Raw genomic sequence first — 57,236 nt, 5'->3', positions numbered from 1 at the left:
TGCATGGAATTCAAAGGAGGTGCGCATGCTCATCCGGTCGCTGACCCTGGCTACCTTGATGGCTTTAACGGGGCCGCTGTTGGCCGCTGAGGATATCAACCCGCTCAAGCAAGACATGGGCAAGACCCGTCCGCTGGTGGTTGTGGAGCTTGATTCCGGAAACTCCACCTTGGCGACTCTTCAGAAACAACTGAGCGAGCCCGCCACCAAACAATCCTTTGAAGAACGCAATATGGTGTTCTACACCGTGAAGTTCGGCAGCATCGGCGCTGAAGGGGAAAAGTTTGCCAAGGAAGCCAAGGACAACAAGAAGCTGACGCCGCCGGAAACCAATGCGTTGATCCGGGCCCTCAAGCTGGGTGCCGGCAGCGGGACCAAGGTGATCCTGATCGGCAAGGACGGCGAGAAAAAAATCGAGAAGACCGTGCCACCGGATACCCTCGATTTGAAGGAGTTCTTCAGCGCCATCGACCAGATGCCCCAGGCCGAAAAAGACCTTGCGGCACCGGCTGAACCGGAACCTGCCGCAGCGCCTCCAGCCAAGGGCGCCAAATCGGCCAAGCCCGGCAGTAAGCCCGCCGCGTCACAACTTGATGACTGAACATGCATGACAAGTGTGGGAGCGAGCAAGCCCGCTCCCACATCGTATGAGTGGTATTTTCAACTTTTCGGGGCTTTGCGCACCGGAAACGGAAAGTAGAAGAACCGCAAGACCGCCACACGCTTGATCACTTCCCCAATCATCAGCGGTACCACCACCGCGATCACCAGGCCCAGACAGGCCGACATGAACGGATGCAGGCCCAGGCGCTCCATGAGGTCCACGGCCTTGTGCTGGATTTCCCCGTGAAAGATCAACACGATCAGCGTTGACTGGCCGATATACGTCATCATGCGGGTCAATAGAGGCGATACCATCAGCACCCGTGCCAGCGCCCAGCACATATACACGCCGATCACCGCCAGCAGACTGGTCCACAACCAGTGGTCATAGCGTCGTTGCGCCAGGTCCATGGTGTCGCGGCTGTAAACAAACACGGCGGCGAACAGGGCGATGGAAATCACCAGGGTCAGCAGCGAGCCCTCATGCCTGCGTAGCCAGTCGCGCAGCAGGTAACCGTAGATAAAATAGGTGCTGCTGATCAGGGTGACTTCGAGGCTGAAGGGCAGGCCAGGCATCGTCCAGGTTTGCCCGCCTATGGTCACCGGTACTTGCCAGAACCACGGCAGTACCCAGATGCCGAGCAACAGTTGCGCGACCATCAGCAGGCAACTCGCTAGCAACGGCAACTTCAGATGCTGGATCAGGCGCAGCATTAACCAACTGAACAGAATCGCCACCCAGAAGTGCGGTAAAAACCACAGCGCTTGCCACGGAATAGTGTCCACCGAGGCGTACAGCACGCCGCCCACATCCGGCAACAGGGGCTGCCCGCGCAGTAAATCGCGTACGAGCACATACATCAGCATGGTGAAGAAAAACGGCTTGAGCAGGCCATCGGCCTTGCGCACCGCCATCTCCACAAACGGCTGTTCGGGCTTGAAAAACACGCCGGACAGGAAGAAGAACAATGGCAACACAAACGAGGCGAGTATTGGATAGAGCAGGTCCAGGGAGTTGGCGACAAACCAACTATGGCCATACACGATCACCAGGATGCCGATGCCTTTGGCGATATCCATTTGAATCCAGCGTTGTTTCACGTAACGACTCCTGATCGATCATTCATGCCTTGCGCCACGGCTTCAGCCACAGCCCCATGCCCAGCAACACCACGGTGCCTGCCAGGGTACTCAGCCCCAGTTGCAGCCACACGCCTTCAATTGAAAACAGCCCCAGCGCGGCCGCGCCCATGACCAACGCACTCAGCAGCCACTGCCGCGCCCAGGGCAGGGCGGCGAGCAATGCCTGGCGCTGCATCAGCAACAGTGCCGTGCACATCACCCCGGCCAATGCGGCCAGCGGAATGCCCGCCAGGCCAAACACAAAGGGCAAGGCCGCGAGCAACAGCACATTGACCAGGCTACCGAGCAACTCGCACCGCAGCGGCTGTCGCGTGTCGCCGGCGGCGTAGGCATAGCGCGCAAGCAGGGCGTTCCAGGCGCCGAACACCAGCGGTACGGCGAACCAGGCCAGCAGCAATGGCAACGGTGAATCCGCCGATTGCTTGGGCAGCAGCAAGGCGACCAGGCTGGGCGCCGCCGCGACCAGGCCGACGCCGGCCGGCAAGGTCAACACGCTGGCGCTCTCCAGGCCGCGCTTGAGCAAAGCCAGGCGCTCATCGCCCTGGCGGCGGCTCATCATGCCCAGCAGCACCTGGTTGAGGCTCATCAGTGCAATCAGCGGCAGGTTCATCAACTTGCGCGCCAGGTTGACCCACGTCACCGCGCCTTCACCCAGCAGCGAGGCCACCAGCCGCTCGATCAACGCCAAACCTTGGCTGGCACCGTTGCTCAGCAGCAGTGGCCCGATGCGTTGCCCCAGCTCCTGCAACGGCGTGATGCTCAACTGCCAGCGCCATGGCCGCCACCCTTGGCGCCAGATCGACGGCAGCAAGGCCAGTGGCATCAACAGGCTACCGGCCAGGCAGGCCAAGGCCAGTGCGCGAGGTTCAGTCGCGGTGCCTGCCAGCGCGAGGTAAGTCACCGGCGGCAAGTTGAACAACAGCGAGCCCAAGCCCGCCAGCACAAAACGCTCGCTTGCCTGCAACGGAATACTGAATAGCGCATGCAGCATCAAGCCCGGCACGCACCAGGCCACGACCTGTAAATTACTCGCCGCCAGGGCCGTCGCGCTGGCCGCCAGCCCCGGGCCGAGTAGCTGCACCAGCCAGGGGGCCAACAGCGTCAACAACAGGCTGGTCATCAGCGCAATCAGCAGCAACGCGGGAAACAACACCGCCAGCCAATCCAGGCGTTCGCCGTCCTTGCGTTGCAGGTACAGCGGCAAGGCAGCGGCGCTCAACACACCGCCGGCCAACGACATGCGCAACGCCTCAGGCAAGAACAGCGCGATCAGGAAGGCGTCACTACGCTCCCCGGCGCCCCAGGCCGCCACCAGCAGCCACTCGCGCGCGAACCCCAGGCACAGGCCCAGCAGGGTCGCCAGGGTCAGCCAGACGGCGGAACCGAGCATGCTTAAGGCCGCACGCCGTCAAGCAACGGTTTGCGATACGCCACGGTCTTGTCCTGCGGCAGGCGTGCCGGAAACAAGCGGCGTGCTTCCAGCACGTTGATGCCCACCATCAGCCAGAACAGCGCCACCATCACCACGGCAAAACTGAAGTAGTGGTCAAACAGACCGCTGACCAACGCTGACAGGATCCCCGCCGTGCTACCCAGCCACAGCGCGTTGTCCTTGGTCAGGCGGATCGGGCCGGCTTCCGGGCGTGCTTCACGCCACCAGCGCACGGTGACCGCTACAAACAGCAGCATGCCGACGATGCCCGTCTTGTAGATGAAATTCAGCCACAGGTTGGAAATCCCCAGCAGGTGCGTGCCCGGCACGGGCGGATCGACCTTGAAACCAATACCGAACGGATAGGCCGCCACCGCTTGAGGGAACATGCGGTATTCATCGACACGGACCTCGGTACTGGCGTTGCTCGACGAGAAGATCGTCGCCAGGCGGTCCTGCAATGGCGGGTAGGCCATCACCAGCGCCACGGTCAGTACCGCGCCGACCATCAGCAAGCGCCCGGTGTATGGCACGCGGCGCGTGGCCATCCAGATCAACACCAACGCCAGACTGACCATTGCCCCACGGCTACTGGCCAGCAGCAACGCCGCCGCCCCCAGGCATGCCACGCCCAGGCCCAGCGCACGCTTCCAGCCGCGCTCGGTCATGCCGAAGCAAAATGCCAGCGGCAACAGCAAGGCCATGATCCCGCCGATGGCATTGGGGTGCATCCACGGCGAACCCATGCGTGACGACATCGCCTCCAGGCCGAATTTCAACATGTCGAAGTTGCCGTAATTGAGCAGCGCCAGGATCGGCGCAATCCCGGCCCCTGAACGGGTGCGTATGAATACGGCGATGGACATCACCAGCATTGCCAGGGTGCCCAGCAACAAGGCCATCACCAAGGCCTCGCGGCGTTTTTGATCCACCAGCAACTTGGCGGTGAGGAAGACGCCCGAGAGGTTCAGCAACCAGCGCAACCAGTTGGCCACGCCGCTGCTCTCGGCCTGGATGCTGACCTGGCCGACGATGAACGGGAACACGCTGAACAGCATCAGCCACAGCAGCATCTGGTCCGTCGGCCGGCGTGACAGGGTCGGCGTGTCCGGCAGGCGGGCCAGGAAGCTGTGCCACATCACGGCGCCCCAGGTCAGCGCCAGGATCGCTTCGCTCACCGTACTGCGGATCCCCAGGTTGATGGTCGAATAAGGCATGAACGTCGCCACCAGCGCGAAGAGCAACAAGCCCCAGAACGGAAATCGCAGGATGGTCACGGCCGCCGCGAGGCCGACCACGGCCAGAAACGCCTTGGCGGGTGAAAGTGCCAGGGCCAGCCCGCCGAACAGCAGGCCGAACAGAATCGCAACGAGGCTTGCTAGGGTTATTCTCACGTGAGTTCCTCGATCAGTTCGGCCACGCGCCGGCGATAGGCATGGTGGTTGAAACGCTGCGCCCAATGGCGATGTTGTTCGGATGAGTCTTCATCGGGCTGTTGGCTCAGGCTCACCATCAAGGCGGTCAGCGCTGCGCTGTCGGTGGGCGAAAAACGCGCCGCCGACGGTGGCGTGATTTCATCCAGCGACGTACCGCTGGCCACGGCCACCGGGGTGCCGACACTGAGCGCTTCGATGACCGGTAAACCAAAACCTTCGGCATAGGACGGTTGCCACAGGCGCGATGCCTGCCGGTACAACCCATGTAACTGGGCATCCGACACGCCGCTCAGTGCGCGAATGCCTGGCAACGTGCGCTGGGCCTCGGGCAGGTGCTCAAGGCTGCCCACCAGCACCAATTCCGGCACGTTGGGCGATTGCTGGCGGGCTTTCTGCCAGGCCTCCACCAGGAACGGTACGTTCTTGCGCAGCTCGCGAGTCCCGACCAGCAGCCAGTAGCGCTGCGGCAGTTGATAGGCGCTGAGGTCTGCCGGCGGTTCGCCAAACCCATCGACCTGATTGGGCAGCACACGAATCTTGCCCGCCGCCTTGGGGAACAGGCGTACGGTTTCATCCGCGCTGTACTGTGAGGGCGTCCACACGCGGTCGGCGCTGTGTACCGCGTAGGCAATCGACACGCGATCACTGGTTTTGTAGATCAGTGCCTTCAGACGGTTGGCGTGGTAGTTGTTCAAGGTAATCTGGAACAGGTCATGCAACAGCACCACGGTACGCATGCCCTTGGGCTTGGGGGGCAATGGCAGGCCCATATTGAAGGTGCTGATGTACACATCGATGTGTTGCTCACGCAAGGCACGCGGCAGGAACCCGGCTTCGAAACGCAGGCGGTTCTGCGGCTGATGCATCGCGGTTTTCGCGCAGCCCCAGGCCGGGCAGTGGGCCCGCAAGCGAGTTTCATCGCCCAGCGGGGCCACCGTGAAGCGCTCCAGCTCGATACCCGGCAGGCTGCACAGCGCATTTTCCAGCGCATACACCTGACGGCTGATGCCCGATTGCGGCGAGGTGCCGACGGTGCGGTAATCCAGACCTACACGCATGTGGGCTCCTTTTGATTGAGCGGCGAGAGCGTCGCGTACACCTGCTCCAGCTGGCCGGCGGCGACACTCCAGTCATGGGCCCGGCGTGCATAGGCGCGGCCAGCCTCGCCCATGGGCAGTGCCGCTGCGGGATATTGCAGCAGGCGCACCACTGAATCTGCCAGGCCGCTGGCGGTCTGCCCGCCCAGGTAATCCACCCCTTCGACCAGGTCCAGGCCCGATACCCCTTGTTCGGTGCTGGCCAACGGCAACCCCGCAGCCAGGGCTTCGAGTACTTTTAGCTTGGAACCGCCACCATGACGCAACGGGGCCAGGAATACCGAGCAACTCGATTGCAGCGCCAACAGGTTCGGCACAAAACCTTGCCACTCGATACGCGGGTCCTGCCAGCGTTCGCGCCAGCTGCCGGGCATGCCGAAGCCGCACACGCTCATGCGCGCATCCGGGCATTGTTCCCAGACCTTGGGCAGGATTTCATCCAATGCCCACTCGATGGCGTCCACATTGGGAGCGTATTCATAATTGCCGAGGAACAGCACACGGCGCGCCGCGGGATCAGGACGGGCACCGGCGAAATGCGCGCAATCCACGCCGTTGACCACTACGGGCACGGGCTTGCCGGCGATGTTCTCCAGCACCTGCGCGTCGCCGGCGGTGACCGCCACCACCTGCGTGGCCTGGCGCATGACGCGGCGCTCCCAGCGGCGGTATCGCCATTGGTCGTAGTGAATGAAGGGCAGCGCCCAGCGGGGCAGGCGGTCGTAGGTCGCTGCGCCGAGCGCCGATTCCACGTTGTGCTCGGTCAGCACAAAGGGTTGGGATTTACGCGCCAGGGCATCTTCATAGGGTTGGAAGGTGTAGGAGTGCTCGATCTGCACCACGTCCCAATGCTCATTGAGCAACGGGTCGAAGGTGTCCTGCAGTGCACCTGACAAGCCATTGACACTGGCCAGCAGCGGGTAGGGCGCAAACAGCCCGGCCACCAGGGTTTTCACGCTGCGCAGTGGTCGGCGCGGCAGGATGATCAACTGTTCCAGGAAGGCTTCCAGCACCTGGCGATCGGTCAGCGACACGGGGTGCTTGTCATGCAGCAACAACGTGATCCTGTGCCCACGCGCGGCCAGGCTGCGCAGCAAGTGGAACTGGCGCGTCTTGCCGCCGCTGGTGGCGGGCCAGGGCGAGTAGGGCAGTATCCATAAAATGCGCATGGCGGGCTTCAATCCCATAACAGAATTTGCAGGTTCGACTTGACCGGCACGGTCAACCCATTGGTGCCGCTCACCGGGGTTTGTGTGCCGCGCAGCGGGTCGTACAGGGTCGCGCTGGTCAGGTTCGGCAGGTGTGCGTTACCGCCCTGTGCCGACCAGAAGTACCACAGCTTATGGCCGTCGGCGCGGGTCCAGCCGATGCTGAACAGGCCGTCGGGTAACTGGTCGGCGATGGGCGGATCGCCGGGCGTCAGTTGCGGCCCGCTCACATCGAGGAAGTTCTTCAGCGCTGTGTAGGACGGCTTGGGGTTGGCGTTGATGTCGAGCAAACCGTAGGACTGGTCGCGCACGCTGGCCCGCTGGTCAAGGTCACTGAGGGTGAACAGGAAGATCTTGTCAAAGTCCATCGCGCTCATCAGCGCCACCCGGCGTACCACGTAGTCAGCCTGCTGCTGCCGGGTGATGAGGTCTTGCGCCTCTTTGGGCCCCGGGTAATTCGACCAGCCCCACTCGGTGCTCCACAGGGTTTTCACGCCCTCTGCGCGCAGGGACTGGTTGAGTGCCTGGGTCTTGGCGACAAAGTCCAGGTTGGCCGGGTCATTGCCCTCGGGCAGCTGGTTGTAGGGGTGATAGGACACCACCGTATTCAGGCGGTTTACGCCCAGTGCGCTGAGGGCGCTGAGCATGGTCTTGCCGTTGGGCATTTCGCTGAGGAAGGCCATGCCGGCCGCAACCACGGGTTTGTCCGGGTTGACCGTGCGCAAGGCGTTGGTGGTCGCCGCCAACAGGGTGAAATAGCCTGCGGGGTCGGCTACCGGGCGCCAGAAGCCGAGCAAGTTGGGCTCGTTCCAGACTTGCCAGGCGTCGACGCTGGGGTAGCGCTGGGACAACAGCGCCATGCGGTTGGCGAATACATCCGGGTTTTTCGGCGGGTACTGGTCCTGGTACGGCGCACCGGGCGGCGCCGTGGTGGCAAAGGGCGCCGAGCCTACCAGGTAGAACACCGATTTGAGCTGGTTGGTCTGCAGGTTGCCGACCAGTTGGTCCAGCGTCGCAACCTGATACTGGCCTTCGGCAGGCTCCAACTGGTCCCAGTGCAGGTCCAGGCGCACCCACTGCAAGCCCAGGGCTTTGAGTTTGTCGATCTGCTGTTGATACAGCGTGGGGCTGAACCACAGGAATTGCGCATTCACTCCCAGGAAATCCTTCCACACCAGCACTTTGTTGCCTTTGAGCACATGGCTCTCGGCATCGGCCTGGCGGCCCCACAGAAAAACGCTCAGGCCGAGCGCGACGATCACGAGCAGTGAGGCGAACCAAGTCCGTTTATGCGCCATAGGGTGCTCCTGCAATGGCTTGCTCAAAAAGGTCCTTGAACTTCTGCGCGGTCAACGGCCACAGGCGTTCGCGGCCGATTTGCGCGGCGCGTTCAGCCCAGTCCTGCGCCAGTGTCGGTGTATTCGCCAGACGCAACAGTTGCTCGCTCAATGCGCCCACATCGCCCTGGGGAAAGATCAAGCCATTGCCGCTGGCGACCTCCTCGGCAAACGCGCGCGCATCCGAAGTGATCGCCCCGCGCCCACACGCGGCGGCCCAGGACAGCGCGCCACTGGTGCCGCGCTGGCGGCCCAGCAGGCCGAGTTTTTTCGATTCGCGATACGGCAGCACCATCACATGGTGCACCTGGATCGTCTGGGCAATCTCGCTGGCCGGCAGGTTCAGCCGCCAGTCGATGGAGCCCGCCAGGCCGAGGTCGGCGATCTGGCTGTTCAACTGCTCCAGGTAATTGCCGCCTGCGCCGAACGCCATTTCGGCGGCAGTGCCACCGGCCAGGGTCAGGCGCACACGGTCATGCAATTGGGGGGCTTGCTTGAAGACGGCGGCCAGGGCCTGCAACAAGTCTTCAATGCCTTTGCCACGGTAGATAAAACCGAAATACAGCAGGCGCAGCGTGTCCAGCGACGGCAAGGCAGCCGGCGCAATCGCCAGGTTGGCGTGGTTGATCACGGCCACTTTGCCCGCAGGTAAGCGCATGCGCTCGCTCAGGCAGTCGGCGCCCAGGCGGGTGAGGGTGACCAGCCGGGTCAGGTCCTGGGCGACGCGGCGTTCTTCGCTCAAGGTCAGCGGGTCTGCCAGCACCACCGCTGCCTGGGGCAGTGGGCTGGGCAAACGTTCCAACAGGTTCAGCGGGAAGGGCAAACGCTCCCGGCGCCAGACCATGCGCTCCGGGTCATGCACGGTTGCGGTCAGCGGCAGCTTGGGGAGCGCCTTGCGCAACTCGCGCAAGGCCAGGAATTCTCCCAACCGCCCGCCGCCCAGCTCGGCGTGGACCAGGTCCACGCCTTGCCAGTCGAATGCGGCGATGGCTTGGCTGATGGCAACGCTGTTGCCTGCCACGCCGCTCAACGGTGTCACCACCGTCACCCCCAATTGCTCCAAAGCCGTCTTGAAATGGTTCGCGTAGTCGGCGATCCCGTTCTTTTCCGGCGGCAAGGGCGCAAGCAGGGCGATGCGCATCAGAACGCCCCCCGGTACTTGGCGATGTTTTGCAGCACCTTGGCCGGCACTTCGAACTTGCGTCGGTTGATGATGATGCCGTCGACTTTGCCAAACGCCGTGTTGAGGATCGACAGGGCATGTTCCACCACCGGCACCGTGCTTTTTTGCGCTTCCACCACCAGCGCGATCAGGTCGGCGCGGCGCAACGTGACGAACGCATCGCGGTTATCCAGCAGGGCCGAAGCATCCAGCAGGACCACTTCCCCCTGTGCCGCCGGTGCCGCACCGCCGACACGCACGTTGATGCCGTTCTCTTGCAGCAATTGGCGCAATTGTTCCACCACAAAGGTCACGCCTTCACCGTGGCGCGCCGAGGTCAGCCCCAGCGTCATGCCCTGTTCGGCAATGCGCTCCAGTTGCAGCAAACCGTACAGCCGGTAAATGCTCGCATTGAACGCGTTGGTGCCTTGGGCGGTGCTGGTGTCCAGTTCCGGCAGGGTGGTCCACAGCGGCAAGCCGAATTTGCGCTCCACCAGGCCGCCATCGTGAATGCGCTGGTCCAGCAGGTAGCATAGGTAGATCACCAACAGGCCGACGACGATGGCAAACGGGATCGCCAACATCAGCATGACCAAGGTTTTCGGAAAGACACGACCTGGGTTCAGGGTGGCTTCTTCGATCACCGCGATGTTGCTGATCTGGCTGTTATCCAGTTCACGGTCGATGCGCGATTTTTCCAGGTTGTCCACATACAGCGCGTAGTTGCGCTCGGTGGCGCTCAACTCGCGGGAAAGGCGCGCCAGCTCCGGCTCAATCTCCAGGGCCTGCTTGCGCTGGGCTTCGAGGTTGACCAGTTGTTTCTGCTGCTGAACCAACTGAGTACGCAGCGCCAGGTTGTTGCTCGACTCATCCAGCAGCACGCGTTGCAAGTGGATTTCCAGGGTGTTCGGCGCACGGTTTTCCGAGCTCTGCACCGTGTTGCTTTCACTGGCGACCTGGGCCTGCATGGCAAGGATCGAGGCGTCCAGCGCTTTGACCGGCGGCGCGTTGTCGGTGTAGGTGCGCATCATATCGGCCTTTTCCAGCAGCTTCTGGTTGAGCAGGCGACGCAAATCCTGCTGCTGCGGGTTCAGGGCGATCTGGCGGACCGTGGTCACTTCCTTGGGCTGGGTCTTGAGCTGGTTGCGAGTGCTCTCCAGGGCGCTGTCGGAAGAGGCGATCAGGCGGGTGGTGTTGAAGGTCTCGCCGCGCAGCACGTTGATGCGCTCGGACAAGTCCTCCAGGCGGTCGGTAATGCTCGCCGCGCCGATCTCGTTGAGGTGCGTGAGGATCTGTTGCTTATAGCTCTTGATCTCGTTGGCGCTGGTGTTGACCTGGCCCTCGTAGAACGCGTACAGGCTCTTGCGGCCCAGGGCCTGGGTGCGTTCGTTGATGTAGGTCTCGATCCAGTTCTTGACCACCATCTGGGCAATTTCCGGGTCGCCCCATTTGAAGCTGATATCCATCACCGTGGACCCCGCGGCGTGGCTCACCTCGAAGTTTTTCTCCAGGCTGGCGGCCAGGCGTTCCACCGGGGTGGTTTTTTCGACGATACCGACGGTTTCCAGCACTACACGCACGCCGTCGAACACGGCACCGATGCCGCTCTTGACGTAGTACTTGGTGCGCTTCCAGAAACCTTCCGGCGGCGGTGCATTTTCAATCACTTCCAGGTAGTGCTCGGCCACCGCGCGCACGATCGGGCGGCCGGTCAGCAGGCGCTCTTCGTCGACAATCGGGTCGCGCTGGGTGCTGGGCATCACCAGCGCCTGGCGGTTGCTGATCTCGATCGGCAAGGTCGAGTCACGCCCAGGCTTGACCAGCAGGCGTGCGGTGGACTCGTACTTGGCCGGCAGCAGGAAGGCCCCCAATAGCATGATGACCAGCGCCGCGATGGCCGCCAGCTTGAACTCATGCCTGAAGATGAAGAACAGGCGCAGAAGATCCCGAAAAGAACGGATCTCGATCATGGGATGTCGCTCCTTTAGTTGTTGCTGCCGCTGGTTCGGGTGTAGTTGTAGCCAACCCCGATCGACTTGGTGAACGGAATCAACTGGTTCAAGTAGGTATCCACCCCTTGGATGCGTTCGCCCACGTTGGATTTGGGTACGAACACCACGTCGCCGCGTTGCAAGCGCACTTGTTTGCGCCCGTTAGGCCCGGTTTTGAGGTATTGGCTGAAGTCCAGGAAGTAGGCACGGTAGGCGCCCTGGGCATCTTCGCGCAGCAGCGCGACCATGCTTGCGTTGCCGGACGGGTTCACCCCGCCGGCGCCGACAATCGCCTGTTCCAGCGTGTTGGCCGTGCCGATTTGCACCGCCGTCGGGTTGTTCACCGCGCCGCCGACGATCACCGAGTTACCCGGTGCCTGGTTGATGTTCACCGTCACCCGCGGCTCGCGATACACCGGCGCCAGCTTGTTGCTCAGCTCGGTGGCCAGCTCCGAGGGCTGGCGCCCGGCGACCTGGATCGGCCCCAGGAAGGGGTAGTTGATCTTGCCGTCGGCCTGCACCGTGTACAGCGTCAGCTCATAGATGGTGCTGACGTTGAACGCTGACAGCGTCGGCATTTCTCCGGCATCGCGCACGATGCGCAACTGGTCGCCGACGCGGATACGTTCCACGGCCGGCGGCAGTTGGGCCAGTTGGTCGAGGGCGCGTTTGCCTTCCTCGACCGTCTTGTCGTCCGGTGGGACGATGCGTGCGGGCGTATTGCAGGCGGCCAATGCCATCATGGCCAGGACGAGCAAGGTTCGTTTCATCAAGGGGGACTTCCTGTGGGTCATGTGCTCACCTCCAATAACCGGGGAACATGCTGATGCGCCGCTTTAGGGCGATGGGTAGCCGGCGTTCCTGATGGCCCAGCCGATAGCCGAGCAACTTGAACGCGCTGCGCACCAGTACTTCGGGTACGCGATGCAATGCACCGGCAGCGCGCAATGCTGCGAGCTCCGCCAGTACATAGCGTTTACCTTCTCCGCCGGCATCGCCGAATGCCTCGCGTATCCACGGCTCGCGACCGTAGAACACGCCAATGTCGAAGTAGCGGTGGAACTCATCCATGAGGCGGTAATCGTGGGAGTGATACACCTGCGCGGACGCGGCGTAGCGCACCTTGTAGCCTTCAAGCAGCATGCGTGCGGCCACATAGGCGTCTTCGCTGCCGATCACGTCGGCGGGAAAACCGCCGACGGCCTGCAATGCGCTGCGTCGGTACACAGAAAACGAATCGGAGCTGAAGCAGGTCTTGATCCCCAGCTGCGGAGCATCGGCCAGGCTCTTGCTGCGGCTCTGGTCCGGGTAGTTGAAGTGCCGCGATTGCGCGCCCAGTACCCCGGCGTCCGGGTGCGGCAGTTGGCGGCCATACGCAACGCCGTTGAGCGGGTCTTCCTGCAATTCGCGCAACAGGTTGGCGAAGGTCTCGGGGGTTGCCGGGATTGCGTCCTGGGTCATCACGATCAACGCATCGCCGTCCACTTGCTCGCTGGCCCAGCGCCGGGTGCCGCCATGGTTGAAGTCCCGCGCGTCGATGACCTCGACCCGCGCGCCGAATTCGCGAAACCGCGCCACGGTGTCGTCGCTGGAGGCGCTGTCGACCACCAGCATGTCGTCCGGTTGCAGCGTCTGCATTTTCAGCGCCGGCAGCAGTCGTGCCAGGTGGCTGGAGGCGTTGCGGGTCGGGATGATCAACGAGGTCCGCATGTCACTTTTTCACCTCGGCCGGGGCACGTCCATAGATGTCGTCGAAGCGCACGATGTCGTCTTCGCCCAGGTACTCGCCGCTCTGCACTTCGATCATCACCAGGTCGATGATGCCGGGGTTGGTCAGGCGGTGTTTGTGCCCGGCCGGGATATAGGTGGACTCGTTGGCGTTGATCAGGAATTCGCGGTCGCCATTGGTGATTTGTGCGGCGCCGCTGACCACCACCCAGTGTTCACTGCGGTGGTGATGCATCTGCAACGACAACGATGCTTGCGGCTTGACCACGATGCGCTTGATCTTGAACCGGCTGCTTTCCTCCAGCACGGTGTAGGTGCCCCAGGGCCGGGTGACCGTGCGGTGCAGGCTGAACGCCGGGTGGTTCTGGCGCTTGAGTTCGGCCACGATGTAGCGCACGTCCTGGCTGCGGTGGGCATCGGCGATCAGCAGGGCATCGGGGGTGTCGACGATGATCAGGTCTTTCACGCCCACGGCGCCGAGCACGCGCTTGGGCGAGTCGATGTAGCAGTTGTGCACGTCATGCAGGATTGCTTCGCCGTTGACCTGGTTGCCATGGGCATCACTCGGGGTGAGCTGGCGCAGGGCTTCCCAGGAACCGATGTCGCTCCAACCGATGTCGCAGGGCACCACGGCCACTTGGCTGGACTTTTCCATCAAGGCCACGTCGATGGAAATATCCGGTGCGCTGCCGAATGCCTCCGCGTCCAGTTCACGCTGGCGCGAAGTTTTGTTTTGCAGGTGTTGGCTGTGCTCCAGCGCCGCTTTTGCGGCCGCCAGTACGTCGGGGGCGTGGGCCGCCAGCTCATCCACCAGGGTATCGGCCTTGAAGCAGAACATGCCGGCGTTCCACAGGTGCTTGCCGCCGTCGAGATAGCCTTGGGCGGTGGCCAGGTCCGGTTTTTCGACAAAGCGTTTGACCCGGTTGCCGGTGCTCAAGGCTTCGCCTTTTTCGATGTAGCCGAAGCCGGTTTCCGGGTGGTCGGGCTGAATGCCGAAGGTCACCAGGTAGCCGGCTTCGGCCAGGTCGCGGGCCTGGATCACGGCCTGGGCGAACGCGACTTCATTCAAGATCAAATGGTCGGCGGGCATCACCAGCAATTGCGCATCGCCGCCGAAGTGTTCCTGCACATGCAATGCGGCGACGGCGATGGCCGCCGCCGTGTTGCGGCCGAACGGTTCCAGCAGCAGGTCCAGGGGCAGGTGGGCCTTGTTGACCCCACGGTAGTCATCCAGGGTACGGAACAGCAGGTCGCGGTTGGTCACCGTGAGCACGCTTTCCACGCCGGGCAGTTTGGCGGCGCGCTGGAAAGTCTTTTGCAACAGGCTCTGGCCATCACGCATGCGCATGAAGGGCTTGGGCATGTTCTGCCGCGACACCGGCCACAGCCGAGTGCCTGAACCACCGGAGATAATGCAGGGAATTAATCCGTTGAGGGTATTCATCAATACACTTCCTTGGTGGAGAGGACGGCCGGGATCGTCATGCAAACGATGTACAAGTCAAACCACACCGACCACTTGGAGATGTACTCCAGGTCGTATTCGACACGCTTCTGGATTTTGACCAGGGTATCGGTTTCACCCCGGTAGCCATTGATCTGCGCCCAGCCGGTGATGCCCGGCTTGACCCGATGCCTTGAGCTGTATTCGCTCACCGCCACTTCAAACGGAATGCCCGCCGCTTTAGTCGCCGTGGCATGTGGGCGCGGGCCGACCATGGACATATTGCCCAGCAGCACATTGAACAGTTGCGGCAGCTCGTCGATGCTGGTTTTGCGGATGATGCGGCCGACGCGGGTGATGCGTGGGTCTTCGCGGGTGGTCTGCTGTTCGGCGGTGAAGTCGCTCTGTTCGTTAAACATCGAGCGGAACTTGAACACGCGAATCTCGTTGTCGTTGTAGCCATAGCGGTTCTGACGGAACAGCACCGGGCCTTTGGAGTCGAGCTTGATCGCAATGGCCGTCACCAGCATCACCGGCGAAAATACCACCAGTGCCAGGCTGGCCAGCAGCAAGTCTTCACAGCGCTTGATAAACGGTGACCACCCGCGCAGCGGCAATTGCGAGGTGTTGAACATCAGGATACCGCCGACGTCGGTGATGCGGCTGTGGCCGTAGCGCAGGGCGGCCATGTCAGGCACCAGCATCACATTCACCGACATCTGCCGCAGGCGATTGACCAGCCCGTGGATACGTTGCTCGGCGGCCCAGGGCAGGCAGATCATCACTTGGTTGACCTGTTCGGCGCGGATCAGTTTTTCCAGGTCGCGGGTGTTGCCCAGCAACGGCAGTCTGCTGAGTTCCTTGGGAATGCGCTCGGTGCGATCGTCGATAAAGCCGATCAGGCCGGAGCGGATATCGCCGTTGCGTTGCAGGTGGTCGGCCACATGTACGGCGGTGTCGGTGAAGCCCAGGATCACCGTGCGTTGCAGGTATTTGCCCTTGCGCATCAGGTTGCGATACAGGCGCAGCACCCCCAAACGCTCCACACAGAACAAACCGAGGCTGGCGATGTACCAGACCACCAGGTTGCGTGGGGTCAGTTGCGGGAAGAACTGCAGGATCTGATACATGAACAGCAAGATGCAGAACGCCGCAGACCACGCCACGATGTTGCTGCGCAGGCGCAGGCGATTACTGAAAAGCTCCTCGGAATAAATACCCAGGGCTTGAAACAGAATGATGGTCAGCACCGCAAAAAACAGCAGCAGGCCGAGGAAGTGGGAACGCAATTCATGGGCCATCGGGTCGAGGAACAATACCAGGACCAGAGGCGGCAAGATCGCAGTCAGGCCATGAATCAATTTGACGAAAACAACAAAAAACTCAACAAAACCGGCACGGGTCAAAAACAGGCTGTCGACCGACGACTTCTCGCGCATAAAAACATCCCTCATCGCACTCCAAGCTCTATGTTCGAGAGTTGGTCCGATAGGCAGCGTGCTGCTATCAGGGGCAAGTCGAACGACGGCTACTCTGTGTCAAACGCAACCATTCCATTCACGTGGAGCCAGCCAAATGAAGGAGATCGGTGGGGGCAGTCGCTGAAGGATGTTTTATTTTTGAGCATTAGTCAATAACTTGACCATTTTGCATTTTTCAAAAGTTAGGCATTCTAAATAATTTTTATCTGTCATTTTATTGGCACTCCTTGTCCGATTCCGTCTGATGTCGGGTGTGATTTGGAGTGTAGAAACAAATGTGGGAGTTTTCCTGTACAAATCGGAAACCTTTTTCTAACTAGAGGTAGGAAAAGGGGGCAGGGGGGAATTGGGGGGCGGAGCGCGTTGCGTATTCTGCGGGCATGACTGGCTGGGAAGAATGTATCCAGCACAATTTTTTGTAGGCGCAAGATCAGCCACTTAGTCTGTGAGCTTTCCTGACTGAATGGCGTGAGCATGATCGATTTGGCAACCCTGGCGGTTTTTTCAGGCGCGGTCTTACTGTTGCTGTTGTCTCCGGGGCCGAACATGGCTTTTGTGATCAGTCACGGGGTGAGTTATGGCTGGCGCGGTGGCGTGGCTTCGAGCCTGGGGATCTGCGTCGCGGATTTACTCCTGACGGTTTTGACCGCCACCGGCTTGACCGCACTGGTCGCCAGTTGGCCGCCTGCGTTTGATTTGATTCGCTATGCCGGGGTGATCTATCTGTTGTGGCTGGCGTACAAGACGTTGCAAAAAAAGGCCAGCCTGGACTTGGCCCAGGTTCGTCATGTGCGCTTGGGCCAGGTGTTCCTGCAGGCCATGCTCAACAGTTTGCTCAATCCGAAGGCGCTGCTGTTTTTCATGGTGTTCCTGCCCCAGTTCGTCAGGCCCGAGGCCGGCTCCATTGCGATACAACTGTTGGTGCTGGGGTGTGTTCTGACCGTGATTGCCGGCGTGTTTCATGGATTGCTGGGGGTGTTTGGCGGTGCGCTCAGCCGCTTGTTTGCTGGAGCCGGCCAGAGCGCCAGGCTCCAGCAATGGGGCCTGGCGACGGTGCTGATGCTATTGGCTGCGCGCTTGGCGTTAATGTCACGTCCGGCCTGAGCACCGCTGTCAGCGCAACCGTGCGGCTGCCCGGGCGACAATTTCACCCCGCACCCGACGCGGCTCGGCCGTGCGTTTTCGGGCTTCCTCCAGCACTGCCTCGGGCGCGGTGTCCGGGCTGCCGGCGTCGAACGGCGGCGCCGGCGCGTATTCAATCTGCAGCTGGACCAACTGGGCGACGTCCTCGCCGTACAACTCCGCAGCCAGGGTCAAGGCAAAGTCGATCCCGGCGGTGATGCCGCCTCCGGTGAACAAGTTGCCGTCACGCACTACACGTGCCTGCACCGGGATTGCCCCCAGCGGCGCAAGCAGGTGGTGATAGGCCCAATGGGTGGTGGCCTTGCGACCGCGCAGCAGACCCGCCGCACCGAGCACCAGGGAGCCGGTGCACACTGATGTCACATAGCGCGCCGTGTGGGCCTGCTCCTTGAGAAAATCCAGGGTCTGTGGGTCTTCCATCAATGCGCCCACGCCGGTGCCACCGGGCACGCAAATCACATCCAGGCGCGGACAATCGGCATAGCTCATGGTCGGTGTGAAGACCATGCCGGTGCTGGAGGTGACCGGCGCCAGGTCTTTCCACACAAGGTGCAGTTGCACATCCGGCAGTGCGCCCAACACGTCGTAGGGGCCGGTCAGGTCCAGTTGCTGGACGCCGGGGAACAACAGAAAGCCGATCTGCAAAGTCATGGATAAAGCTCCAGAAGAGGGGTGGACGGCTTCACTCTAGAGGCCTAGGCTTTGGCGCATACGCCATTGAGCCCACAGATCACGCCAATCATGCCCAGAATCATCCACGTCCTCGCTTTCGAAAATGCACAGGTGCTCGATGTCACCGGGCCGTTGCAGGTGTTCGCCTCGACCAACGATCTTGCCCGGCAGCGCGGGCTACCGTTGCCCTACGCGGTGTCGGTGATCGCTGCCCAGGCCGCGCCGGTCGTGACCTCCGCCGGCCTGGCACTGGTGGCCGAACCGCTGCCGCCGGCCGACACGCCCGTCGATACCCTGGTGATCGCCGGTGGCTGGGGCGTTTACGGGGCTGCCGAGGATCCGGTGCTGGTCGACTGGGTACGCGAAAAAGCCCGACACACCCGACGCATGGCCTCGGTGTGTACCGGGGCTTTCCTGCTGGCCGCCAGTGGCGTGCTCGACGGCCGCCGCGTGGCCACCCACTGGACCCGCTGCGAAGAGCTGGCGCGCAAGTTTCCTGCGCTGACGGTGGAGTCCAATCCGATTTTCATCCAGCAGGGCTCGGTATGGACCTCTGCCGGTGTGACCGCCGGTATCGACCTGTGCCTGGCGCTGGTGGAGGAGGACCTGGGGCGCGCCGTTGCCATGGAGGTCGCGCGGCATCTGGTGGTTTTCCTCAAGCGTCCGGGTGGGCAATCGCAGTTCAGCGTGGCGCTGTCCTTGCAAAGAGGCGATAGTCGTTTTGCCGAGTTGCACGCCTGGATCGCGGACAACCTGAACCTGGACCTCAACCTCTCAACCCTGGCCGCCAAGGCGTGCATGAGTGAACGCAGCTTTGTCCGCCACTACCGTGCTGAAACCGGCCAGACCCCGGCGCGAGCGGTCGAACTGATCCGTGTGGAAGCCGCTCGCCGGCAGTTGGCCGACAGCACGTTGCCGATCAAACGCATCGCCGTGCAATGCGGGTTCGGTAGTGAAGAAACCCTGCGTCGCAGCTTTTTACGGGAGCTGGCGGTGACGCCCCAGGCTTACCGTGAGCGCTTTTCACCGGTGTCGTAAGCGAGCAATTCCAGTAACGCCGCCAGGGTCGCCTGCGGCGCTTCCTGTGGGATGTTGTGGCCCACGCCGGGCAAGACTTCACGCCGGTAAAAACCGCTGAAGTGCGCCACATCGTCATCGTCCACCGCAGGAGGCCCCACACCATCATCGGCACCGCACAGCGAAATACTCGGCACCGAAATCGGCGGTTGCAGCGCCAGCGCCTGCTCGATGGTTTCCAGCGCCGGATCGCCGGGTGCGTACATGAAACGGTGGCGGTAGGAATGAATCACCACTTCGACAAAATCCGGGTTATCAAACGATGGCGCGGTCTGGCCGTAGAGGCCCGGACCCTCGGCCCAGGTCGGTGACCACAGCCGCCACAGCAGTTCGCACAGCTCACGGCGATTGGCCGTCAGCCCCTCCACGCCACGCGGGGTATGAAAATAGTACTGGTACCACAGCCGATGCTCCGTCTGCGGCGCACGCGGCGTAGGCGAGCGGGCGATGTCCTGGATGTTGTAGCCATCCCCCGTCACCAGCCCGCGCACGCGTTCGGGCCACAGCGCCGCGACGATACACGCTGCCCGCCCGCCCCAGTCGTAACCGGCCAATGTCGCTCGCGGGATAGACAATGCATCCATGAAGTCCAGCAGATCCTTGGCCAGCGCCGCCTGCTGCCCGGAACGCATCACCTGATCGTGGATAAACCGCGTCGGACCATAACCGCGCAGGTAGGGCACCAGCACCCGATAGCCGCGCTCTGCCAGTACCGGTGCAATCTCATCGTAGCCGCGAGGATCATAGGGGAAGCCATGCAGCAGGATCACGGGCTCGCCATCAAGCGGGCCCTGGGCTTCATAGGCCACATCGAGCATGGACGTACGGACATAGAACAGCGCAGCGGTCGAGGTCATGGTGGGCTCCGATGAGTGGGCCGAAGGTTTTCAGACTCTAGACGAAACATCAGGGCTGCCAGACGGTTTTCACCCCGCTGAGCTTACGATCCAGAAACGTCGCCGCACTGATCAGCGCCAAATGGCTCAATGCTTGCGGCGTGTTACCCAAATGCCGGGCCTGGCCGTCGAACTCTTCGGCATATAAGCCCAACGGGTTGGCGTAGCGCAGCAATTGTTCGAACTCCAGATGGGCCTTTTCCACTTGCCCTGCGCGAGCCAAACATTCGACATACCAGAACGAGCACGCCACAAACGCGCCTTCGGTCCCTTGCAGGCCGTCGATCTGGCTGTCGTCGTTGCGATAGCGGTACACCATGCCATCGCGGACCAGGCTTTTCTGAATCGCTTCCAGGGTCGACAACCAACGCGGGTCGGTGGCGGCGACAAAGCGCACCAGCGGCATCAACAGCATCGAACCGTCCAGCGCCGTGCTGCCGATGTGCTGCACAAAATGCCCGCGTTCTTCGTTCCAGAAGTTACTCCAGATATCGGCGTAGATCGCCTGGCGGGTCTGGTCCCAGCGCGCGAAGGGGGCGGGCAGCGAGCGTTTGGAGGCCAGGCGGATCGCGCGGTCCAGGGCGACCCAGCACATCAGTCGTGAATGCAGAAAGTGATGTTGCTCACCGCGCATCTCCCAGATGCCGACATCCTTCTGGTTCCAGATCTCACAGACCTGATCGACGACTTCCACCGTGTGTTTCCAACCTTCGTGGGAAATGGCTTCACCGTATTTGTTGACCAGGTATACCGCATCCATCAACTCGCCGTAGATATCCAGCTGGATCTGATCGAACGCTTCGTTGCCGACCCGTACCGGCCTGGCGCCGCCATGGCCACTGAGGTGGTCCAGTTCGACCTCGGGCAACTCCTGGCGCCCGTCAATGCCATAGAGAATATTGATTTTGGTCGGTTGGCTGCAGCAATCACTGACCCGGCCCTTGAGCCAGCGCATGTAGGCGTTGGCTTCCTCGACGAAGCCCAGGCGCATAAAGGCGTAGACGGTGAACGAGGCATCTCGGATCCAGGTGTAGCGATAGTCCCAGTTACGTTCGCCTCCTGGGGTTTCCGGCAGGCCGAAGGTGGCGGCGGCGATGATTGCGCCGTGTTTGCGCGAGGTCAGCAGTTTCAACGCCAGGGCCGAGCGATTGACCATTTCGCGCCAGCGCCCGCGGTAGTTGGATTGGGCAATCCAGCCGCGCCAGAACTTCAAGGTGCGTTCCAGGTACAGGTCGGTACAGCCGTTGGTCACGCGTGGATCGTCAGCGCCGCCCAGCACGAACTCGGCGCCTTGTTCCTGACTGAGGCTGAATCGGGCGACCGCCGAATCCTCTTCGAGAGTCAACGGGTGGCTGCCGACCAGGCGCAGGTCGGGCTGGCCGTCGGCAGCGAACAGAACGCCGCCCGCTTCGGCGCCGGCGCGTGTCGGCGCCCGGGCATAGTCATGGCGCACGGCGCAGCGCAGGTGAATCGTCGCCGTGCCGCTGACCACCCGCACCCGGCGAATCAGCAGCGGCAAGTCGTCGACGTCTTCACTGACGGTCAACAGATCGGTGATCTCCACCACGGCTTCGTCGCTCAGCCAGCGGGTTTGCAGCACGTTGGTGTCGGGCAGGTAGATCTGTTCGCGGCGGGCGTTGGGCAAGTCGGGGGTGAGCTGGAAAATACCCGCTTCAGGCGTACCCAGCAGCGCGCAGAAGATCGATGGGCTGTCGAACTCCGGCCAGCAGAAAAAATCGATGCTGCCCTGGTCGTTGATCAAGGCGGCGCTGCGCATATCGCCAATGATGCCGTGGGCATCGATCGCACTTTGAGGTTCGTTCTGGAAATCAACCATTGCCACGGAACTCCGGATAAAGGCTCATGCCGCCATCGATGAACAGGGTGCTGCCGACCACATAGTCCGACGCATCACTGGCCAGCCAGACCACCGCGTTGGCTACATCTTCCACGTCGCCGACCCGACCGTAGGGAATCAGCTTGAGCAATTCTTTCTCGGCCGCGCCTTCGGTGGCCGCACGATTGATCGCCGTACGAATCGCCCCCGGCGCGATTCCATTGATGCGGATGCGTTGCTCACTGACTTCCTGGGCGAGGGTGCGCATCAGCATCTCGACGCCGCCCTTGGACGCCGCGTAATTCACATGGCCGGCCCACGGAATGACCTGATGCACCGAGCTCATGTGGATGATTTTACCGGCGGCTCGCGACACGCCCTCACGCACGCCCTGGCGATTGAAAATCCGCACGGCCGCACGCGCGCACAGGAACTGGCCGGTGAGGTTGACGCCGATCACGGTGTTCCAGTCGTCGAGGCTCATGTCCACCAGGTTGGCGTCTTTTTGCAGGCCGGAGTTCGCCACCAGAATGTCGAGGTGGCCGAAGGCGTCGAGGGTCTGGGCGAACAGGCGTTCGACGTCGGCCTCCTTGGACACGTCGCCAGCGATGGCAATCGCTCGGCCGCCGTTGGCGTTGATCTGCGCCGCCAGGGCTTCAGCGGGCGCGGCCTGGGAGTTGTAGTTGAGCACCACCGCCGCGCCGGCCTCGGCCAGCGCCTTGGCCGCACCGGCGCCGATGCCGGAACTGGCGCCGGTGACCAGCGCCACTTGTTGCTGCAAGGAAATCTGCATTGCGCACCCACGTTCGAAGAGAGTCCTTTTTGAGGACAGGCTCTGCGGCGTACAAGTTCAGCTTCCAGGAGAAGAAAGCGCTCGCAGCGTCTACGAAGCCCGGGGTGATTCAAACAGGCTGACCAGGCTATGCGGTGTTTCGTGACCAAAGATCAACTCGTGCAGTTCATTGCTTTCAGCCGCCACTCGTGCGCTGCGCTGGAACATGGCCTGTTCGTATTCGTGCAGGGCTGTTTCGACGTCATCAGGGTGTGAAGCAATAGCTTTGCCGAGTTCGGCCCCGTCGTATAAGGCCAGGTTGGCGCCTTCGCCATTCGGGGCCGCAAGGTGTGCGGCATCGCCGATCAGTGTGACTCCAGGCACTCGATTCCAACGGTGTTCAACCGGCAGACTAAAAAGCGGGCGCCATACCCATTCGGTATCGCTTTCTGTGATCAGTGCAGTGAGGGCAGGGCACCAGCCTGCAAACTCCTGTGCGATCCGCGCGGCCGCGCCTGCTCGGTCGGTGAAGTCGATGGCGGCAAACCAGCTTTGCGGTTTGGTGAGCATTATGTAGGTGTGAAGCGTGGCGTCAGGCTCACGGTGTGCCTGGATCCCTTTTCCTGGTTGAAGTGCGAACAGCGCACCGGCACCGACCGCGTTGGCTGTGGCGGGATGCCGGGCGTCGCAGTCATAGAGGTAGGTTTCAATGAGCGAGCGGCCCATGTACTCGGGGATAGCGTTGCTGAGCAGCGGCCTGACCTTTGACCAGGCACCGTCCGCACCTATCAGCAGGTTGGTGACAATGTGAGAGCCGTCGGCGAATGTCACCTCATGCTGGCCTTCGCCGAGGGGGCGCACGCTATTGACCTTGTGGCCCCAACGCACGGTATCGACCGGAAGTGAGCGCAGAAGCATCTTGCGCAGCTCGCCGCGCATGACCTCTGGGCGACCGCCGCTGCCGTCGTCGGGTTGGTCGAACAGAATTGTGCCTGTGTAATCAAGTACGCGAGTCGCCTCGTGCCCCTCCAGGATCAGGGAGCGGAAATCGTCACCCAAACCCGCAGCCTGCAAGGCCAGTTGGCCGTTGTAGTCGTGGATGTCGAGCATCCCGCCTTGCGCGCGAGCGTTTGCCGATGGCTCAGCTTCATAGACGGTGGCGGTAATGCCGTGGATGTGCAGGACACGGGCCAAAGTGAGACCGCCCAGGCCTGCGCCGATGATGCTGACGGGGATGTGCATAGTGGACCTATTGAATGTGCGGTTTCTTTCGAAAAATTAGACCCAAGAGATTACAGAAAAGGACGAACATGCCATTTTTGTCGTTTTTTCTGAAAGCCTACCACTGGCCGAAGCAAGCCATTTGCCCTGTTTAATGGGAAACATTACTATTTACACCCCCGTCTTCCCAGTGCTCACGCGATGATTCCCCAGCCGCCCCGCAGAACAGGCTTTTTCGAGCACTACGAAGAATTGGTCGGCACTTGGACACGTCGCCTGAGAAACCGTCAGCATGCCGAAGACCTGGCCCACGACACCTTTGTGCGCGTGCTCGAGTCAAGTTCCGCCGAGGTTGAGCAGCCGCGTGCCTATCTGCATCAAACGGCGCGCAATATCGCGGTGGACGCCTATCGCCGGGAAGACCGCCGGGAGGCTATGGTCCTGGATGCCTTTGACCAGCCTTCGCCTCATCAGGGCGATCCGGAGCATTACATGCATGCCATCCAGCTGGCGGAGTCCGTCGAGCGGGCCTTGGCCGAGCTGCCGCTCAACTGTCGCAAGATTTTCATCTGGCAGAAAATCGAAGGCCTGACCCAGCAGGAAATCGCCGATCGCCTGGGTTTGTCTAAAAACATGGTGGAAAAGTATATGATCCGCACCCTGCGGCATCTGCGTGATCGCCTGGATGCGTTGGCCCCATGACTCGTTTTGAAACAGGACCTTCAACGATGGATAGCCGTGCTCGCGACGAGGCCGCGCAATGGTTTGTACGCTTGCAGGACGCCGGGCTGAGCCACGAAGAGCGTCAACGTTTCGATGCATGGCGAGCACAGCGGCCCGAGCACCAATACGAATTCGATGTGTTGCAAGGGGTGTGGAGCGCTGCGGACCTGTTACCCAAGGCGCGTTTGCAGGCGCTGTGCGACGCCCCGGTGGCGCGGCCCAAAGGGCACGCTGCCTGGCGTTATGCGGTGGCCGCGAGTGTGGTGGCGGTCGCCTTGGGGTTGGGCCTGTTCAGCGGGCTCGATCATCCAAAGCCTTACAGCGCCGAGTTCAGCACGCGTGTAGGCGAGCATCGCCAGGTCGCCTTGCCCGATGGTTCGATAATGGACCTGAACAGCCGCAGCGTGGTTGCGGTGCATTATGAAAAGGGCCGCCGCGCAGTGGAGCTGAAGCAGGGCGAAGCGATGTTCAGTGTGGAGCATGACACCAGCCGTCCGTTTGTGGTGGCCGCCGGGGCAGGGCAGGTGACAGTCACCGGTACGCGTTTCGATGTGCGCCGAGATGATGACCAAACCCGCGTGGTGGTCGAGGCCGGTACGGTCAACGTCACAGGGCGTGCGTCGGATCAACTCGTGACGCTGACGGCGGGCCGCGCCACTCATGTCGATGCCCAAGGGCAAGTCGCCACTGCCTACGCTGTGAATGCCGATGAACTGACGGCCTGGCGCAGCGGGAAGCTGGTGTTCAACAACGCCACACTGGGCGATGTGGCGCGCGAGGTATCGCGTTACCGCGAGCGGCCGTTGCGGGTCAGCTCGACTGCGGTGGGTAACCTGCGCTTGACCAGCGTGTTCAAGTCCAGCGATACCGATGCCTTGCTCAAAGCCTTGCCGCACATATTGCCGGTGGCGGTGCGCGCTTTGCCGGACGGCAGCCAGGAAATTATTTCACGCTGACATTCAGGTTTTTTTCGAGTTCTTCGTCTTCTCCTGCAACTGCAACTGGTTTGCATTAACGGATGCGCACTCTTGCGATCACAGGACTAGGTTCGACGTGAAAAAACTTGCCGTGAACAACAATAAAATTTCCTGCTGGGCGCCTCTCGCCCTGGCACTGGCGGTCAGCGCCGCGTTGCCGGCAGCCTACGCTGGCGATGGTATCCACATCCGCGCCCAATCGCTGGGCGCGGCGCTGAGTCAACTGGGCCAGCAGACTTCCCTGCAAGTGTTCTTCAGCCCTGACATGGTCGCGGGCAAACAAGCACCCGCCGTTGACGGCAACCTTTCACCGGAACAGGCCCTGCGCCAATTGCTGCAAGGCAGCGGCCTGGATTACCAGATCGACGCCGGTTCCGTGACCTTGCGCCCAGTGAGCAGCGGCACGGGGGAAGCCGGTTCACCGGTTGAACTGGGTATCACTGATATCAAGGTGGTCGGCGACTGGCTGGGTGATGCCAATGCCGAAGTGGTGCAGAACCATCCAGGCGCGCGCACGGTCGTGCGTCGCGAAGCCATGGTGGAGCAGGGCGCCATGAACGTCGGTGACGTGCTGCGCCGCATTCCCGGTGTGCAGGTGCAGGAAGCCAACGGCACGGGCGGTAGCGATATTTCCCTCAACGTTGGCGTGCGCGGACTCACGTCGCGCCTGTCGCCACGCTCCACCGTACTGATCGATGGCGTACCGGCGGCTTTCGCCCCATACGGTCAGCCACAGTTGTCGATGGCCCCGATTTCCTCGGGTAACCTCGATAGCATCGACGTGGTGCGCGGCGCCGGCTCCGTGCGTTATGGGCCGCAGAACGTCGGCGGTGTGATCAACTTCGTGACTCGCGCCATTCCCGAGAAGTTCTCCGGTGACGTCGGCACCACCCTGGAAACCTCGGCGCATGGTGGCTGGAAACACATCGAGAATGCCTTCGTCGGCGGCACCGCAGACAATGGCATCGGCGCGGCCTTGTTGTACTCCGGCGTCAAAGGCAACGGCTATCGCAGCAGTAACAACTCCAACGATATCGACGACGTGATCTTCAAGACCCACTGGGCGCCGACCGACCAAGACGACTTCTCGCTGAACTTCCATTACTACGACGCCAGCGCCGATATGCCCGGCGGCCTGACCCAAAAGCAGTTCGACGCCAACCCCTATCAATCGGTACGTGACTGGGACAATTTTAGCGGGCGCCGCAAGGATGTTTCCTTCAAATACATCCGTCAGATCGATGACCGTACCCAGGCGGAAGTGTTGACCTACTACTCCGACAGTTTCCGTGGCAGCAACATCGCCAACCGCGACCTGAAGACACTCGGCTCCTATCCGCGCACTTACTACACGTTCGGCATCGAACCCCGGGTGTCGCATGTTTTCGACGTAGGCCCGAGCACCCAGGAAGTCAGCCTGGGTTATCGCTACCTCAAGGAAGGCATGCACGAGCAGGCGACCAGTCTCAACCTGGTCAACAATGTGCCCACGCCAGGCGGTCAAAGTGATGGCCATGTCTATCAGGACCGCACGGGCGGCACCGAAGCCAATGCGTTTTATATCGATAACAAAATCGATATCGGCAAGTGGACCATCACTCCGGGCATCCGCTTCGAAGACATCCGCACCGAATGGCATGACCGTCCGGTTGTCGCCCTCAACGGCAAGCGTACCGAGGAAAAACGCCGCGAGGTGCATAACAACGAACCGTTGCCGGCCCTGAGCGTGATGTACCACCTTTCCGATGCCTGGAAACTGTTCGCCAACTACGAAACCTCTTTTGGCAGCCTGCAGTACTTTCAACTGGGCCAGGGTGGCACCGGCAACCAGACCGCCAACGGCCTGAACCCGGAAAAAGCCAAGACCTACGAGGTCGGCACGCGCTACAACGACAGCGTGTGGGGCGGCGAAGTGACGTTGTTCTACATCGACTTCTCGGATGAGTTGCAGTACGTCAGCAATGACGTAGGCTGGACCAACCTCGGCGCCACCAAGCACACCGGCATCGAAGCCTCGGCCCACTACGATCTGTCCAACCTCGACTCGCGCCTGGACGGCCTGACCGCCAACGCCGGCTTCACTTACACCAAGGCCACCTCCGAAGGCGACGTGCCCTTCAAGGGGCGTGATTTGCCGCTGTACTCCCGTGAAGTGGCTACCCTGGGCCTGCGCTACGACATCAATCACTGGACCCATAACCTGGATGTCTACGCGCAGTCCGGCCAACGTGCACCCGGTACTGGCACCACTTACATCACCCAGGGCACGGCCGATGGCCAATACGGCGATATCCCGGGGTATGTCTCGGTCAACCTGCGCAGCGGGTATGACTTTGGTGAGCAATTGTCCAACCTCAAGCTTGGCGTCGGCGTGAAAAACGTCTTCGACCAGCAGCACTACACGCGCTCCAGCGACAACAATGCCGGGTTGTACCTGGGCGAACCTCGAACCTTCTTCGTACAGGCCAGCGTCGGGTTCTAGAGCTGCATTGAGTGGAAAATCGCCGCCGCCCCGCACTGGGACGGCGGCGATTTGCGTTTTGCTCCTTACCTCCTGAGAGGTTCTTCCTACCGCTGCCTGGAATTCTTCAACGCTGTGAGGAACCGATATCTGCGCGCTTGCCACACAAGATTGGCCTGCTTGCGATTGACGATTGCAGCGAGGCAAGACGCTCAATACACAGCACTGGAGAACCTTATGTCGATATCCGCATTCAATCAGACAGTCGCTCGTTCACCCGCTCAGGCTGAGCACGAAACTGCCGGTTCCCGCACGCCATCCAGTGCGCGCCGTCCAGGAGGCATGAACTACGCGCAAGCGGGCAAGCATCACGGGCCGGTATTCGATACGCCTGTGCAACGACCTTTCCCTGGTCATTGCCACTCTTCATGCCCGCCCCAGCGACCGCAACCAGAGCCAGGTCCACCTCAGCGCCCGCTGCCTGTGGGCGTACAACCAAACCCGGGGCCACCGCCGCGTCCCAATCCGGCTCACTCCTCAGCCCTTGCGCAACAACTGTTGGATAATTATTGCGCGTTCAAAATGCCTCCGTTGCAGCGCGTAACCGCCGACAGTGTGCGAGCAATGGCCAATAAAGGACTGACCGGTGATCCGGTCAAAGACGCGAACATCCGCCTGGCGCAAGCCTTGTTGCGCCATCCTGGCCTATTGGAGGCTCTTGATCGAGATGGCGAGACCGGCATTGAGGATGGTCATTTAACTGAAGCCAATATCGCGAGCTTTATCAGCTCCGATAATCCCCTGAAGCTTCACAGTGACAAGCAACTTGTCCAGGAACTGCTCGCTCAATTCAGTAAGTTAGCCACCGGCTATTTTCCCCGTTCGATCAAGCTCCGCGAGCTTGATCGTCTGGCGAAGCAACCACTGACGGGCATACCAGCCCAGGACAAGCTCATCCATTTGGCGAAAGAGCTCATGGTGCGTCCGGAACTCAAGGCTTCGATGGATCACCCTTTCCAGTGGCAGCGTGATCGCAAGATCTCCCGTGAAGAGTTGAAGCAGTGGCTGAAGGTGTCTGACTAGACCTGCGCAGGACACACGTTCAATTACACAGGAACCCTTCACCCAGATTTACCACGAAGAGTACATCCAACGGTGGTTGGTCATCGGTGGATGTCCTCATCTATTGAGTCAGGCCCTGGCACATGAACTCGACATCACTTGAACCTCGCAATTCCCAGCACAGTGTTTCGACGCTGCCCGCGTCAGCCCAGAAGGCCACCGCTCAAAAGAACTTGAAAGCGCTTGCGGTCAATCTCAGTTCCTCGCCAAAGAGCAGCTTCAAGGCGCCCACCGCCGAAGACTTCGACAGAGGGGCCAGGCCGTTTGCAGATGAGCCGGTATCCCGTTCCCTGGGGTCAATCTTTGCGATGTTCTGGAGCAAATTGTTACGCCATGAGCGCTAGTTGTTTTTGATGCGCAGACGTTATCGAGAGTGAGCCTGGACGGCTTGGGCGGTTACAAATGCTCAAGTTTTACCAGGGATATTCCTCACCGGGAGCGGCGATTTTCCGGAACCATTATTTTTCGGCAACCACACAACCCAGGCTTATGCAGCGCTGGCTCTCAAGGCGTTTGAGACGGTCAAGCACTCGGGCTCAGGTTACGGAATCTAAATAGGGTGGGTATGAAGCATGACTGACGGGATCAATAATCCAGGCCGCCGGCTGCCTTTTTCATGGAGTGCGCCCGCTACGGGCGCGGGTGCCCCGGCGCTGGGAAAATCTTCTGCGCCAGGTCTGTCCTCCAATCATTTTTTCATCGGCGGGATGAGCGGGGCCGATCCGCAGGTTGACGGCCCATCTGCCTTTGGGCGTATGACCCCTGCTGCAAACCCCTACGCCAGCTGCGACGATCATATGTTGGCAACGGCCCTGAAAAACGAATTTTCCATGTTGGACGCGTTCAAGAAGGACGGAAAGCTGAGCCAACGTGCATTGCAGCAGATTGCGGGTGAAGCGCCGAACCAGAGCGCAGTAGCCGAGCGCATCATCCTGTTGGCCCGAGAGATACTCAACCGCCCCAGGCTGAACGAGGCGATTGTCGCCAATGGCGGTTTTATCACCACAGACAGCCTTTCCAAGGCAGCCGATTCAAGGGTCGGTAACACCCACCCGGACAGGCATAGCGCAGACCCCTTTCATTCCAAGACCGACGCAGAGGTCGTCAGGGCATTCAGGGCAATGTTCGATGAGCTGCGCGACACAGCCGAGGACTACAGTTTCTTTTTTGAGAAACACCGATATGTGAAGACCGACAAGCTGCTCGAGATGAGCCAGGACCCTGACGAAACCGATAAAAAGGGTGACGTTGTGCGGGATGCGGCCACCGGGTTTCCCAAAAAAAGATACAGCGAGCAGCAGGTGTACCTGGCCAGGAATCTGGTTGAGCGCTCGGGCTTGCTGGCGTCGCTGGAGAGCAGCAAGGCCAACGGCACGCGTTTTTTTGGTAGCCACAACACTGAGGGATGGCTGAAGAACTACAGCATCGATCGGTGGCTGGAAAATGACAGGAAGGAGAAGGGCAACTGAAGGGCGCTGATCAGCGTCTTCAGCGTCCCCCCATTCCTGCCGGTTTTCGCGTTACACCCGCAGTATTTTGCCGCTGACCGCCACCGCCGCCAGCAACCCACCGATCAACAGAAAGGCGGTCGCCAGGCTGCTGCCATGGGCAATGAAGCCGATCACGGCGGGCCCTGCCAAAATCCCCGCGTAACCCAGCGTGGTAATCGCGGGTACGGCAATGTGTTCCGGCATGACGTTTTGCTTGCCGACGGCGGTATAGAGCACCGGGACGATATTCGAGCAGCCGGCGCCCACCAGCGCATAACCCAACAGGGCCATTTCCCACGCCGGGGACAGTGTTGCGAGGAACACGCCGGCTGCTGCCAGCGAGCCACCGATCACGATCACCCGGGTGGCCCCCAGACGACGTACGATCGCGTCACCGGTCAAGCGTCCGGCCGTCATCGTCAGGGCAAATGCCGCATAGCCAAGGCCCGCGTAGGCTTCGTCCAGGCCGCGCTCGGCACTGAGAAACACGGCGCTCCAGTCGAGTACGGCGCCTTCGGCGAGAAAAACGATAAAGCACAAACCGCCAATAAACAGCACCACCCCGTGGGGAACGGCAAACGCCGGCCCTGAGCTTTCACTGCCATAGGGCAGCAAATGCGGCCCGGCCTTGAGCAAGGCCAGCCCCATGATGACGATCACCACCAGGGTCGCCTGCAGCGGCGAAAAGCCCAGCCCCAGCAGGCCGGAAACCCCCGCTGCGCCAACAATACCGCCCAGGCTGAACAAGCCATGAAAGCCCGACATCATGGTTTTGCCGCTGGCGCGCTCTACGATGACCGCTTGAAGGTTGACGGTTGAGTCCACGGTGCCCAAGCCTGCGCCAAACAGAAACAGCCCGGCCATCAGCAGCGGAATCGAACTGACCGTGGCCAGTATCGGCAGGGCCAGGCAGATCATGAGCGTGCCGGCGCTGAGCACCCGACGGCAGCCAAAGCGTGACGCCAGTACGCCCGCCACCGGCATGGCGAGAATCGAACCCACCCCCAAGCACAACAACAGCAGGCCAAGCGTGCCTTCATTGAGTTGCGCACGTTCCTTGGCGTACGGCACCAGTGGCGCCCAGGCGGCGATGCCGAAGCCGGCAATGAAAAAAGCGATACGGGTCGACATTTGCTCCAGCCGCCCGGGAACCACGGGCGCTGGGGTGGGGATGGCAGTCATGAAGAAATCCTTGGTTTTGCGTTCAATGAACGATGTCCGGCGACACATCCTTGCACATCAAGCCCGGTCGAGCGAGCCGAGCTCGTTCGCATTAGCCCATGGGATATTTTTACAACGATGGAACGCCTTGGACGATGGCGACCACATACAGGCTATCCAGTGTGTAGGAGGTGGCCTGGAAGGTGTGTAATCCCTGTGAGGACTGATGAACCCCAGGCTTCTTGCAGCGGGTTACCACCTTCCAGGCCACTTCCCACACCTGGGGTGTTCTGTAATACGCTGCCGCCCAATCAGTAGGTAACCGTATGGACGAACCGATGAAAACTTCCAGGCAGCTCGCCTCATGACCCAGTTCTACGACGCACGCGGCAATATCTATGGGGTGGTCAGCCCGGCTGACTTGCGCAGCCAGGGCATCGACGTGCCAGGCAGCGCCGAGTTGGCGGCGAACACCCGGCTGGCATGGGCCGCGTCGGCCATCGCATCTGAATGTGGCTGGGGGACGACGCCGCGTCCGGCGGGTGCCAAAGCGCATCGCTGCGATGGTTTGCTGGTCGGACCGTTTCAGGCTGCGCCACCGTTTGACCTGTTGATCGTCAACACTGACGGCACACTCGCGGAGCGCAGTGGCAATGGGCTGACCATTTTTGCCCAGGCGCTGACCGACCAGGGCCTGATGGCTCAAGCGTGTGAACTGCGGGTGCATCACGATCAGCCGGCTGCCGCGTCCCCCGTGACCACTGCTGTCGAGCCGGCGATCTACGAACAGGTCGAGGGCTTTTGGCTGGCCCTGGGGCAGCCTGCGTTCGGACCTGCGGCGGTCGGCGCCAACGACATTCAAGCCGTCTCGGTGCGGCACCGTGAGTTCAGTCGCGTAGCGGCCTTGGCCACCATCGACCCGCAATGGGCATGCAGCCAGTTTGTGCGAGTGGGCAACCCCCATTGCGTGACCTTGGTCGAGCAGGTCTCGGCTTTGCCGGAAAACCCCGCGATGCTCCAACCCGTACTGTTTGAGCGCTTGCAAGCAATAGCCTTCGCGCCGCCCGTCGGCAAGGGCCAACCCTGTGTGGCTGGCGTCAACCTGCAATGGGCTGCGCGAGCCTCGGGCAACCGGGTAATCGCACGGGTGTTCGAGCGGGGCGAGGGGCCAACGGCGTCTTCGGGGACCAGCGCCAGCGCGGTGGCCTGCGCAGCGTGGCGCGCAGGTTGGATTGACGCCGCTGAAGTGGCCGTGGTGATGCCGGGTGGCACAGCGCCTGTCCGTTTGCACGCAGAGGCGCAAACACTGGTGAGCGTCAGTCTGTTCGGCGCCGCACACCGGCAGCGGTAAGCAGGGAGTAACAGTGGATAGCTTGGAGTGTTGTCTGCTGTTTCGTAATTGATTAGTTGTATTGGTAAGTTCAGATGTAAGAATTTTCTTGTTTTAGAAGACGTGCTTATTGAGTGTATTAATTATTTTGTAAAAGTCATTTCCATCTCTGTCGTACGAAACTTCTTTTTTATTTCTGAAGAGCCGAATTTTCCCTGAAATCGCTAAGCTTCAAGGCGTTCAGGCGCTTTTTCTCGGCTGGCAATCAGTACTTTCCGGGGAGAGCTTTAAATCAGCGAGTGGGTTTATCAGCGACGGGTAACAACGGATGGTTGACGCGTTTGTTTCGTCACGTTTCAAATTGATTATTCCGGAAGTGACTTCCGACTTTCAGGTGCTTGCCTTCAACGGCTGCGAGTTTATTGACCAACCGTATTTCATTCATATGCAGTTGGTCAGCGAAAACCCCTGTGTGGATCTGGAAGCACTGCTCCACCAACCGGCGTACCTGCATCTGGGGGAAGTGGATCAAGGCCTGCACGGTCAAGTCTACGCGGTAGGGCGTGGCGACCCAGGTGTCCGGCTCACCCGTTATCACTTGACGCTGGCGCCGCGCCTGGCGAGTCTCGCCCACCGCCGTGATCAGCGGGTTTTCCAGCAGCGCAGCGTGCCGCAGATCATCGCGGCCGTGCTTGAGCAACACGGCATCCTGGCCGATGCGTACGTGTTCGAACTGGGCCCGGTGGTTTATCCGCCGCGCGTTTTTTGTGTGCAGTACGCGGAGACCGACCTGCACTTCATCCAGCGGTTGTGCGAAGAGGAGGGGATTCACTACCACTTCCGCCACAGCGCGAACAATCATCTGCTGGTGTTTGGTGATGACCAGACGGTGTTCCAGCGCTTGCCCGTGCAGCGATATCACTCGGCCAACGATCCGCTGGCGGAAGCGGCGGGTATCCAGCGTTTCGATGTGCGCCTGGAAACCCGTAGCCGAAAAACGGTACGCCGTGATCACGATTTCGAGCATCCGTCCTTGTTGTTGCAAGGCGTGGCCGGCTCTGCGACACCGTCTCCTCTTGAAGACTACAACTACCCTGGGGGTTTTTCCGGTCCTGTGCGCGGCAGGCAGCTGGCCTGTCGCGGTCTTGAGCGTCATCTGGCCGATCGCTGCCGGGCCTTGGGCACGAGCGACCAACCGCTGCTGCGCAGCGGCCATTTTCTCGAACTGCAGGAACATTCCGATCCAGCCTGTAACGACCTGTGGTTGATCACCTCAGCGCGTCATGAAGGCTACCAGCCACAGGTGCTGGAGGAGGCGGCGGGCGAGGCGAATACCTTCCAGGGTTATCGCAACCGTTTCACCGCAACACCTTGGCGTGCGGTGCACAGGCCGCCGCTGAAACACCCCAAGCCAACCATCAATGGCAGTCAGACGGCCACTGTCACCGGGCCTGCCGGGGAGGATGTGCATTGCGATGCCTATGGCCGAGTGAAGGTACGTTTTCATTGGGACCGTCGGGACCCGACGGATGACACAAGCAGCTGTTGGGTGCGCGTGGCGTCCGGTTGGGCCGGTGACGGGTTCGGCGCAACGATGATTCCCAGGGTCGGTATGGAGGTGTTGGTGAGCTTTTTGGAGGGCGACCCGGACCGGCCGTTGATCAATGGTTGCCTGCCCAATGCCTCGCTCCTGCCGTCCTACCCCTTGCCGCAGCACAAGACACGCAGCGTCTTGCGCAGCCGCAGCACCCTGGGAGGCACGGGCGGCAATGAATTGCACCTCGAAGACCGCCAGGGTGCAGAACTTGTCTATCTGCGCGCCCAGCGTGACCTGGAGCAGCAAGTGGGGCATGACAGCCGCCTGGAGGTACAAGGCGACAGTTACATGCAGGTCGGCCAAACCCTGGTGATCGGAGCCGGGCAACAGGTTCACCTGACGGCGGGTTCCAGCCTGGTGATCGACGGGGGGACGCAGTTGAGTTTCAAGGCCGGGGGTGAACACCTCGTGATTCAAGCGGGCGGCATTTTCAGCAGCCGGCCCATCACTGTCGCAGGGGCGGCGGTGGCCGGCACTTTACCTTCGGATGATCGTCCGAGCCTGTCTGCCGTTCAAGGCACCCTCATGGACATGGCCCGGCAACTGGGTGCGGACTATTGCCCCGTCTGCGAGCGCTGTGGTGAAGGCCTGTGCGATCTCAGCGGGAGGGCTGCGTGATGCAAGGCATGCCTTATCCATGGATGGCCCGACAGCAACAGGCGGGACGCCATTTGTGCTTGATTATCGACGGGGGCGCAAAAGCGTGCGAGGCACTGTCGGCGGCTCGCGGCACCTCGCGATATTGCACCCTCTATAGCCAGACCGTGTTAGCGGAGTTGGCGCATACCGGCCCGGCGATCCTGTTGCTGGAGCAGGTGGGAGAACAGGCCTTGACCCGCTTGCTGCAACAGCCCGAAACGAACTGCGGGTGGCTGGGCAGCTTGCTCAACGACGATCTGACCGAGGTGATCCGGCATTGGCGCGAGCGGATGCTGGTCGGCGCACCGGGGCGCCAGGCCCTCTACCGGTTTCAAGACAACCGCACCCTGGCACGCGCCTTGGCCTACCTGCCTGCCGAACAGTGGCCGGTATACCTGGGGCCACTGGCCAGCGTGTGCTACTGGCATGACGACCGATGGTGCTGCTGCGACAACCCGGCACCAGGTGAGTACCCGGTACCGGATCCCACACCCTGGTCGCAGGTCCCCAACCCCCAGGCTGCGGCCATCCTGCACGCCAATATCCTGCGCTACCTGCTGGCTGAGCACAGTGAGGACATGGTGATGCTGGTGGAGTTTCAAGACCCGAGGATCTGGCTGAGCCAAGTGTTGGAGCAGGCCCATGCCTGGCAATGGTGCGGCCCGCAACAGCTGGAATTCCTGGTGGTGCGACGGCTGGAGGAGGCCACGCGAAGCAGTGTGATCCGGTGGCAGCCGATGCAAGGCGAGGCCCCGGCGGAACATTACGAACGGTTGGTGGAACAGTGGCGAAGGGAAGGGGCGGAGCATGTCTAGCTGGATGAAAAACGTGGTGATTGTGCTGGGGATGCTGGCGTTATCGGGGTGCGCGGGGAAGAGCGCGGACAGCTTTACGCTGGAGGTGGATCTGCCGGCGGATTTTGAACTCAAGACGGCTGCCAATTATCGTCCCGCCACCGGCGCAGCCTGTTCCCTGCCGATCCGCCGAGGCAAAAGGCCAGAGCGCAAGGTGTTTTTTACCGAGTTCAATCCCGTGGCTAATCGGGTGAGCTATGAATTGCCACTCAGCGAAACCATTGAGGGGTGTCCTTCGGTAATAAGCAGCGTGCAATTTGATGTTTATGCAAAATGGGGAAAGCAGGATTGGGATGTGGGAGGGGATCTTGCCGGGATTGGTATTCGAGACCGTTTGGCGGGTGATCTACCTGGAATGCCCGAGGACGGTGTTCAGGAGTTGAAAGGGCAATGCCGTTGGTATTTCCGCACGATAGGACCTATGCACGCGATCATCAAGATTCTGCAATGCCATTCGTTGGATGCAGCCGGTCAGCCGCAAAAGATGCAGGCTGGCGGCGTTGCCCAACGAGACCAGTTGCGAGGGAAAAAGTTAAGAATGGTATTGAAGGTTCTTGATGAAGAGTTACCTGCTTTTGATCACAGATGGATAGCCGTACCGGGCGGGTGGAAGCGCTGCCGAGGTAAAAGCTTTGAGGATATGGCCGCGTATTGCACCGGCAATGACTCGGAGTTCAAGCCTGTAAAGATGCCGGATGGGCGTATCTGTGACGTCTACCCGACATGCCATCAACAAGGAGCGAATTGATGAAACAGGATGCATGGAAGCAGGCTTTTTTCAGCGGCAAGATGCCGGCATGTGCAATGAAAGGGCACTGGGTGAGCTTTTGCCTGGTGGATGAAACGGGGAGTGGGACGGCGTACGGCGGGCTTGCCTATACGGTTCACGACAGTATGGGGTGCGAGTACAACGGTAAATTGAATGGAGAGGGGTTCGCAAATATACAGGGGGTTTACCGCGGTCCTGTCGTTCTCAAGTTCGATGACCCGTATGCCGGGGCACAAGAGCCGTATTACCGATTGAGTGCGCGCCTGACGTACAAGCTGCCGATTACCGAGATTCAAGTCCGCGCCGAACAAACACGGTTTTCTGATGCAAAGGGGCAGCGTATTCAGGGGAATCCCGCCATGCAGCGGGCAGACCGGTTTTATCATGTTGAAGTCAGCGATCTGGTCAACCATGTCGCGCACTTGCCGTCGATCGCTCCTGCGATGTTCAGCCCTCATCGGCATGCGTTGAAAATGGTGAACGACCTTGGATTCGGCCCGCCTCTGTCCTCGGGAGTGGTCTTGTTTCCCAATCAGTTCAGTGTGTTGGAAGTACGGCCCTTACGTGCGCTACGGCCGATGCTTTCCACCGCAGATCATTTCTGTGCCTTGAACTTGTACCAATTGGCGCTGATGTCCGCCTTGAGCTACTGCGATTTTGGTCAGCAACCGCCGAAGAAACCTATCGACAAAGTGACGTTCCCGTTCAACCCTACCGTTGGCAATCTGTTTGCCGAAACGTTATCGGGGTACCACGAAGCCTGGCGAGTGGATCTCGAGCAAACGCAACGCTTTTTTCCCGTGTATGAAGATGTTCCTTACTCCCGGCGTTTCGAGATCCTGCCCTTCGATCCCGAGTTGTATCCGCAAAATCATCCGGCTCGCGAAGAGGAGCAGGAGCATCCCTCGAACCTGCACTTTTTCGACGATGAAAAATTTGGTACCGACACTCAGGCGTTTATCTGCCATCACGATGAAGTCGTCCTGATCTCTGTGCGCGGTACCGTCAGCGCCGCCGATGCCCTGCGCGACGCGAACGCCCATCAGGTGGCCTTCGCCGAAGGGGGCGGCAAGGTGCATCTGGGTTTTTATGAGGCTTACCGGGCCATGCGAAACTTCGTGCTGCGCTACCTCAGCCAGTTTTATGAAGGCCAACGAATAGTCATTTGCGGACACAGCCTGGGCGGCGCGATTGCCTTGTTGTTGGCCGAGGGGCTGCGTCGTGTACCTAATCCCAGCTACAACATCCTCCTCTACACCTACGGCGCCCCCCGAGCGGCCGACAGCGAGTTCGTCGACGGCGCTTCAGCCTTGGTCCACCACCGTATCGTCAACCACAACGACCCCGTTCCCAGTGTTCCGGCTACCTGGATGAATACCACCGCCAAACTCTGGATTCCGGGCGCCATAACCTTGTTCAGCGCGCCTGCCCATGGGGGCCTGCTCTTCGCTGCTGGGCTGGTGCGGGTGGGGGGCAACCCTTACCGGCATCACGGCGAACAGCAACACTTCATGCCGATCGAACTCCCAGGCGGCAGGCATTCCTCGGTGCTATGGAAGCCAGGTTGTGAGTCGCTCCACGAAGCAGGCTGCAATCGTGCGTTGCAATTGCATGGCGACATGCCGCAGCGCGATAACCTGCTCAAGCAGCTGTTCCAGGCGCATCAGCACTTCATGACCGCCAGCTACATCCCGGCGGCATGGGCCACCTTGCGGCGCTGGCAGCAAACACTGGAAAGCCAGGGCCCTCTGGTTACGCAGAGGGAGTTCGAGCTGTTGGATCGCGCCTTCGAAGACATGCGTGAGCAACTGCGCGCCAAGCGACGCGAGCTTGCCCGACGGCGCCCCGCCAATGATCGCGACTATGAACGCAACGATGCCTTGAATGCCGAGATCGACCGTTTGCATACCAGCCGCGAGCGCCTGGCAACCCTGCGCTGGCGCCGCCTTGAGGCGCATGATGTCTACGGCAGCCAGGCGTATGGCGCTAACCTGCAACCCAGCCTCAAGCGCTGGTTCACCCATCGGGAAAACCAGGAAGTGGCCCAGCTCGCCAGTATTCCGCCACCGACGCTCAATGATCGGGTGAGGGCGCAAATACTGGACATCGACTCGATCGTCTAGCCTGGCGTGTGCGCAAACTCCACCTGTGCCGGTTGCCGCTTCATCAGCACTTTACCGTTGCGGATCGAGTACAACGGCAGGCCCTGACTGCGGATCACCTCATAGTCACTGTTGGCCGAGAGGATCAACAGATTCGCTGGTCGACCGGGCTCCAGCCCGTAGCGGTCCCCGAGGGCCATGGCCTTGGCGCTGTTGTCGGTCACCAGGTCGAGGGCCGATTGCAGGTTGCGGTAACCGAGCATATGGCAGATGTGCAAACCGGCTTCGAGTACACGCAGGATGTTGCCATTACCCAGTGGGTACCAGGGGTCGACGATGGAGTCCTGGCCAAAACAGACGTTCATACCGGCTTCGAGCAATTCGTTGACGCGAGTGACGCCGCGCCTTTTCGGAAAACTGTCGAAGCGGCCCTGCAGGTGGATACTTTCGGTCGGGCACGACACAAAGCTGATACCGGAGTGTCCCAGCAGGCGAAACAGTTTGGCGCAGTAAGCGTTGTCGTAGGAGCCCATGGCCGTGGTGTGGCTGGCGGTGACGCGGGCGCCCATGTCGCGGCTGCGGGCTTCTTCGGCGAGCACTTCGAGGAAGCGTGAATGCGGGTCGTCGGTTTCGTCGCAGTGTACGTCCACCAGGCAACCGGTGCGTTCGGCCAGGTCCATGAGGAACTTCACCGAACTGACGCCTTGGTCGCGAGTGTATTCAAAGTGGGGGATGCCACCGATGACATCGGCGCCCAGGCGAATGGCTTCCTCCATCAAGGCCCGGCCATTGCGGAACGACTCGATGCCTTCCTGGGGAAAGGCGACGATCTGCAGATCAATCAGGTGCGTGGTTGCTTCGCGCACCTCCAGCATGGCTTTCAACGCGGTGAGGTCGGGGTCGGTGACATCGACGTGCGTGCGCACATGCTGAATGCCATGGGCCGCGAGGGCCTCGATGGTTTTTGTGGCGCGGGCCTTGGTGTCTTCATGAGTGATGGTGGCTTTGCGTTCGCCCCAGCACTCGATACCTTCGAACAAGGTACCGCTCATGTTCCAGCGCGGCTCACCGGCGGTAAGGGTTGCGTCCAGATGAATGTGCGGTTCGACGAATGGGGGGGTCACCAGGTTACCGGCGGCATCCAAGTCGCCGGGCGATAAAATGGGCGCCGCCGTTTGCGCGGTGATGCTGGCGATCCGGCCGTGTTCCAGGTGCAGATCGTGCAGGCCTTCACGGTTGCGCAGGCGGGCATTGATGATATGCATGGGCAAGTTCCTCTTGGCTAAAAACAATCAGGCAGACAGCGCTGGGCGGCTCCAAGGTTAGCATTCCCGGCCGGATTCATGCCGGAGCGTCAGCCAAGGGGACTCGTGCGCGCAGTGCGGCAGTGAGCGCGATGTAAGTCAGCGATGCCGCGACGATGCCCACCAGTGGCGCGACCCAGGGGGAGTTGAACGCCAGCACGGTACCGACGGCATAGGCGATCAAGCCCGGCCAGTTGAAAGCCGGCAGCTGTACCTCGGCCAGGCGCGGGTATTGCCCGCGATAACGGTAAAAGAAGTCCGCCATGATCACCCCGCCAATCGGCGGTATCACCGTGCCCAGCAGGATCAGGTAAGGCACCAGCATGTCGTACATGCCGAGCAACGCCAGCAGGGTGCCGATCACCGCGCCTGCAAGGGTGACGCTCTTGCGACGCCGGGTGCGCAGCAAGTTGCAACCGGCCACGGCAAAGTTGTAGATGGTGTTGTCCTGGGTGCTCCAGATGTTGAGCAGCAACATTGCCATCGCGGCCATGGCGAAACCTTGCAGCAGCAGCACTTCCACCACATCGGGCTGTTGATAAACGATGGCGCCGTAAGCACCGATCAACACCATCAAGCCATTCCCGATAAAAAATCCGATCAGGCTGGCCAGCACTGCAACCTTGGCCGAACGCGAGAACCGGGTCCAGTTGGTGGCCTGGGTTGCGCCGCTGACAAAGGTGCCGAACACCAGGGTGACGGCCGTGGACAGGTCCAATTGTGCGGTCGGCACCACCGCCAGCAGGCCATTCAAGCCACCCACTTTCACGGTGGCGACCCACATGGATAGAAACAATAGAATGCCCATGGCCGGCACCGCGATGTAGGACAGAATCTCCAACCCGCGATAACCCACATAGGCGGTGGCGCAAAATACCAGGCCGAACAACACCATCAAGGCCAGTACGCTGCCTTGGCTCAACTCGAGATATTTACCCAGCACCACGGCGGCGGTGGCTGTCCCCCAGGCGTACCAGCCGATCTGGGTAAAACCGAGGATCAGGTCGCTGAGTTTGCTGCCCACTTCGCCGAAGCAGAAGCGCCCCATCAGTACCGAATTCAGGCCACTCTTGAAGGCGATGTAACCCAGCCCCGCAGCGTAAATGCCCAACAGCAAGTTACCCAATGCCACGACGCCGAGCATGTCGATAAAGCTGAACGCCACGCCCAGCTTGCCGCCGGCGAACATGGTCGCAGTAAAAAAGGTAAAGCCCAGCAGCACCATGGCGGTGGAAGCCAGGCCCTTGCGCGCATGCAAGGGGACTTCGCTGAGGGGGTAATCGTTGCCCGGTTCTTGCTGCGTCATGTGCCTTGCTCCCTGAATGAATGACGCAGGTCTGTTGCACCGTGCGTGCCAAATCAGTAGTGGTGACCGGCGAACGACCGCAAACGGTCTGTGTCGTCAAATAGCAGCAAAACACTGGGAGGGGCGTGCGGTGCCTTGTCGGGCACGAAAGCAGTGCAGCGATGATACAAATTGGATCAGTCGAACAGCGTGTGTGTGGTCTCGCCACGATGAAACGCAAAAGCCGCCTCAAGATCACTTTCGATGGTGCGCCCACGGGACAGGGGCGGCAGGTCATCCAGGCTGAAAAAGCCCACGTCCGTGGTTTCGAACCCCGCCGCAGGCGCGAGCTGATCCACCCGTTCGCAAAGGAAATACAGCTTGTAGAAGTCCCGCACATCCGGTCGATACAAACCCTTGGCCTTGTGGGTGACGCTGTACAGGGCCCGTGCGGTGACGCTCAGACCGGCCTCTTCGCGAATTTCCTTGACGATATTCTCGGCCGCCGACAAGCCGATATCGGCATAACCCCCAGGCAGCGCCCAGCAGCCATCGGTCAGCTCTTTCACCAGCAGAATCCGTTCGCCCTCGATCACCGCACCCCGCACATCGATCATCGGCGTGGAGTAGCGCTTTGCAAAGTCCGGCACCAGCCCAGTGATGCGCTCCAGCGGCACATTGCCCAATTGCGCGAGCATGCTGTGGGCAATCTCGGCGATTTCCTCCAGGCGCTCACGCTCGAAGTCGTCGGTGCAAAAATGCAGCCCGGTGGACGCCAACGCTTGCAAGCGTTTGGCCTGGGCCAGCCAAGTGTTTTCCATGGGGTCTCCTTTGTTCTGCACAGGCTTGCCGGTTGAAGGGTGCTACGCGGGGTATAAAAAAACCACCGCAAGGGTGGTTTCTTTACATCGCCGGTCTATTCGCCGCGATAGATGCAGCCGCTGGTGCACGTCTCGTGGATGCGGATCGCGCTTAGTTCCGGCAACAGCGGTTTCAACTCGTTCCAGATCCACTTGGCCAGTACTTCACTGGTGGGGTTTTCCAGGCCGGGAATGTCATTGAGGTAGTTATGGTCGAGACGTTCGTAGAGCGGCTTGAAAATCGCCTTGATCTCCGAAAAGTCGCGAATCCAGCCGGTATGAGGGTCGAGGTCGCCGCTCAGGTGGATGGCCACCTTAAACGAATGCCCATGCAGGCGCCCGCATTTATGGCCTTCCGGTACGTGGGGCAGGCGGTGGGCGGATTCGAAAGTAAATTCCTTGAAGATTTCCACAGTGTTTTCAGCTCGGTCAGGTATCTGGCAGGCGGCGAGTTTAACAGTTTGATCCCTCGCCGCGCATACCGCTCGGTCAAAGCGCCTGCAAGCGTTCGCCCAGGCCGCCCTTATCGACCAGTTCCAGGAACTCATCGCCCAACCGCCGGCTTTCGCTCATTGCCGTTTGCCAGTACTTGTTGCGGCTCGGGTCATCGCCCATGAAGCGCTTGAAGTCGCTGCGGTCCGGCAGCTTGCCGTGGGGCAGGCGGGCCAGGTAGTCCTTGGACGGTGCCAGCAGCAACACATCCTGCAAACCCTGCTGATTGCTGCGCCGCCACGGCAGGCCCTTGTCAAACCAGCCAGGGATGACCCGGTCGGTAAAGTGCGGATACAGCACGATGTCGTCGCCGTGGTAGGGCAGGTCGAGGTGGTAGTCCAGCAAGCCGCCGTCGCGGTAGGTGCCGTGGCCGGCGCCGGGCAGGTCGCGTATGCCTTGCATCACCATGGGAATGGAGCCTGAGGCCAGCAAGGCCTGGCGCAGGTTGCCCAGCTCCAGTTGCAGGAAACGCGATGGGAAATCCGTCAACGGATGCAACGGTGGCGCCTGGCGTGGGTCGTGGATGATCAACCGTTCAAAATGCCGCGACAGCCGTGCACGACCGCGCAAGTTATCGGCAATCACCGAAGTCAGGCCCAGGCCCAGGCGCCCGCGATGGTCATCGGCGAGCAGGCCATGGCTCTTGACCACCATGATGTTCAGGCGATAGTGGGGAGTGGCCAGCACCTGTGCATCACGGCCGGCCAGCAAGTCATCGAGCATGCGCCGGCAGCTTTGGGTGACCTCGGCCATGGTCACGCCTTTAGCGAAGCTCTGTTCGTTGTACAGGCGACCGAGGTCGAGCAGGCCTTGTACCGGGTCGGGCAGGCAGGCACTGGCAAATCGCCAGGAACCGATGGAGGCGCCGATCAGCGCGCGCTCACGGGGGGCGCGAGGCAGCCAGTCGCCGAACAGCGCCAGGTCCAGGCCTTGAATCCCTAAGGCCTTGGGGCCACCGGCCGCACCGGGTAGGATGCCGACATCGGCGGGCTTCAGGCCCTGTTCGCGAATACGCGCCAAGGCGCGCTGGCCGGCCTTGAGGGTCAAGGCGGGAAACTTGATGTGGATGGCTGTCATACCGGTCTCTTTTGAAGCGAGCGGGCAGTATAGGAAATCTGGCCTGGCGATGGGGCCGCTGATCGATGAAAATTGCCATGGTGGCAATTCAGTTTCAGTTAAGTTGCGACGGTTAACGTGGTGACCTCAAGGAACAGCAGGATACGCAATGAAGGTAAATCTACGGGGGGGCGGTCCAATGGCATTGGTGTTGCTATTGACCAGCTCCCACCTGATGGCCCACGACCTCGGCCCGGACGAAGCCTTGCGTCTGCGTCAGAAGGGCGTCATCGCCCCTCTGGAGCACTTGCTGGGCACGGCGCTGGAACGCTACCCCGGTGCCAAGTTGCTCGATGCCGAGCTTGAGGAGCACAAGGACCGCCCGGTGCCCTATATCTACGAAATCGAGTTGTTGACGGTGGAGGGAGTTGTGCGCGAAATCGAGCTCGACGCGAGCACCGGCGCGCTGCTCAAAGATAAGGAAGACGACTGATGCGCCTGCTTCTGGTGGAAGACAACGTTCCCCTCGCCGATGAGCTGCTGGCCGGCCTGCAACGCCAGGGCTATGCCGTCGACTGGCTGGCCGATGGCCGTGATGCAGCCTATCAGGGCAGCAGCGAGCCCTATGACCTGATCATTCTGGATCTTGGCTTACCCGGCCTGCCCGGGCTTGAAGTCCTGGCGCAATGGCGTGCGGCGTCACTGGTCACGCCGGTGCTGATTCTGACCGCCCGCGATTCCTGGGCCGAGCGCATCGAAGGGCTCAAGGCCGGCGCGGATGATTACCTCGCCAAACCCTTTCATCCTGAAGAGTTGTTCCTGCGCATCCAGTCACTGTTGCGCCGTTCCCACGGCCAGGCCAACCAGCCGACCTTGCAGGCCGCCGGACTGCACCTGGATGAGGGGCGCCAGTGTGTGCTGCGCGATGGTGACGAGATCCAGCTGACCGCCGCCGAGTTTCGCCTGCTGCGCTACTTCATGCTGCACCCCCAGCAGATCCTGTCGAAAAGCCACTTGGCTGAACATTTATACGACGGCGAGAGCGAGCGCGATTCCAATGTGCTGGAAGTCCACGTCAACCATCTGCGCCGCAAGTTGGGCCGCAGTGTGATCGAAACCCGGCGCGGCCAGGGTTACCGGTTTGGCGCCAGCCCTGCATGAAGTCCATTCAGCGGCGCCTGAGCCTGGGCCTGGTCAGTGTGATGGTGGTCGTCGGCGTGGTGCTGGCGCAGACCAGCCTGTGGTTGTTCGAAGCCGGGTTGCAACGCTACCTGGAGGCTGGGCTGCGCAACGATAGCGAGAACCTGCTGGTTGCGCTGGTGCGGGGGGCCGATGGCGTGCAACTCGATGAGCACCGTTTGTCACCGGCTTATCAGCGACCGTTTTCCGGGCATTACTTTCGGATTGATTTTGCCGATGTTCACTGGCGTTCCCGCTCGCTGTGGGACCAGGAGCTGCCGCGCCTGCCGCAGACCGGTCTCAAAGGCAACCTGCAATTGGGGCCGGAGGGCCAGCAACTGCTGGTATTGCGTTCGGACTACAAACGTTTTGGGCAGTCGATTTCCATCAGCGTGGCCCAGGACTACACACCTGTGCGGGAAAGCTTTCGCCTGATGCGGCAAATCGGTCTGGTGCTGGGGTTGGCGGCGTTGTTGCTGGTGTTGATCCTGCAACGGGTGACCGTACGTCGTGCGTTGCGCCCGTTGGAGACCGCCCGCGAACAGATCGCCCAGTTACAACAAGGCCAACGCTCGCAGCTCGATACCCAGGTGCCGCTGGAGCTGGAGCCGCTGGTGGCGCAGATCAACCACCTGCTGGCCCACACTGAAGACAGCCTCAAGCGTTCACGCAACGCCCTGGGCAACCTCGGTCATGCCTTGAAAACCCCGCTGGCCGTGTTATTGAGCGCAGCGTCCAGCGAGCCGCTCAAGGACCATCCGCACCTGAGCAAGTTGTTGCGTGAGCAGCTTGAGCAAGTGCAGCAACGCCTCAATCGTGAACTCAACCGCGCACGCCTGGCCGGTGAAACCCTGCCCGGCGCATTGTTTGATTGTGAAAAAGAACTGCCCAGCCTGTTGGCCACGCTCAACATGATCCACGGTGAACATCTGGACTTGAGCTATCAGGTGTCGCCCGGGCTGCAATTACCCTGGGACCGCGAAGATCTGCTGGAACTGCTCGGCAACCTGTTGGACAACGCCTGTAAATGGGCAGACGCCGAAGTCTGCCTGAGCATCGGCGAAACGACGCAGACCTATCGGTTGGCCGTGGAAGACGACGGCCCCGGTATTCCCGAGACCGACCGCGACAAGGTGCTCAGCCGCGGCACGCGTCTGGATGAGCAGATCGACGGCCATGGCCTTGGGTTGGGGATCGTGCGCGATATCGTCGAGGTGTGGGGCGGGGTCTTGCAGTTGCAGGAGAGCCGGCTGGGAGGCCTGAAGGTGCTGGTCGAACTCCCCAAACGCCAGAGCTGACACAGCGCCCTCCAAATTGAATCTCCTACGGTGTTCAGACCCTGAATTGATCCATCAGCCCCTGCTGTTGATTCGCCAGGCTGTTCAACGCCTGGCTGACCCGCGCCGACTCATTGGCCTGCTCCGACAACGACTCGGTCACATCCCGAATCGTCGCCACATTACTGTTGATCTCTTCAGCCACCGCGCTTTGTTCCTCGGCAGCGCTGGCGATTTGCAGGTTCATGTCGCTGATCACGGTGACTGCGTCACCAATCTGGCGCAAGGCCGTCACCGCTTGGCCGACCTGTTCGACACTGCCCTGAGCCTGGCGATGGCTATTGCCCATGGCACCGACCACCTCGGTGGTGCCGCTTTGCAATTGCTCGATCACCAGGCGGGTTTCCTCCACCGACTCCTGGGTACGTCGCGCCAGGTTACGCACCTCGTCGGCAACTACGGCAAACCCACGCCCAGCTTCACCGGCCCGGGCCGCTTCGATGGCTGCATTGAGTGCCAGCAGGTTGGTCTGCTCGGCGATGCCACGGATCACTTCCAGCACCGAACCGATTTGTTTGCTGTTGGCTGCCAGGCCCTCGACTTGGGCCATGGCGGTACTCATGTCGGCGGCCAGCGCACCGATGTTGCTGGTGGTACGGTCGATTACCGTCAAGCCTTCACGCGTAGCCTGGTCGGCATCGCGTGCGGCCTGGGCGGCTTGGGCCGCGCTGCGGGCGACATCCTGGGCGGTGGCGCTCATTTCATGGGAGGCGGTGGCGACCTGATCGACCTGGCGGTATTGCTGTTCCATACCGGCGCTGGTTTCAGTGGCGATCGCGGCGGATTGGTCGGCGGTGCCACGGGCGTCCTGCACTGAGCGTTTCACTTCGGCAATGATCGGCTGCAGCTTGTCGAGGAAGCGGTTGAACCAGCCGGCCAGTTGGCCCAGCTCATCTTTTTTGTCGTAGGCCAGGCGGCGGGTCAGGTCGCCTTCGCCACTGGCGATGTCTTCAAGCATGTGCGCCACGCCGAGAATCGGACGGGTCACGCTGCGCGCCATCAGCCACACCAGCGCCAGGCCCACCACCGCAGCCAATAGGCCCAGGCTCAGTTCCAGCAGGGTGCCCTTGGCATTGTCGGCGTCCAGTTGCGCTTTCAGGGCTTCGGCAGGCGCGACCAGGACTTTCTCCGGCACGTCGAGCAACACGCCCCAAGGCTTGCCCCCCGGGATCGGTGTAAACGACGCCAATACCTTGAGTTGCTGGCCGGTGCGCAGGCTGCGGGTTTGCGTGCTGCCGGCGAGGGCGCTGATCAACTGCGCGCCGCTGGCAGTGTCGACCTGGTCCAGGCGCTGGCTGAGTTTGCTCGCGTCCGGGCTGTAACCGGCAAGCAAGCCGGTCGGGCTGAGGATGCTGACCTGGGTCTGGCCGTCATACAGCTTCTGGCTCGCCTGTTGGCTGACGGCCTGCAAGCTGTTGAGGTTGATGTCCACCGACAGCGAGGCGATGACTTTGCCGTTGACGATCAACGGGAACACGATACTGGTCATCAGCACGTTCTGCCCGTCGATCACATAAAAATACGGTTCGATCACGCAGGGTTTGAGGGTTGTGCGTGGGCAGGTGAACCAGGCGTTGGCTTTTTCGCCGCTGGGGCCGACGCTGGTATCGGCCATGTCGCTTTCGGGCAGTGACATCGAGGTCAGTTTGCCCGGCGTGGGTTGCGACCAGTACAGGGCAAAGCGGCCTTTTTCGTTACTGCCCAGTTCTTTCTGATTGGCGAACAGCTCGTCCTTGCCGTCCAGCGCATTCGCTTCGAACACCAGGGACAAACCGAGCAGGTCCGGGTTGGCCTGCAACGCGGCCTTGACCTGGCGAGTCAGGTCTTCGCGGGTGTCGAAGGCATCGAGAAAGCGCTTTTCAGCCTGTTCGCGCAGAAACAGCACTTGGCGGGAAAAGCCATGGCCGTACTGGTAGGCGTCCATGAACTGCTGGCGAATGCCCAATGCCTGCCCTTCACCCTGCGCTTCGATGCGCGTCTGGGCGGCTGCATCAAGCATCTGCATGCTGGACGCTTTGACCTGCTCGGAACTCTGCGCCATGCGATACAGCGACAAACCCACCAGAAGGGTCACGATCCCCAGCAGGCAAAGGCCGGCGAGCAGGGTGATTTTCCATTGAATGGAGAGCTGTCTGAGCGACATCGGGACATCCTTACCTGAAAACACATAGAGACCCGTTATCGGCGGCACGTCTGATTTCTTTATTTGCGGGGCCCGGGCTTGCCGTAATGCCAGTCAGTTAAATGGTGGATGTAGAACACAGCGTTTGGTCGCGGCAGGTTCTTTTAACTGACTGGCATTAGGACTTGCCCGGGTTTTTTGACATGCCCGCCCACCTGCTGCAAAGTGCCCGCCCTCTAATAAGACCTCCTCAGCCTGCACGCCGGCCACCCTGTTCCATGGCCGCCTGGGCGACGTATGCCTGTTCTTTTGTTTTCTGTCTTGAGGTAACCATGATTAACGCAGTAATCGCCGCGGTCGGCACCATGCTGGTGCTCAGCCTGTCCCGCGTGCATGTGGTCATCGCCATTATTGTCGGTGCGCTGGTGGGCGGCTTGACCGGTGGCCTGGGTATCGAAGCCACGCTCAAAGCGTTTAACGGTGGTTTGGGCGGCGGTGCAACCGTGGCTTTGTCTTACGCTTTGCTCGGCGCTTTCGCTGTGGCGATTGCCAAATCCGGTCTGGCCCACGCCCTGGCGGACAAAGCGTTGCTGCTGGTGGATCGCCAGGAAGCGACGGGCGGCAATCACGTCAAATGGTTGTTGATCGGCCTGCTGTGGAGCGTCGCGATTGCCTCGCAGAATATCCTGCCCATTCATATTGCCTTTATCCCGCTGTTGGTCCCGCCGCTGTTGTACGTGCTGACCAAATTGCAACTGGACCGCCGCCTGATCGCCTGCGTGATGACTTTCGGCCTGATCACGCCCTACATGTTCCTGCCGGTAGGCTTCGGCAACATCTTCCTCAACCAGATCCTGCTGGCCAACGTCGCCAAGAGCGGCGTAGACATCAGTCAGGTCAACGTTACCCACGCCATGGGCTTGCCGGCGCTGGGCATGGTGGTCGGCCTGTTGGTGGCGGTGTTCATCAGCTACCGCAAAAAGCGTGTGTATGACCTGGAGAAAATCGAGCGGGTCGAGCAAGTGGCGGTGCAATACAACCCGTTGACCCTGCTGGTGGCCGGGCTGGCGATCGCTGCGGCATTCATCATCCAATTGTGGCTGGACTCGATGATCATCGGCGCCCTGGCCGGGTTCCTGATCTTCTCGGTGTCCGGCATCGTGCGCTGGCGCGAGACCGACGACCTGTTCACCGAAGGCATGAAGATGATGGCGATGATTGGCTTCATCATGATCGCCTCGTCGGGTTTTGCCGAAGTGCTCAAGGCCACCGGCGACGTGCGCTCGCTGGTGGAAGCGTCGGCGGCGTTCATCGGCCATAGCCGGGGTGTGGGCGCGTTGCTGATGTTGCTGGTGGGCCTGCTGGTGACCATGGGGATCGGTTCGTCGTTCTCCACGGTGCCGATCCTCGCCGCGATTTTCGTGCCGCTGTGCGTGCAACTGGGCTTCAGCCCGTTGGCTATCGTGTGCATCGTCGGTACGGCGGGGGCCTTGGGTGATGCCGGGTCGCCGGCGTCGGACTCCACCCTCGGCCCGACCTCCGGCCTGAACATTGACGGCCAGCATCACCATATCTGGGACACCGTGGTGCCCACGTTCCTGCACTACAATATTCCGTTGTTGGCGTTTGGCTGGATTGCCGCGATGACCCTCTGACAGGGTTGTCCTACAGAAATCGGACAATTGGCCGTTAACTTCTCAAGTCGCCACGAATAAGAGAGAAAAGCCATGCGTCTGAGTTTGAAGGCCAAAGTCCTGGCCCTGGCCGTCGTGCCGGTATTGCTGTTTGCCGTGGTCATCAGCCTGACCACGGTGTGGATCCTGCAGGGGCAGGCGCGCAACGAGGTGGACGAAACCCGCCAGCGCCTGCTCAACGACGCCAAGACGACGCTGCGCAGTTACGTGGAAGTGGCCATGACCACCATCAAGCCGCTCTACGACGCGGCCGCCCCCGGCGACACGGCGGCGCGGGCCGAGGTGGTCAAGCTGCTGTCCAGTACCAGCTATGGCAAGGATGGCTACTTCTTCGGCTACGACTCCGAGACCATCCGCCTGTTCAAGGGCAACAGCCCCGATGGCGTAGGCAAGAGCTTCAAGGACAACCGCGACCCCAACGGCGTCTACGTCAACCGCGACCTGGTCAAGGTCGGCAAGGACGGCACCCACTACCTGCAATACAGCTCGACCCAGCCCGGCCAGACCGAGTTGGTGCCCAAGCTCGGCTATACCGAGTACTTGCCGAAATGGGACATGGTGATTGGTACCTCGGTAAACCTCGATGGCATTGAAGCCCAAGTGGCAGTGGTCGAGGCCAAGGTCGAGAAACGCATGGAGGGCGTGCTGCTGAGCATCCTCGGTGTGGCCGTGGTGGTGCTGCTGGTGATTGCCGCCGTGGGCATGATAGTGGCCAATACCATCCTGCGTCCGCTGGGCCTGATGAAAGCCAACCTGGACGACATCGCCGCCGGCGAAGGCGATTTGACCCGCCGCCTGGCTATCACCAGCCAGGATGAGTTGGGCGATCTTGCCGTCGCGTTCAATCGTTTTGTCGACAAAATCCACAGCTTGGTGCGCCAGATCACCGAGATGACCAGCCAACTGACCGGCCTGGTCAGCCAGGTATCCGATCAAGCCCAGCGCTCTGAACAGGCCATGGAGCGCCAACGCCATGAGACCGATCAGGTCGCCACTGCCATCAACCAGATGTCCTCTGCGGCCCAGGAAGTTGCGCGCAGTGCTCAAGGGGCTGCCGTCGCTGCGCAACAGACCGATGCCGAAGGGCACGCGGCCAAGCGTGTGGTCGACGGCAGCATCGCGCAGATCCACGCGCTGGTGAACGATATCCGCAGCAGTGGGGTATCCCTCGACAGCCTGCAGCAGGATGTGTCGTCGATCGTCAGTGTGCTGAGTGTGATCCGCTCGATTGCCGAACAAACCAACCTGCTGGCCCTCAACGCGGCGATCGAAGCCGCGCGGGCCGGGGAGGCCGGGCGAGGGTTTGCGGTGGTGGCCGACGAAGTGCGTGCCCTGGCCAGTCGCACCCAGACCAGCACTCAGGAAATCCAGGGCATGATCGACCGCCTGCAAAAAGGCACCGTTGCCGCCGTGGACGCCATGCGCCGGTCCAGCGACGCGGGCGACGGCACCTCGGCCCAAGCCAACGAAGCCGGAGCCTCACTGGACACCATGGCGCAACTGATCGGCACCATCAATTCGATGAACGCCCAGATCGCCAGCGCCGCCGAGGAGCAGACTGCCGTGGCCGAGGAGATCAACCGCAGCGTGCATCAGATTGCCGTGGCGGTGGACACTGTGGCCGATGAAACCCAGCAGGGCGCCCAGACTTCGCGCAGTCTGGCGGACCTGGGGCAGCGCCTGGGGCAATTGGTGGGGCAGTTCAGGATCTAGAGATCGCGCATCAACAAGCCAAAGCGCAAGTCCATGTCGGCCGGCAGTGGCACATACACCGTGTGTCCGTCCCCCGGCGCCACCTCAAGGGCTTCGCCTTTGGCATTGTGCAAAGTGTTCAGGTCAAAGTGGAAGTTGCCGGCGGGGGTCATCAACTCCAGGTGATCGCCCACGACAAAGCGGTTCTTGACCTTGACCTCGGCCCAGCCGCTACGGCGCTCGCCGGTCAGTTCGCCGACAAACTGCTGGCGTTCGGACACTGAACTGCCGTTCTGGTAGTTCTGGTATTCGTCATGCACATGGCGGCGCAGGAAGCCTTCGGTGTAACCGCGCTGGGCCAGGGATTCGAGGTCGGTCATCAGGTTGCGGTCGAAGGCGCGCCCGGCCACCGCATCATCGATGGCCTGGCGATACACCTGGGTGGTGCGTGCGCAGTAGAAGTGGGACTTGGTGCGGCCTTCGATCTTTAGCGAGTGCACGCCCATCTGCGTCAGGCGCTCCACATGCTGCACGGCGCGCAGGTCCTTGGCGTTCATGATGTACGTGCCGTGCTCGTCCTCGAAGGCGGGCATCTGCTCATCGGGGCGGTTGGCCTCTTGCAGCAGGAAGACCTGGTCGGTCGGCGCGCCAATCCCCAGGGTCGGCTCCGGCTGATACTGCTGGACGATCTCGCCCGTGGCGTTTTCCATCGCCGGGGTGGCCTGGTACTTCCAGCGGCAGGCGTTGGTGCAGGTGCCCTGGTTGGCATCGCGCTTGTTCATGTAGCCCGAGAGCAGGCAGCGCCCGGAATAGGCCATGCACAAGGCGCCGTGCACAAACACCTCCAGCTCCATGGCCGGCACTTGCTGGCGGATCTCGCCGATCTCTTCCAGAGACAACTCCCGCGACAGAATCACGCGGCAGATGCCTTGTTGTTGCCAGAATTCGACGCTGGCCCAGTTCACCGTATTGGCCTGCACCGACAGATGAATCGGCATCGACGGGAAGTGGCGGCGCACCAGCATGATCAAGCCTGGGTCGGACATGATCAGCGCATCCGGGCCCATGGCGATCACTGGTGCGAGGTCTTTGAGGAAGGTTTTCAGCTTGGCGTTGTGCGGTGCGATGTTGACCACGACGTAAAAGCGTTTGCCCAGCACATGGGCTTCCTGAATGCCCAGCGCCAGGTTGGCGTGGTCGAACTCGTTGTTGCGCACCCGCAGGCTGTAGCGCGGCTGGCCGGCGTAGACCGCATCGGCACCGTAGGCGAAGGCATAACGCATGTTTTTCAGGGTGCCGGCGGGGGCGAGCAGTTCGGGGGCGATCACAGGGGGCATGGGCTCAAGTCGCAAAAGGTCGCGAAGGTAAGGGATCCGGGGCCAGGGTTTATTGATCCAGGTCGCCCTTTGCTGATTTTGTATCGCTGTGTATCGGCAGTGGGGGTTCGACACAGGCGCGATACTCCAGGGCGTTCCAATGGAGGCTCTGAATACCCTACAGGTAATGATCATGCGACCTATCACCTTTCTGCTCGCCGGCCTGCTGCTGACGCTTGCGCTGATTTCCAGCGTGATGGCCAGCCGTGAAACTCCCGCTGACCCACCGGGCGCCATGCCATCGCTGGCGGGGGCGGCCGAATGGCTCAACTCCCCACCGCTCGATCTGCAGGCGCTCAAGGGCAAAGTCGTGCTGGTGGATTTCTGGACTTACGACTGCATCAACTGCCGGCGCGCGCTGCCTTACGTAAAAGAGTGGGCGAAACGCTACGAACCTGATGGCTTGGTGGTCGTTGGTGTACACACTCCGGAATATGCCTATGAACAGGTCAGCGGCAACGTCAGGGACCAAGTGCGCAAGCTGGGCATCACCTACCCGGTAGCCCTGGATAACAACTATGCAATCTGGCGCAGTTTCGATAACCAGTTCTGGCCGGCCCATTACCTGATCGATGCCAAGGGGAAGGTGCGCTATAGCCACTTTGGCGAAGGTGACTATGAGGCTCAGGAACAAGTGATCCAGGCGCTTTTGCATGAGGCCAAGGCTATCGAGTGACGGGATGGCACTCCCGGGTTCGCCTGCGGACTAAGCAAAAGGGCCGCTGAAGGCCTACTGCTTTTTTGACATGGACCGGACATGAACTCGACCAACCTGCAATTCAAAACCCTGTTGTTGTTGCTGGCCCTGGTGACCGTCGCCTTCATCTGGATATTGCTGCCGTTTTACGGCGCGGTGTTCTGGGCGGTCATCCTCGGCATCATCTTTGCCCCGATGCAGCGCCGCCTGCAGCAACGCTTTGGCTGGAACCGCAACCTGACCTCCCTGACCACCTTGACGGTGTGCCTGGTGATCGCCATTTTGCCGGTCATCATCACCAGCGTATTGCTGGTGCAGGAAGGGGCGACGCTCTACAAAAACGTCGAAAGCGGCAAGCTGGACGTCGCCGGGTATATCGAGCAGTTCAAGAACGTACTGCCGCCGTATTTCCAGCACCTGCTGGACCGGTTCGGCATGGGCAACCTGGAAGGCTTGCGCGAGAAAATCGTCAAGAGCGCGATGCAGGGCAGCCAGTTTTTTGCCTCCCAGGCGTTCAGTTTTGGTCAGGGGACGTTTGATTTCCTGGTGAGCTTTTTCATCATGCTGTATCTGCTGTTTTTCCTGCTGCGCGACGGCCCGGAACTGGTGCGTAAAGTCCGCACGGCAGTGCCCCTGGCGGAGCCCCAGAAGCGTCGCCTGCAACTCAAGTTCAATCGGGTGGTGCGCGCCACCGTCAAGGGCAACGTACTGGTAGCCGTGACCCAAGGCGCACTGGGCGGTTTGATCTTCTGGTTCCTGGACATTCCCAGCGCGTTGCTGTGGGCGGTCTTGATGGCGTTTCTTTCCCTGCTACCGGCGGTGGGCGCGGGGATTGTATGGGGCCCGGTGGCCGCTTACTTCCTGTTGAGCGGTTCGATCTGGCAGGGCGTGGTGCTGACTGCGTTCGGCGTTCTGGTCATCGGCATGGTGGACAACGTGCTGCGCCCGGTGCTGGTGGGCAAGGACACGAAAATGCCTGACTACCTGATCCTGATCTCGACCCTGGGCGGCCTGTCGGTATTCGGCCTGAACGGGTTTGTGATCGGCCCGTTGGTGGCGGCGTTGTTCATGTCCAGTTGGGCACTGTTTGTAGAAACCAAACCTCGGGTCAAGCTGCCGTTGCCGTAGGTTTCAGGCGTTGAGCCTGAAATTGGATGCGCATTGCAGCTGTTTTTGCGCATCGGATAACGACATAAGCGGGCCGCTGATGGGCTCGCCATCGCTGACTACGTACCAGCAGGCGAGCAGGCCCAGCTCCCGGAGTGGGGTGGGAACGGCGCTACCAATGACGGACATGATTTGAACAGTGGGCATAAGGACCTCCAATCGCTATGGAGGTCACCTTACGATGGCTGGGTGCTCAGCAAAAATCACCTGGCTCGATAGTCGACATCAACGCCAGGCGTCAATCCACCACATGGTCCAGCATGAGCACCACTTCCTGCTCATTGAGCAGGCCCTTGCGCACCAGGTTTTCCGCCAGCAACGCCAGGAATTTCGCCGTGCGGTGGCCTTCCAGGTGCTTGAGTTCGGTCAGTGCGCTGTAGACCTTACTGGAGGTGCAGAGGCCGGCGGTATGGTGCGGGTTTTGTGTGGGCATGGTCAGTCGTCCTTAATTGTTCTTGGCTGGACAGGTCGATAGTGAGTCCGTTTCGTGACGTAAACATGACAGGGCGGACCTTGATCGAGCAAGAAGACATTCAACCCTCATGATGTGGGATTGAGCCCCCGAGCATTGTCCTCACTGCGACCTTGGCAAGATAAATCCAGACTTCAAAGGCAAAAAAAGGCCCCGCGTGTGGGCGAGGCCTGTTTAGACGAACCTGTTCAAGTTACCAGCCGCGGCCGTAATAACCGTGAGGCGGGCCGTAGTAGCCACGTGGAGGGCCGTAGTAGACCGGCGCCGGGCGGTAGTAAACCCGTTCTTGCACATACACCGGTGGTGGCGGTGCGTAGTAGACCGGCGGCGGAGCGGCATACACCGGTTGCGGCTGGACATAAACCGGCTGCTGCACGTAGACCGGCTGAGATTGGCTGGCAACCACCGAACCCACTACAGCGGCGCCGACCAAAGCACCCAGAACGGCCGGGCCACCCCAACCACCACCGTGGGCGGAGGCTTGGCCTGCCATAGCGAGTGCGCCGACAAGCAAGGCGATTTTGGGGATTTTACGAATCATGGTCATTCCTCGGTTAGCCCCTGCGCTTGTGGTCTGCAATCAATAGACTCAAGGATTGTCGCGGGGATACTTTTAAGACAACGTATTTCTGAAAAACAGCACGGCCGATAGGTAAAGGTTGTGTAAGGTCTGTACCGATTTGCTTACTCAAAGGAGTTATCCATGCAGATGCACCCCAACAAAGACACCCAGCTGTGTATGTCATTGTCGGCGCGTCCCGGGAATTTTGGCCTGCGGTTCCACAACCACCTGTATGAACAGTTGGGGTTGAATTTCTACTATAAAGCGTTCAGCAGCCAGGATTTGCCCGGCGCGATAGGTGGTATCCGGGCGCTGGGCATTCGCGGTTGCGGTGTTTCCATGCCGTTCAAGGAGGCCGCGATCGCCCTGGTGGATGAGCTGGACGATTCGGTGCAGGCCATCGACTCCCTGAACACCATCGTCAACACCGACGGCCGTCTCAAAGCCTACAACACCGACTATATCGCCATCGAGCAACTGCTGAAAAAGCATGCCGTGCCCAAGGACTCGACCTTTGCTTTACGCGGCAGCGGCGGCATGGCCAAGGCCGTGGCCAGTGCCCTGCGCGACGGTGGCTATGCCAATGGCGTGATTGTGGCGCGCAACGAAGCGGCAGGCCGCGCGCTGGCGCAAAACCTCGGGTATGCGTGGCAGGCAGAGCTGGGTGACTTGCGCCCGCAGATGCTGGTCAATGTGACGCCGATCGGCATGACCGGTGGCGCCGAGGCCGATCAGTTGGCCTTTGCGGCTGACGCCGTGGATGCTGCGGAAACTGTGTTCGATGTGGTAGCGATCCCCGCCGAAACGCCGCTGATCGTGCGTGGACGTGCCAAGGGCAAGCGGGTGATCACCGGGCTGGAAGTGATAGCGATCCAGGCGCTGGAGCAGTTCGTGCTGTATACCGGCGTGCGGCCGACGCAGGCGCAATTTGAGGCGGCAGTGGCCTTTGCCCGAGGCTGAAACCCACGAAAATCCAATGTGGGAGCGGGCTTGCTCGCGAATGCGGTGGTTCAGCTAACTCAACTGTGACTGACAC

47 protein-coding genes and 4 pseudogenes are annotated in these 57,236 nt (G+C 61.0%); 22 read left to right on the top strand and 29 right to left on the bottom strand.

Features of this window, described 5'->3' with window-relative positions:
* The first annotated feature begins 25 nt into the window (after positions 1-25).
* Positions 26-601, top strand: a complete 576-nt coding sequence (locus ACQRBT_RS26530; RefSeq protein WP_412047655.1) for a DUF4174 domain-containing protein — start codon at positions 26-28, stop codon at positions 599-601.
* A gap of 59 nt (positions 602-660) precedes the next feature.
* On the opposite strand, the gene ACQRBT_RS26525 is transcribed toward ACQRBT_RS26530, so the two are convergent.
* From ACQRBT_RS26525 to ACQRBT_RS26470, 12 genes are read right to left on the bottom strand one after another with little or no spacing between them, the layout of a single operon-like run.
* Positions 661-1,704, bottom strand: coding sequence for an acyltransferase family protein (locus ACQRBT_RS26525; RefSeq protein ID WP_162843541.1), 1,044 nt, complete (start codon positions 1,702-1,704; stop codon positions 661-663).
* A 22-nt stretch (positions 1,705-1,726) separates the two neighbouring features.
* Positions 1,727-3,136, bottom strand: coding sequence for a murein biosynthesis integral membrane protein MurJ (gene murJ / locus ACQRBT_RS26520; protein WP_412047654.1), 1,410 nt, complete (start codon positions 3,134-3,136; stop codon positions 1,727-1,729).
* A gap of 2 nt (positions 3,137-3,138) precedes the next feature.
* The gene (locus ACQRBT_RS26515) at positions 3,139-4,566 is read right to left on the bottom strand and encodes an O-antigen ligase family protein (RefSeq protein ID WP_198763221.1); all 1,428 of its coding nucleotides are present in this window, start codon (positions 4,564-4,566) and stop codon (positions 3,139-3,141) included.
* A gap of 2 nt (positions 4,567-4,568) precedes the next feature.
* Entirely contained in the window at positions 4,569-5,672 is a 1,104-nt protein-coding gene (locus ACQRBT_RS26510; RefSeq protein WP_104993220.1) for a glycosyltransferase family 4 protein, read from the bottom strand.
* On the bottom strand, positions 5,663-6,880 hold the full coding sequence (locus ACQRBT_RS26505; RefSeq protein WP_104993221.1) for a glycosyltransferase family 4 protein: 1,218 nt from the start codon (positions 6,878-6,880) through the stop codon (positions 5,663-5,665). The genes ACQRBT_RS26510 and ACQRBT_RS26505 overlap by 10 nt, the downstream gene beginning before the upstream one ends.
* Before the next feature lie 8 nt (positions 6,881-6,888).
* Positions 6,889-8,217: a cellulase family glycosylhydrolase gene (locus tag ACQRBT_RS26500; protein ID WP_090372186.1), complete on the bottom strand. Its 1,329-nt coding sequence runs from the start codon at positions 8,215-8,217 to the stop codon at positions 6,889-6,891.
* On the bottom strand, positions 8,207-9,397 hold the full coding sequence (locus ACQRBT_RS26495) for a glycosyltransferase (protein WP_412047653.1): 1,191 nt from the start codon (positions 9,395-9,397) through the stop codon (positions 8,207-8,209). Before ACQRBT_RS26495 ends, ACQRBT_RS26500 begins: the two co-directional genes overlap by 11 nt.
* A complete protein-coding gene (locus tag ACQRBT_RS26490; protein WP_161550195.1) occupies positions 9,397-11,388 on the bottom strand; it encodes a GumC family protein in 1,992 nt (663 codons plus the stop codon). The genes ACQRBT_RS26495 and ACQRBT_RS26490 overlap by 1 nt, the downstream gene beginning before the upstream one ends.
* Positions 11,389-11,402: 14 nt before the next feature.
* On the bottom strand, positions 11,403-12,179 hold the full coding sequence (locus ACQRBT_RS26485) for a polysaccharide biosynthesis/export family protein (RefSeq protein WP_090372180.1): 777 nt from the start codon (positions 12,177-12,179) through the stop codon (positions 11,403-11,405).
* Between the two features lie 28 nt (positions 12,180-12,207).
* Positions 12,208-13,119, bottom strand: coding sequence for a glycosyltransferase family 2 protein (locus tag ACQRBT_RS26480; protein ID WP_104993225.1), 912 nt, complete (start codon positions 13,117-13,119; stop codon positions 12,208-12,210).
* 1 nt (position 13,120) lies between these two features.
* Positions 13,121-14,581, bottom strand: a complete 1,461-nt coding sequence (locus tag ACQRBT_RS26475) for a mannose-1-phosphate guanylyltransferase/mannose-6-phosphate isomerase (protein WP_412047652.1) — start codon at positions 14,579-14,581, stop codon at positions 13,121-13,123.
* Positions 14,581-16,020, bottom strand: coding sequence for an undecaprenyl-phosphate glucose phosphotransferase (locus tag ACQRBT_RS26470; protein WP_412047651.1), 1,440 nt, complete (start codon positions 16,018-16,020; stop codon positions 14,581-14,583). The genes ACQRBT_RS26475 and ACQRBT_RS26470 overlap by 1 nt, the downstream gene beginning before the upstream one ends.
* 516 nt (positions 16,021-16,536) lie before the next feature.
* On the opposite strand from ACQRBT_RS26470, the gene ACQRBT_RS26465 reads away from it, so the two are divergent.
* Complete coding sequence (locus ACQRBT_RS26465) at positions 16,537-17,166, top strand: LysE family translocator (protein WP_090372173.1); 630 nt, start codon at positions 16,537-16,539, stop codon at positions 17,164-17,166.
* A 9-nt stretch (positions 17,167-17,175) separates the two neighbouring features.
* On the opposite strand, the gene inhA is transcribed toward ACQRBT_RS26465, so the two are convergent.
* Positions 17,176-17,856: an isonitrile hydratase gene (inhA, locus tag ACQRBT_RS26460; protein WP_161550193.1), complete on the bottom strand. Its 681-nt coding sequence runs from the start codon at positions 17,854-17,856 to the stop codon at positions 17,176-17,178.
* A 90-nt stretch (positions 17,857-17,946) separates the two neighbouring features.
* Between inhA and ACQRBT_RS26455 the strand changes: the two genes are divergently transcribed.
* Positions 17,947-18,915, top strand: coding sequence for a GlxA family transcriptional regulator (locus ACQRBT_RS26455; protein ID WP_412047650.1), 969 nt, complete (start codon positions 17,947-17,949; stop codon positions 18,913-18,915).
* Here ACQRBT_RS26455 and ACQRBT_RS26450 read toward each other — a convergent pair.
* The 4 genes from ACQRBT_RS26450 to ACQRBT_RS26435 form a co-directional block, all read right to left on the bottom strand.
* Positions 18,885-19,811, bottom strand: coding sequence for an alpha/beta fold hydrolase (locus ACQRBT_RS26450; protein ID WP_244698117.1), 927 nt, complete (start codon positions 19,809-19,811; stop codon positions 18,885-18,887). The two genes, ACQRBT_RS26455 and ACQRBT_RS26450, sit on opposite strands and share 31 nt — an antisense overlap.
* A gap of 49 nt (positions 19,812-19,860) precedes the next feature.
* Entirely contained in the window at positions 19,861-21,687 is a 1,827-nt protein-coding gene (locus tag ACQRBT_RS26445; protein WP_412047649.1) for a glycoside hydrolase family 15 protein, read from the bottom strand.
* The gene (locus tag ACQRBT_RS26440; protein ID WP_412047648.1) at positions 21,680-22,480 is read right to left on the bottom strand and encodes a glucose 1-dehydrogenase; all 801 of its coding nucleotides are present in this window, start codon (positions 22,478-22,480) and stop codon (positions 21,680-21,682) included. Before ACQRBT_RS26440 ends, ACQRBT_RS26445 begins: the two co-directional genes overlap by 8 nt.
* A gap of 90 nt (positions 22,481-22,570) precedes the next feature.
* On the bottom strand, positions 22,571-23,701 hold the full coding sequence (locus ACQRBT_RS26435) for an FAD-dependent oxidoreductase (protein ID WP_412047647.1): 1,131 nt from the start codon (positions 23,699-23,701) through the stop codon (positions 22,571-22,573).
* Positions 23,702-23,881: 180 nt separating this feature from the next.
* On the opposite strand from ACQRBT_RS26435, the gene ACQRBT_RS26430 reads away from it, so the two are divergent.
* The 5 genes from ACQRBT_RS26430 (at position 23,882) to ACQRBT_RS26410 (ending at position 30,432) form a co-directional block, all read left to right on the top strand.
* Positions 23,882-24,382, top strand: coding sequence for a sigma-70 family RNA polymerase sigma factor (locus ACQRBT_RS26430; RefSeq protein ID WP_090372158.1), 501 nt, complete (start codon positions 23,882-23,884; stop codon positions 24,380-24,382).
* A 26-nt stretch (positions 24,383-24,408) separates the two neighbouring features.
* The gene (locus tag ACQRBT_RS26425; protein WP_411984724.1) at positions 24,409-25,359 is read left to right on the top strand and encodes a FecR family protein; all 951 of its coding nucleotides are present in this window, start codon (positions 24,409-24,411) and stop codon (positions 25,357-25,359) included.
* 97 nt (positions 25,360-25,456) lie between these two features.
* Complete coding sequence (locus ACQRBT_RS26420; protein WP_205345568.1) at positions 25,457-27,862, top strand: TonB-dependent siderophore receptor; 2,406 nt, start codon at positions 25,457-25,459, stop codon at positions 27,860-27,862.
* Between the two features lie 603 nt (positions 27,863-28,465).
* A complete protein-coding gene (locus ACQRBT_RS26415) occupies positions 28,466-28,924 on the top strand; it encodes a hypothetical protein (protein ID WP_412047646.1) in 459 nt (152 codons plus the stop codon).
* Between the two features lie 611 nt (positions 28,925-29,535).
* Complete coding sequence (locus ACQRBT_RS26410) at positions 29,536-30,432, top strand: hypothetical protein (protein WP_081086934.1); 897 nt, start codon at positions 29,536-29,538, stop codon at positions 30,430-30,432.
* A gap of 51 nt (positions 30,433-30,483) precedes the next feature.
* Here ACQRBT_RS26410 and ACQRBT_RS26405 read toward each other — a convergent pair whose 3' ends face one another.
* Positions 30,484-31,635, bottom strand: a complete 1,152-nt coding sequence (locus ACQRBT_RS26405) for an MFS transporter (protein ID WP_412047645.1) — start codon at positions 31,633-31,635, stop codon at positions 30,484-30,486.
* Between the two features lie 343 nt (positions 31,636-31,978).
* Between ACQRBT_RS26405 and ACQRBT_RS26400 the strand changes: the two genes are divergently transcribed.
* From ACQRBT_RS26400 to ACQRBT_RS26380, 5 genes are all read left to right on the top strand, one after another.
* Entirely contained in the window at positions 31,979-32,965 is a 987-nt protein-coding gene (locus tag ACQRBT_RS26400; protein ID WP_244383919.1) for a diaminopimelate epimerase, read from the top strand.
* Positions 32,966-33,272: 307 nt separating this feature from the next.
* Positions 33,273-35,159, top strand: coding sequence for a type VI secretion system tip protein TssI/VgrG (tssI, locus tag ACQRBT_RS26395; protein ID WP_412047644.1), 1,887 nt, complete (start codon positions 33,273-33,275; stop codon positions 35,157-35,159).
* Positions 35,159-35,995 carry a DUF4123 domain-containing protein gene (locus ACQRBT_RS26390; protein WP_412047643.1) on the top strand — a complete coding sequence of 279 codons (837 nt, stop codon included), beginning with the start codon at positions 35,159-35,161 and terminating at the stop codon, positions 35,993-35,995. Before tssI ends, ACQRBT_RS26390 begins: the two co-directional genes overlap by 1 nt.
* The gene (locus tag ACQRBT_RS26385) at positions 35,988-36,782 is read left to right on the top strand and encodes a hypothetical protein (RefSeq protein WP_060752412.1); all 795 of its coding nucleotides are present in this window, start codon (positions 35,988-35,990) and stop codon (positions 36,780-36,782) included. The genes ACQRBT_RS26390 and ACQRBT_RS26385 overlap by 8 nt, the downstream gene beginning before the upstream one ends.
* Positions 36,782-38,926, top strand: coding sequence for a lipase family protein (locus tag ACQRBT_RS26380; RefSeq protein ID WP_412047642.1), 2,145 nt, complete (start codon positions 36,782-36,784; stop codon positions 38,924-38,926). Before ACQRBT_RS26385 ends, ACQRBT_RS26380 begins: the two co-directional genes overlap by 1 nt.
* On the opposite strand, the gene codA is transcribed toward ACQRBT_RS26380, so the two are convergent.
* From codA to ACQRBT_RS26355, 5 genes are all read right to left on the bottom strand, one after another.
* Positions 38,923-40,170 (bottom strand): cytosine deaminase, encoded by a 1,248-nt coding sequence (gene codA / locus ACQRBT_RS26375; protein WP_161550181.1) that lies wholly within the window; start codon positions 40,168-40,170, stop codon positions 38,923-38,925. The two genes, ACQRBT_RS26380 and codA, sit on opposite strands and share 4 nt — an antisense overlap.
* A gap of 76 nt (positions 40,171-40,246) precedes the next feature.
* Positions 40,247-41,515 (bottom strand): cytosine permease, encoded by a 1,269-nt coding sequence (gene codB, locus ACQRBT_RS26370; protein ID WP_244383914.1) that lies wholly within the window; start codon positions 41,513-41,515, stop codon positions 40,247-40,249.
* A gap of 176 nt (positions 41,516-41,691) precedes the next feature.
* The gene (locus ACQRBT_RS26365) at positions 41,692-42,315 is read right to left on the bottom strand and encodes an NUDIX hydrolase (RefSeq protein ID WP_198763208.1); all 624 of its coding nucleotides are present in this window, start codon (positions 42,313-42,315) and stop codon (positions 41,692-41,694) included.
* 95 nt (positions 42,316-42,410) lie between these two features.
* Entirely contained in the window at positions 42,411-42,767 is a 357-nt protein-coding gene (gene queD, locus ACQRBT_RS26360; RefSeq protein WP_003190259.1) for a 6-carboxytetrahydropterin synthase QueD, read from the bottom strand.
* 76 nt (positions 42,768-42,843) lie between these two features.
* Entirely contained in the window at positions 42,844-43,923 is a 1,080-nt protein-coding gene (locus ACQRBT_RS26355; RefSeq protein ID WP_198763209.1) for a patatin-like phospholipase family protein, read from the bottom strand.
* A 148-nt stretch (positions 43,924-44,071) separates the two neighbouring features.
* Here ACQRBT_RS26355 and ACQRBT_RS26350 point away from each other — a divergent pair, with 148 nt between their 5' ends.
* Genes ACQRBT_RS26350 through ACQRBT_RS26340 form a run of 3 tightly spaced genes read left to right on the top strand, consistent with a single transcriptional unit; the run spans position 44,072 to position 46,379 of the window.
* On the top strand, positions 44,072-44,395 hold the full coding sequence (locus tag ACQRBT_RS26350) for a PepSY domain-containing protein (RefSeq protein WP_412047641.1): 324 nt from the start codon (positions 44,072-44,074) through the stop codon (positions 44,393-44,395).
* On the top strand, positions 44,395-45,063 hold the full coding sequence (locus ACQRBT_RS26345; RefSeq protein WP_060752419.1) for a response regulator transcription factor: 669 nt from the start codon (positions 44,395-44,397) through the stop codon (positions 45,061-45,063). Before ACQRBT_RS26350 ends, ACQRBT_RS26345 begins: the two co-directional genes overlap by 1 nt.
* Entirely contained in the window at positions 45,060-46,379 is a 1,320-nt protein-coding gene (locus ACQRBT_RS26340) for a sensor histidine kinase (protein ID WP_161550180.1), read from the top strand. Before ACQRBT_RS26345 ends, ACQRBT_RS26340 begins: the two co-directional genes overlap by 4 nt.
* Before the next feature lie 34 nt (positions 46,380-46,413).
* On the opposite strand, the pseudogene ACQRBT_RS26335 reads toward ACQRBT_RS26340, so the two are convergent.
* Positions 46,414-46,923 (bottom strand): annotated as a pseudogene (locus tag ACQRBT_RS26335) (methyl-accepting chemotaxis protein); the annotation flags it as partial.
* A 348-nt stretch (positions 46,924-47,271) separates the two neighbouring features.
* Positions 47,272-47,418 (bottom strand): annotated as a pseudogene (locus ACQRBT_RS26330) (HAMP domain-containing protein); the annotation flags it as partial.
* 1,457 nt (positions 47,419-48,875) lie between these two features.
* On the opposite strand from ACQRBT_RS26330, the gene ACQRBT_RS26325 reads away from it, so the two are divergent.
* From ACQRBT_RS26325 to ACQRBT_RS26315, 3 genes and pseudogenes are all read left to right on the top strand, one after another.
* Positions 48,876-50,195: a Na+/H+ antiporter family protein gene (locus ACQRBT_RS26325; protein ID WP_162492698.1), complete on the top strand. Its 1,320-nt coding sequence runs from the start codon at positions 48,876-48,878 to the stop codon at positions 50,193-50,195.
* Between the two features lie 72 nt (positions 50,196-50,267).
* Positions 50,268-51,089, top strand: a pseudogene (locus tag ACQRBT_RS26320) (cache domain-containing protein); the annotation flags it as partial.
* 36 nt (positions 51,090-51,125) lie between these two features.
* A complete protein-coding gene (locus ACQRBT_RS26315; RefSeq protein WP_372241728.1) occupies positions 51,126-51,947 on the top strand; it encodes a methyl-accepting chemotaxis protein in 822 nt (273 codons plus the stop codon).
* Here the strand turns inward: ACQRBT_RS26315 and yegQ are convergent.
* Positions 51,944-53,263 (bottom strand): tRNA 5-hydroxyuridine modification protein YegQ, encoded by a 1,320-nt coding sequence (gene yegQ / locus ACQRBT_RS26310; RefSeq protein WP_412047640.1) that lies wholly within the window; start codon positions 53,261-53,263, stop codon positions 51,944-51,946. The two genes, ACQRBT_RS26315 and yegQ, sit on opposite strands and share 4 nt — an antisense overlap.
* 268 nt (positions 53,264-53,531) lie before the next feature.
* On the opposite strand from yegQ, the pseudogene ACQRBT_RS26305 reads away from it, so the two are divergent.
* Both ACQRBT_RS26305 and ACQRBT_RS26300 read left to right on the top strand, forming a co-directional pair.
* Positions 53,532-53,978: pseudogene (locus ACQRBT_RS26305) on the top strand (thioredoxin family protein); the annotation flags it as partial.
* Positions 53,979-54,059: 81 nt separating this feature from the next.
* On the top strand, positions 54,060-55,127 hold the full coding sequence (locus ACQRBT_RS26300; RefSeq protein ID WP_060752425.1) for an AI-2E family transporter: 1,068 nt from the start codon (positions 54,060-54,062) through the stop codon (positions 55,125-55,127).
* A 3-nt stretch (positions 55,128-55,130) separates the two neighbouring features.
* Here ACQRBT_RS26300 and ACQRBT_RS26295 read toward each other — a convergent pair whose 3' ends face one another.
* From ACQRBT_RS26295 to ACQRBT_RS26285, 3 genes are all read right to left on the bottom strand, one after another.
* Entirely contained in the window at positions 55,131-55,313 is a 183-nt protein-coding gene (locus ACQRBT_RS26295) for a hypothetical protein (protein ID WP_090372117.1), read from the bottom strand.
* 91 nt (positions 55,314-55,404) lie between these two features.
* The gene (locus ACQRBT_RS26290; protein ID WP_060752427.1) at positions 55,405-55,599 is read right to left on the bottom strand and encodes a hypothetical protein; all 195 of its coding nucleotides are present in this window, start codon (positions 55,597-55,599) and stop codon (positions 55,405-55,407) included.
* Positions 55,600-55,831: 232 nt separating this feature from the next.
* Entirely contained in the window at positions 55,832-56,185 is a 354-nt protein-coding gene (locus tag ACQRBT_RS26285) for a hypothetical protein (RefSeq protein WP_060752428.1), read from the bottom strand.
* 156 nt (positions 56,186-56,341) lie between these two features.
* Between ACQRBT_RS26285 and ACQRBT_RS26280 the strand changes: the two genes are divergently transcribed.
* Positions 56,342-57,160, top strand: coding sequence for a shikimate 5-dehydrogenase (locus ACQRBT_RS26280; protein ID WP_198763214.1), 819 nt, complete (start codon positions 56,342-56,344; stop codon positions 57,158-57,160).
* The last annotated feature ends 76 nt before the right edge of the window (positions 57,161-57,236 follow it).

The sequence above is a fragment of the Pseudomonas sp. R19M genome (genome assembly GCF_050312585.1).
Lineage (GTDB): Bacteria > Pseudomonadota > Gammaproteobacteria > Pseudomonadales > Pseudomonadaceae > Aquipseudomonas > Aquipseudomonas palleroniana.
This window is presented reverse-complemented; position numbering and strand designations above follow the sequence as displayed.

Excerpts from the sequence above, each read along its gene's own strand:
- ACQRBT_RS26530 (WP_412047655.1), top strand. The coding sequence starts at position 26 with ATGCTCATCCGGTCGCTGACCCTGGCTACCTTGATGGCTTTAACGGGG.
- murJ (WP_412047654.1), bottom strand. The coding sequence starts at position 3,136 with ATGCTCGGTTCCGCCGTCTGGCTGACCCTGGCGACCCTGCTGGGCCTG.
- ACQRBT_RS26510 (WP_104993220.1), bottom strand. The coding sequence starts at position 5,672 with ATGCGTGTAGGTCTGGATTACCGCACCGTCGGCACCTCGCCGCAATCG.
- ACQRBT_RS26505 (WP_104993221.1), bottom strand. The coding sequence starts at position 6,880 with ATGCGCATTTTATGGATACTGCCCTACTCGCCCTGGCCCGCCACCAGC.
- ACQRBT_RS26500 (WP_090372186.1), bottom strand. The coding sequence starts at position 8,217 with ATGGCGCATAAACGGACTTGGTTCGCCTCACTGCTCGTGATCGTCGCG.
- ACQRBT_RS26495 (WP_412047653.1), bottom strand. The coding sequence starts at position 9,397 with ATGCGCATCGCCCTGCTTGCGCCCTTGCCGCCGGAAAAGAACGGGATC.
- ACQRBT_RS26490 (WP_161550195.1), bottom strand. The coding sequence starts at position 11,388 with ATGATCGAGATCCGTTCTTTTCGGGATCTTCTGCGCCTGTTCTTCATC.
- ACQRBT_RS26485 (WP_090372180.1), bottom strand. The coding sequence starts at position 12,179 with ATGAAACGAACCTTGCTCGTCCTGGCCATGATGGCATTGGCCGCCTGC.
- ACQRBT_RS26480 (WP_104993225.1), bottom strand. The coding sequence starts at position 13,119 with ATGCGGACCTCGTTGATCATCCCGACCCGCAACGCCTCCAGCCACCTG.
- ACQRBT_RS26475 (WP_412047652.1), bottom strand. The coding sequence starts at position 14,581 with ATGAATACCCTCAACGGATTAATTCCCTGCATTATCTCCGGTGGTTCA.
- ACQRBT_RS26470 (WP_412047651.1), bottom strand. The coding sequence starts at position 16,020 with ATGCGCGAGAAGTCGTCGGTCGACAGCCTGTTTTTGACCCGTGCCGGT.
- ACQRBT_RS26465 (WP_090372173.1), top strand. The coding sequence starts at position 16,537 with ATGATCGATTTGGCAACCCTGGCGGTTTTTTCAGGCGCGGTCTTACTG.
- inhA (WP_161550193.1), bottom strand. The coding sequence starts at position 17,856 with ATGACTTTGCAGATCGGCTTTCTGTTGTTCCCCGGCGTCCAGCAACTG.
- ACQRBT_RS26455 (WP_412047650.1), top strand. The coding sequence starts at position 17,947 with ATGCCCAGAATCATCCACGTCCTCGCTTTCGAAAATGCACAGGTGCTC.
- ACQRBT_RS26450 (WP_244698117.1), bottom strand. The coding sequence starts at position 19,811 with ATGACCTCGACCGCTGCGCTGTTCTATGTCCGTACGTCCATGCTCGAT.
- ACQRBT_RS26445 (WP_412047649.1), bottom strand. The coding sequence starts at position 21,687 with ATGGTTGATTTCCAGAACGAACCTCAAAGTGCGATCGATGCCCACGGC.
- ACQRBT_RS26440 (WP_412047648.1), bottom strand. The coding sequence starts at position 22,480 with ATGCAGATTTCCTTGCAGCAACAAGTGGCGCTGGTCACCGGCGCCAGT.
- ACQRBT_RS26435 (WP_412047647.1), bottom strand. The coding sequence starts at position 23,701 with ATGCACATCCCCGTCAGCATCATCGGCGCAGGCCTGGGCGGTCTCACT.
- ACQRBT_RS26430 (WP_090372158.1), top strand. The coding sequence starts at position 23,882 with ATGATTCCCCAGCCGCCCCGCAGAACAGGCTTTTTCGAGCACTACGAA.
- ACQRBT_RS26425 (WP_411984724.1), top strand. The coding sequence starts at position 24,409 with ATGGATAGCCGTGCTCGCGACGAGGCCGCGCAATGGTTTGTACGCTTG.
- ACQRBT_RS26415 (WP_412047646.1), top strand. The coding sequence starts at position 28,466 with ATGGCCAATAAAGGACTGACCGGTGATCCGGTCAAAGACGCGAACATC.
- ACQRBT_RS26410 (WP_081086934.1), top strand. The coding sequence starts at position 29,536 with ATGACTGACGGGATCAATAATCCAGGCCGCCGGCTGCCTTTTTCATGG.
- ACQRBT_RS26405 (WP_412047645.1), bottom strand. The coding sequence starts at position 31,635 with ATGACTGCCATCCCCACCCCAGCGCCCGTGGTTCCCGGGCGGCTGGAG.
- ACQRBT_RS26400 (WP_244383919.1), top strand. The coding sequence starts at position 31,979 with ATGACCCAGTTCTACGACGCACGCGGCAATATCTATGGGGTGGTCAGC.
- tssI (WP_412047644.1), top strand. The coding sequence starts at position 33,273 with ATGGTTGACGCGTTTGTTTCGTCACGTTTCAAATTGATTATTCCGGAA.
- ACQRBT_RS26390 (WP_412047643.1), top strand. The coding sequence starts at position 35,159 with ATGCAAGGCATGCCTTATCCATGGATGGCCCGACAGCAACAGGCGGGA.
- ACQRBT_RS26385 (WP_060752412.1), top strand. The coding sequence starts at position 35,988 with ATGTCTAGCTGGATGAAAAACGTGGTGATTGTGCTGGGGATGCTGGCG.
- ACQRBT_RS26380 (WP_412047642.1), top strand. The coding sequence starts at position 36,782 with ATGAAACAGGATGCATGGAAGCAGGCTTTTTTCAGCGGCAAGATGCCG.
- codA (WP_161550181.1), bottom strand. The coding sequence starts at position 40,170 with ATGCATATCATCAATGCCCGCCTGCGCAACCGTGAAGGCCTGCACGAT.
- codB (WP_244383914.1), bottom strand. The coding sequence starts at position 41,515 with ATGACGCAGCAAGAACCGGGCAACGATTACCCCCTCAGCGAAGTCCCC.
- ACQRBT_RS26365 (WP_198763208.1), bottom strand. The coding sequence starts at position 42,315 with ATGGAAAACACTTGGCTGGCCCAGGCCAAACGCTTGCAAGCGTTGGCG.
- ACQRBT_RS26355 (WP_198763209.1), bottom strand. The coding sequence starts at position 43,923 with ATGACAGCCATCCACATCAAGTTTCCCGCCTTGACCCTCAAGGCCGGC.
- ACQRBT_RS26350 (WP_412047641.1), top strand. The coding sequence starts at position 44,072 with ATGAAGGTAAATCTACGGGGGGGCGGTCCAATGGCATTGGTGTTGCTA.
- ACQRBT_RS26345 (WP_060752419.1), top strand. The coding sequence starts at position 44,395 with ATGCGCCTGCTTCTGGTGGAAGACAACGTTCCCCTCGCCGATGAGCTG.
- ACQRBT_RS26340 (WP_161550180.1), top strand. The coding sequence starts at position 45,060 with ATGAAGTCCATTCAGCGGCGCCTGAGCCTGGGCCTGGTCAGTGTGATG.
- ACQRBT_RS26315 (WP_372241728.1), top strand. The coding sequence starts at position 51,126 with ATGACCAGCCAACTGACCGGCCTGGTCAGCCAGGTATCCGATCAAGCC.
- yegQ (WP_412047640.1), bottom strand. The coding sequence starts at position 53,263 with ATGCCCCCTGTGATCGCCCCCGAACTGCTCGCCCCCGCCGGCACCCTG.
- ACQRBT_RS26300 (WP_060752425.1), top strand. The coding sequence starts at position 54,060 with ATGAACTCGACCAACCTGCAATTCAAAACCCTGTTGTTGTTGCTGGCC.
- ACQRBT_RS26295 (WP_090372117.1), bottom strand. The coding sequence starts at position 55,313 with ATGCCCACTGTTCAAATCATGTCCGTCATTGGTAGCGCCGTTCCCACC.
- ACQRBT_RS26290 (WP_060752427.1), bottom strand. The coding sequence starts at position 55,599 with ATGCCCACACAAAACCCGCACCATACCGCCGGCCTCTGCACCTCCAGT.
- ACQRBT_RS26285 (WP_060752428.1), bottom strand. The coding sequence starts at position 56,185 with ATGACCATGATTCGTAAAATCCCCAAAATCGCCTTGCTTGTCGGCGCA.
- ACQRBT_RS26280 (WP_198763214.1), top strand. The coding sequence starts at position 56,342 with ATGCAGATGCACCCCAACAAAGACACCCAGCTGTGTATGTCATTGTCG.